Annotated in this window: 37 protein-coding genes and 3 pseudogenes (1 of these 40 running past the window's edge); 28 read left to right on the top strand and 12 right to left on the bottom strand. The window is 70.8% G+C overall.

Annotation, left to right across the window (positions count from 1 at the left end):
- A protein-coding gene (locus tag R2S09_RS22675; RefSeq protein ID WP_316742899.1) for an AMP-binding protein crosses the window boundary here: on the bottom strand, positions 1–800 show its 5' portion. Its footprint begins 886 nt before the window's first position; the window shows 800 of its 1,686 coding nt (coding positions 1–800); it begins with the start codon at positions 798–800; the stop codon falls past the left edge of the window.
- 155 nt (positions 801–955) lie between these two features.
- On the opposite strand from R2S09_RS22675, the pseudogene R2S09_RS40620 reads away from it, so the two are divergent.
- The 5 genes and pseudogenes from R2S09_RS40620 to R2S09_RS40615 all read left to right on the top strand — a co-directional run.
- A pseudogene (locus tag R2S09_RS40620) lies at positions 956–1,222 on the top strand (acyl-CoA dehydrogenase); the annotation flags it as partial.
- A gap of 117 nt (positions 1,223–1,339) precedes the next feature.
- Positions 1,340–2,464, top strand: coding sequence for an acyl-CoA dehydrogenase family protein (locus R2S09_RS22670; RefSeq protein ID WP_399144437.1), 1,125 nt, complete (start codon positions 1,340–1,342; stop codon positions 2,462–2,464).
- The gene (locus R2S09_RS22665) at positions 2,461–2,859 is read left to right on the top strand and encodes a RidA family protein (protein ID WP_306184395.1); all 399 of its coding nucleotides are present in this window, start codon (positions 2,461–2,463) and stop codon (positions 2,857–2,859) included. The genes R2S09_RS22670 and R2S09_RS22665 overlap by 4 nt, the downstream gene beginning before the upstream one ends.
- A gap of 147 nt (positions 2,860–3,006) precedes the next feature.
- Positions 3,007–3,462: pseudogene (locus R2S09_RS22660) on the top strand (DUF6299 family protein).
- 51 nt (positions 3,463–3,513) lie between these two features.
- A pseudogene (locus R2S09_RS40615) lies at positions 3,514–3,618 on the top strand (DNA helicase); the annotation flags it as partial.
- A 61-nt stretch (positions 3,619–3,679) separates the two neighbouring features.
- On the opposite strand, the gene R2S09_RS22655 reads toward R2S09_RS40615, so the two are convergent.
- Positions 3,680–3,877: a DUF397 domain-containing protein gene (locus tag R2S09_RS22655; RefSeq protein ID WP_306184393.1), complete on the bottom strand. Its 198-nt coding sequence runs from the start codon at positions 3,875–3,877 to the stop codon at positions 3,680–3,682.
- Positions 3,874–4,743, bottom strand: a complete 870-nt coding sequence (locus R2S09_RS22650; protein ID WP_316742896.1) for a helix-turn-helix transcriptional regulator — start codon at positions 4,741–4,743, stop codon at positions 3,874–3,876. Before R2S09_RS22650 ends, R2S09_RS22655 begins: the two co-directional genes overlap by 4 nt.
- A gap of 144 nt (positions 4,744–4,887) precedes the next feature.
- Between R2S09_RS22650 and R2S09_RS22645 the strand changes: the two genes are divergently transcribed.
- From R2S09_RS22645 to R2S09_RS22625, 5 genes are all read left to right on the top strand, one after another.
- On the top strand, positions 4,888–5,376 hold the full coding sequence (locus R2S09_RS22645) for an ATP-binding protein (protein ID WP_316742894.1): 489 nt from the start codon (positions 4,888–4,890) through the stop codon (positions 5,374–5,376).
- A 31-nt stretch (positions 5,377–5,407) separates the two neighbouring features.
- Positions 5,408–7,030: a TIGR02677 family protein gene (locus R2S09_RS22640; RefSeq protein ID WP_316742893.1), complete on the top strand. Its 1,623-nt coding sequence runs from the start codon at positions 5,408–5,410 to the stop codon at positions 7,028–7,030.
- The gene (locus tag R2S09_RS22635) at positions 7,027–8,283 is read left to right on the top strand and encodes a TIGR02678 family protein (RefSeq protein WP_306184387.1); all 1,257 of its coding nucleotides are present in this window, start codon (positions 7,027–7,029) and stop codon (positions 8,281–8,283) included. Before R2S09_RS22640 ends, R2S09_RS22635 begins: the two co-directional genes overlap by 4 nt.
- An 8-nt stretch (positions 8,284–8,291) precedes the next feature.
- Entirely contained in the window at positions 8,292–12,512 is a 4,221-nt protein-coding gene (locus R2S09_RS22630; protein ID WP_316742892.1) for a TIGR02680 family protein, read from the top strand.
- Between the two features lie 140 nt (positions 12,513–12,652).
- Positions 12,653–13,888 carry a TIGR02679 family protein gene (locus R2S09_RS22625; RefSeq protein ID WP_306184383.1) on the top strand — a complete coding sequence of 412 codons (1,236 nt, stop codon included), beginning with the start codon at positions 12,653–12,655 and terminating at the stop codon, positions 13,886–13,888.
- 221 nt (positions 13,889–14,109) lie between these two features.
- On the opposite strand, the gene R2S09_RS22620 is transcribed toward R2S09_RS22625, so the two are convergent.
- Positions 14,110–15,639 (bottom strand): UDP-N-acetylglucosamine 1-carboxyvinyltransferase, encoded by a 1,530-nt coding sequence (locus R2S09_RS22620; protein WP_306184381.1) that lies wholly within the window; start codon positions 15,637–15,639, stop codon positions 14,110–14,112.
- Positions 15,640–15,665: 26 nt separating this feature from the next.
- On the opposite strand from R2S09_RS22620, the gene R2S09_RS22615 reads away from it, so the two are divergent.
- Both R2S09_RS22615 and acnA read left to right on the top strand, forming a co-directional pair.
- Positions 15,666–16,262 carry a nuclear transport factor 2 family protein gene (locus R2S09_RS22615; RefSeq protein ID WP_316742890.1) on the top strand — a complete coding sequence of 199 codons (597 nt, stop codon included), beginning with the start codon at positions 15,666–15,668 and terminating at the stop codon, positions 16,260–16,262.
- A gap of 173 nt (positions 16,263–16,435) precedes the next feature.
- On the top strand, positions 16,436–19,153 hold the full coding sequence (acnA, locus tag R2S09_RS22610) for an aconitate hydratase AcnA (protein WP_399144409.1): 2,718 nt from the start codon (positions 16,436–16,438) through the stop codon (positions 19,151–19,153).
- 94 nt (positions 19,154–19,247) lie between these two features.
- Here the strand turns inward: acnA and R2S09_RS22605 are convergent, their stop codons facing one another.
- Together R2S09_RS22605 and R2S09_RS22600 are read right to left on the bottom strand one after the other, a co-directional pair.
- Complete coding sequence (locus R2S09_RS22605; RefSeq protein ID WP_306184377.1) at positions 19,248–19,850, bottom strand: Uma2 family endonuclease; 603 nt, start codon at positions 19,848–19,850, stop codon at positions 19,248–19,250.
- Positions 19,851–20,139: 289 nt separating this feature from the next.
- The gene (locus R2S09_RS22600; protein WP_316742887.1) at positions 20,140–23,943 is read right to left on the bottom strand and encodes a GH92 family glycosyl hydrolase; all 3,804 of its coding nucleotides are present in this window, start codon (positions 23,941–23,943) and stop codon (positions 20,140–20,142) included.
- A 462-nt stretch (positions 23,944–24,405) separates the two neighbouring features.
- On the opposite strand from R2S09_RS22600, the gene ngcE reads away from it, so the two are divergent.
- The 9 genes from ngcE (at position 24,406) to R2S09_RS22555 (ending at position 36,869) form a co-directional block, all read left to right on the top strand.
- Positions 24,406–25,851 carry an N-acetylglucosamine/diacetylchitobiose ABC transporter substrate-binding protein gene (gene ngcE, locus R2S09_RS22595; protein ID WP_306184374.1) on the top strand — a complete coding sequence of 482 codons (1,446 nt, stop codon included), beginning with the start codon at positions 24,406–24,408 and terminating at the stop codon, positions 25,849–25,851.
- Positions 25,852–25,942: 91 nt separating this feature from the next.
- The gene (locus R2S09_RS22590; RefSeq protein ID WP_306184373.1) at positions 25,943–26,869 is read left to right on the top strand and encodes a carbohydrate ABC transporter permease; all 927 of its coding nucleotides are present in this window, start codon (positions 25,943–25,945) and stop codon (positions 26,867–26,869) included.
- 2 nt (positions 26,870–26,871) lie between these two features.
- The gene (locus tag R2S09_RS22585; RefSeq protein ID WP_306184372.1) at positions 26,872–27,795 is read left to right on the top strand and encodes a carbohydrate ABC transporter permease; all 924 of its coding nucleotides are present in this window, start codon (positions 26,872–26,874) and stop codon (positions 27,793–27,795) included.
- Between the two features lie 302 nt (positions 27,796–28,097).
- A complete protein-coding gene (locus tag R2S09_RS22580; protein WP_306184371.1) occupies positions 28,098–29,309 on the top strand; it encodes an ROK family transcriptional regulator in 1,212 nt (403 codons plus the stop codon).
- Between the two features lie 134 nt (positions 29,310–29,443).
- The gene (locus R2S09_RS22575; protein ID WP_306184442.1) at positions 29,444–30,547 is read left to right on the top strand and encodes a substrate-binding domain-containing protein; all 1,104 of its coding nucleotides are present in this window, start codon (positions 29,444–29,446) and stop codon (positions 30,545–30,547) included.
- 182 nt (positions 30,548–30,729) lie between these two features.
- Positions 30,730–31,521 carry an ATP-binding cassette domain-containing protein gene (locus tag R2S09_RS22570; RefSeq protein WP_306184369.1) on the top strand — a complete coding sequence of 264 codons (792 nt, stop codon included), beginning with the start codon at positions 30,730–30,732 and terminating at the stop codon, positions 31,519–31,521.
- Entirely contained in the window at positions 31,518–32,813 is a 1,296-nt protein-coding gene (locus R2S09_RS22565) for a sugar ABC transporter permease (RefSeq protein WP_306184367.1), read from the top strand. Before R2S09_RS22570 ends, R2S09_RS22565 begins: the two co-directional genes overlap by 4 nt.
- Positions 32,814–33,149: 336 nt before the next feature.
- The gene (gene dxs / locus R2S09_RS22560; protein WP_306184366.1) at positions 33,150–35,081 is read left to right on the top strand and encodes a 1-deoxy-D-xylulose-5-phosphate synthase; all 1,932 of its coding nucleotides are present in this window, start codon (positions 33,150–33,152) and stop codon (positions 35,079–35,081) included.
- Between the two features lie 264 nt (positions 35,082–35,345).
- Positions 35,346–36,869, top strand: a complete 1,524-nt coding sequence (locus R2S09_RS22555) for an amino acid permease (RefSeq protein WP_316742881.1) — start codon at positions 35,346–35,348, stop codon at positions 36,867–36,869.
- A gap of 28 nt (positions 36,870–36,897) precedes the next feature.
- Here the strand turns inward: R2S09_RS22555 and R2S09_RS22550 are convergent, their stop codons facing one another.
- Together R2S09_RS22550 and R2S09_RS22545 are read right to left on the bottom strand one after the other, a co-directional pair.
- Positions 36,898–37,269 (bottom strand): NTP pyrophosphohydrolase, encoded by a 372-nt coding sequence (locus R2S09_RS22550; RefSeq protein ID WP_316742879.1) that lies wholly within the window; start codon positions 37,267–37,269, stop codon positions 36,898–36,900.
- 91 nt (positions 37,270–37,360) lie between these two features.
- Positions 37,361–38,467 carry an LCP family protein gene (locus R2S09_RS22545; RefSeq protein ID WP_316742877.1) on the bottom strand — a complete coding sequence of 369 codons (1,107 nt, stop codon included), beginning with the start codon at positions 38,465–38,467 and terminating at the stop codon, positions 37,361–37,363.
- Positions 38,468–38,786: 319 nt separating this feature from the next.
- On the opposite strand from R2S09_RS22545, the gene R2S09_RS22540 reads away from it, so the two are divergent.
- From R2S09_RS22540 to R2S09_RS22510, 7 genes are all read left to right on the top strand, one after another.
- Positions 38,787–39,818, top strand: coding sequence for a hypothetical protein (locus tag R2S09_RS22540; RefSeq protein ID WP_306184358.1), 1,032 nt, complete (start codon positions 38,787–38,789; stop codon positions 39,816–39,818).
- Positions 39,819–40,251: 433 nt separating this feature from the next.
- Positions 40,252–41,820 carry a hypothetical protein gene (locus tag R2S09_RS22535; protein ID WP_316742876.1) on the top strand — a complete coding sequence of 523 codons (1,569 nt, stop codon included), beginning with the start codon at positions 40,252–40,254 and terminating at the stop codon, positions 41,818–41,820.
- Positions 41,821–42,075: 255 nt separating this feature from the next.
- Positions 42,076–43,257 (top strand): CDP-alcohol phosphatidyltransferase family protein, encoded by a 1,182-nt coding sequence (locus R2S09_RS22530; RefSeq protein ID WP_316742874.1) that lies wholly within the window; start codon positions 42,076–42,078, stop codon positions 43,255–43,257.
- Entirely contained in the window at positions 43,254–47,783 is a 4,530-nt protein-coding gene (locus R2S09_RS22525; protein ID WP_316742872.1) for a glycosyltransferase, read from the top strand. The genes R2S09_RS22530 and R2S09_RS22525 overlap by 4 nt, the downstream gene beginning before the upstream one ends.
- A gap of 4 nt (positions 47,784–47,787) precedes the next feature.
- Complete coding sequence (locus R2S09_RS22520) at positions 47,788–48,576, top strand: rhamnogalacturonan acetylesterase (RefSeq protein ID WP_316742871.1); 789 nt, start codon at positions 47,788–47,790, stop codon at positions 48,574–48,576.
- Positions 48,573–49,301: a hypothetical protein gene (locus tag R2S09_RS22515; protein WP_316742870.1), complete on the top strand. Its 729-nt coding sequence runs from the start codon at positions 48,573–48,575 to the stop codon at positions 49,299–49,301. Before R2S09_RS22520 ends, R2S09_RS22515 begins: the two co-directional genes overlap by 4 nt.
- Positions 49,294–50,631, top strand: a complete 1,338-nt coding sequence (locus tag R2S09_RS22510) for a phosphodiester glycosidase family protein (RefSeq protein ID WP_316742869.1) — start codon at positions 49,294–49,296, stop codon at positions 50,629–50,631. The genes R2S09_RS22515 and R2S09_RS22510 overlap by 8 nt, the downstream gene beginning before the upstream one ends.
- Positions 50,632–50,658: 27 nt before the next feature.
- Here the strand turns inward: R2S09_RS22510 and R2S09_RS22505 are convergent, their stop codons facing one another.
- The 4 genes from R2S09_RS22505 to R2S09_RS22490 all read right to left on the bottom strand — a co-directional run bounded on the left by R2S09_RS22505 (position 50,659) and on the right by R2S09_RS22490 (position 57,571).
- Positions 50,659–52,344 (bottom strand): hypothetical protein, encoded by a 1,686-nt coding sequence (locus R2S09_RS22505; RefSeq protein ID WP_316742868.1) that lies wholly within the window; start codon positions 52,342–52,344, stop codon positions 50,659–50,661.
- A 195-nt stretch (positions 52,345–52,539) separates the two neighbouring features.
- On the bottom strand, positions 52,540–54,669 hold the full coding sequence (locus tag R2S09_RS22500) for a 3-hydroxyacyl-CoA dehydrogenase NAD-binding domain-containing protein (protein WP_306184348.1): 2,130 nt from the start codon (positions 54,667–54,669) through the stop codon (positions 52,540–52,542).
- Positions 54,666–55,886, bottom strand: a complete 1,221-nt coding sequence (locus R2S09_RS22495) for an acetyl-CoA C-acyltransferase (RefSeq protein WP_306184347.1) — start codon at positions 55,884–55,886, stop codon at positions 54,666–54,668. Before R2S09_RS22495 ends, R2S09_RS22500 begins: the two co-directional genes overlap by 4 nt.
- Before the next feature lie 389 nt (positions 55,887–56,275).
- Entirely contained in the window at positions 56,276–57,571 is a 1,296-nt protein-coding gene (locus R2S09_RS22490; RefSeq protein WP_316742867.1) for a ribonuclease D, read from the bottom strand.
- Between the last annotated feature and the right edge of the window lie 100 nt (positions 57,572–57,671).

The following is a 57,671-nucleotide window of genomic DNA, read 5'->3' as shown; positions in this document are numbered from 1 at the left end:
GGGAAGACCACCAGCCCGCCCAGCCCGAAGGTGAACCCGAGCGGGGGACTGCCCGCGAACACGTCGTCCGCGCGCGGCCCCAGGACGTGCCGGGAGAAGGTGTCCGCGATCGCCAGGACGTCCCGGTGGAAGTGCACACAGCCCTTGGGGCGGCCGGTGGTGCCCGAGGTGAACGCGATCAGCGCCACGTCGTCGGCGGCGGTGTCCACGGCCGGAAACGGGGTGTCGGGCGCCGGGCGGCGCAGCAGGTCGTCGGGGGCGTCGCCGCCGTACGTCGCGAGGGTGAGCCCGGGCACCTCCGCCTTGACCAGGTCGTCGACGGACCGGATGTCGCACAGGGCGTGCCGGATCCGGGCGATCTCGCACATCGTGCTCAGCTCGTGCGGGCGCTGCTGGGCCAGCACGGTGACGGCGACCGCGCCCGCCTTGAGCACGGCCAGCCAGCAGGCCGCCAGCCACGGCGTGGTCGGGCCGCGCAGCAGCACCCGGTTGCCGGGGACCACGCCGAGGCCGCCGGTCAGCACGTGCGCGATGCGGTCGACGCGGGCGCGCAGCTCGCCGTAGGTCCAGGTCTCCCCGCTTCCCGTACGGAACGCGGGGCGCCCGGCGTCGACCCCGGCCGAGGGGTCCAGCAGCTCGGCCGCGCAGTTCAGCCGGTCGGGGTAGCGCAGCTCCGGCAGGTCGAAGCGCAGCTCGGGCCACTGGTCCGGGGGCGGGAGGTGGTCGCGCGCGAAGGTGTCGACGTGCGCCGAGACCGTCGGCGGCCGAACGTCGTCCCCGGTGGAAACCGTAGGGTCCATGGCGGTTCGCCCCTCGTCGTCGTGGGCCAGGGCCTGTCCGGCGGTTGCCCGACAAGCCCCACCCTTGGAGCGTATCGTGTTGGTGACGGCAGTCAACGGTGCGCGATACGGTGGGAGTGAACCCCGGTTGCCTCCGGGGGAGGGAGGACCGGCGAATGCCCGCATTCTCGCTCGAACCGGAACAACTCGCCTGGTGTGCCGAGCTGCGTACCCTCGCCGCCGACCGGCTGCGCCCGCTCGCCGAGAAGGGCGAGCCGGGCCGCGTCAACCACGCGCTCCTCGCCGAACTGGGCCGGCTCGGCCTGCTGGAGCGCCTGTTCACCTCCGGCGCCCTGGACCTGTGCCTCATGCGGGAGTCCCTGGCCTACGCCTGCACCGAGGCCGAGACCGCACTCGCCCTCCAGGGTCTGGGCGCCCATCCGGTCCACGCCCACGGCACGCCCGCCCAGCGCGATCGCTGGCTGCCCGCGGTCACGGACGGCAGCGCGGTGGCGGCCTTCGCCCTGAGCGAGCCGGGCGCGGGCTCGGACGCGGCGGCGCTGGGCCTGCGCGCGGAACCGGAGGGTGCGGAGGGCGAGGGCGGTGGGCCGCCCGGCGCCGGGGGCCCGCCAGGCTCCGACTCCGCGGAAGGCGCGGCCAGGGGAACCGGCGCCGGACGCGACGGCGAGTCCGGCGCGTCACCGCTGGTCGAACCGGGCGCCACACCCCTCGCCGGACCCGGCGGCCTCCAGCTCACCGGCCCCGGCGGCTCACCACTGGCCGAGCCCGGCGGTGCACCGCTGGTGGATCCCGGCGCCGGCCCCCTCGGCAGGCCCCGTGGCGCCAGGCCGCTCGCCGCGTCCGGCACCTCACCCCTCGCCGAGCCGCACCGCTCTCCCCTCGCGGCGGCCGGCACCTCGCCCGCCGCCGCCGCCTCTCTCACCGCCCGTCCCGAGGGCGCCGCCCGCTGGCGGCTCACCGGCCGGAAGTGCTGGATCTCCAACGCCCCCGAGGCCGACGTCTACACCGTCTTCGCCCGCACCACACCCGGCGCCGGATCCCGTGGCATCACCGCCTTCCTGGTCCCCGCCGACCGCCCCGGCCTCACCGGCAGCGCACTGGAGATGCTCTCCCCGCACCCCATCGGCACCCTCGACTTCGACGGCGTCCCGGTCACGGCGGACGACGTGCTCGGCGAGGTGGACCGCGGCTTCCGGGTCGCGATGGGCACCCTCAACCTGTTCCGGCCCAGCGTCGGAGCCTTCGCCGTGGGCATGGCCCAGGCCGCCCTGGACGCCACCCTCGCCCACACCGCCCGCCGTGAGGCGTTCGGCGGCACCCTCAGCGAGCTGCAGGCCGTCGCCCACCAGGTCGCCGAGATGGCCCTGCGCACCGAGGCCGCCCGGCTGATGGTGTACGCGGCGGCCACGGCGTACGACGACGGCGCCCCGGACGTCCCCCGGCGCGCCGCCATGGCGAAGCTCCTCGCCACCGAGACCGCCCAGTACGTCGTCGACACCGCCGTACAACTGCACGGCGCCCGCGCCCTGCGCCGGGGCCACCTCCTCGAACACCTCTACCGCGAGGTGCGCGCACCCCGGATCTACGAGGGGGCGAGCGAGGTGCAACGGTCCATCATCGCCAAGGAGTTGTATGCCATGCATGCGCGAGAGGAGGCGGAGTGACCGCCGAACGCGTCAACCCGCCGGAGCTGTCCCCGGCCACCGGCTTCTCCCACGCCGTGGTCGCCACCGGCTCCCGCGTGGTGTTCCTGGCAGGCCAGACGGCACTCGACTCCGACGGCAAGGTGGCCGGCGACACCCTCCCCGAGCAGTTCGAGCGCGCCCTGACCAACCTCCTCACCGCCCTGCGCGCCGCCGGCGGCACCCCCGCCGACCTGGCCCGCGTCACGGTCTACGCCACCGACCTCGCCGCCTACCGCGCCCACGCCCCCGAACTCGGCCGCATCTGGCGCCGGTCGGCGGGCCGCGACTACCCCGCGATGGCGGTCGTGCAGGTGGTCCGCCTGTGGGACGAGGAGGCGATGGTGGAACTCGACGGCCTCGCCGTCCTGCCCTGACACACCCGTCACGGGGCTCGTCGGAGCGACTGACCGCCGTACTCCGGGACTCGCCACCGAAGGGGTGAGGATCACAGCCGCGGGCGCCGCCGTTGGGTACCAGTGGAAGCCCCCACCCACGTCAGCGAACCCGGGAGGCTTCATCCCATGACCGTAAGACCCGCACGGTCCGTACGTTCCGCGCGTCCCGTCCCCGGCGCCCTCGGCGTGGCCGCCGCGATGCTGCTCCTGGCCGCACCGGCCACGGCCGCGTCGGCCGCCGACGACACGGTGACCGTCGACCCGACGGCCCGGCTGGCGGCCGACGGCACCGTCACGATCTCCGGCACCTACCGCTGCACCGGCGCCGACGGCCCGGTCTTCGTCAGCTCCGGCATCAGCCGGATGGACTCCGCCACCCGCTACGGCATCGGCGGCACCCGAGCCGTGTGCGACGGTGCCGAGCACACCTGAGCGAACACGGGCAAGCCCTCGGACGCCCTGGACCCGGGCACCGCCCACGTAGAGGCGACCATCATGGAACTCACCACCCAGGGCGGCCTGCCCCTGCTGCCCCGCTTCCACGCGGTCGGCGAGCAGGACGTGACCCTGCCCCGAGCCTGACCGGCGGCCGGCGGCTCCGCGACGCCGCCGTCACACCCTCCGGATGGAGGCGAAGGTGACCACACCCGTTCCCTGCTGTTCGTCGCGGCCACCCGCGCCCATGACACCCTGCGGATCAGCTGGTACGGCAAGCCGAGCCCTTACCTGCCCAAGTGAGGTGTGCGAGAGCCCCGCCGTCCTTGAGCGGGCGGCAGGGCTTTCGCTTGACGTACGACCGTCAGGCCTCCCCGACGAACCCGGCCCACGCCTCACGTGACACACGGACGACGGGCCCGGTCACAGTCTTGGAGTCACGGATGTGCACGGTTCCCCTGTCGGCCGCGACCTCAATGCAGTCGCCGCCCTCCGCGCCGCTGTAGCTGCTCTTGAACCAGGTGAGGCCGGACGCGACGGCCGAGGACTCAGCGGTGTTCATAGCTCTCCCAGCAACCTCTCGATGAACTCCAGGGACTCTCGTGGAGTGAGAGCCTGCGATCGGATGATCCCATAACGAGCAGCGGCGAGCGCTGCCTGCTGTGGGTCGGTCTGAAGGGTGCTGGATCCCTGCGCCTCGGTGTACGCAAATTTCTTGCCATCGTCACGTGTGACGACCGTGAACGCTCCGTCCACGCCCGCGCTTTCCTCGCAGTCGAGCGGCATGACCTGGATCTCGACGTTTCGCTTCTGTCCGACGAGTAGCAGATGCTCCAACTGCCCGCGAAGCACGTGCTTTCCACCAAGCCGACGCTGCAATACCGACTCGTCCATCACGAAACTGAGAAGTGGTGCCGGCTGCCGGTCGAAGATGTCCTGCCGGGCCAACCGGGCGGCCACGCGCTGCTCGATGGTCTCCTGGTCCAGAGGGGGCCGCCGCATAGCCAGTACCGCCCTCATGTACTCCTCGGTCTGAAGCAGGCCCTTGACTACCAGCGTGTCGTACGAGAGCAACTCGATGCCCTCCTTCTCCAAGGCTGCCATCCCCTGGAAGAACACCGGATACTGAGCCCGTTCCACCTGCTCCTTCCACACCGTCAGCAACCCGCCCGCGTCCAGAACCTCGTCCGCCCGCTCGATGGTCCGGGGCGACGGAATCCGCCGCCCCTGTTCGTACGACGCGACCGTGGACGCCGAGTATCCGATCCGCCGTCCGAACTCCTCACGCTCCAGGCCCGCTCGCGCCCGCAGCGTCTTCATCGTCTGCCCGAACGCGATGACCACGGCCTGGCCGGACGTGTCCGCCGTCGCCTGTCCCGCGTCGTCCGCCACCACGGTCTCGGCCCTCTCGTCCGTACCCTCGGTCATCGCCACCGCCTCCCTGGCCCAACGCCGCCCCGGCGGCCTCGTCACGCCGCGCACCTCGTACCCGCACCACCTCCACGCGTACAACGGCCCGCGTCGGTGCGTCACCACTGGTCACGCTACGCGACCACCGACACCGTTGTCGGCATGACGAGCCAACTCCCCAGCCCCACCAGCACACCCCAACCCGACCGCCGCGTCGACGACTTGAGCCACACCTTCGAGATGCGTTTCACCTCCACTCCACGCGGTGCCCGCCTCGCCCGCCGACTGGCCGCGCACCGGCTGGACACCTGGGGCATCCCGTACGGCACCGGCCCGCACGAAGAGATCGTGCTGGTCCTCGGCGAGCTGACCGCCAACGCCGTACGGCACGGCCACGTGCCCGGTCGGGACTTCCATCTGCTCCTGCACGTGATCGCACCCGCCCGCACGGTCGGGATCGAGGTCACCGACACCCGCACCGAACGCACGCCACCTCGACCGGAAGCGCTGCCCGCCCCCGGCTCCGAGGACACCCATGGCCGAGGGCTGCTCCTGGTCGCGGCGCTCGCCACCCGCTGGGGTTGGCACCTCCGGCCCGAAGGCCCGGGCAAGACCGTGTGGGCGGAGTGCGTGTGCGCAACTCCCACGTGAGCCCGTGACCGGGGTGGAAGAATGTGCCGGGATGACCTCCAGCGACTACACGCCGTTCGCTCACCTCACCGCCCCCAACGCCCCTCTCTACCGTCAGGTGATGCGCGCGTTCCTTACGGCCAAGGAGCGGTTCGCGGTGCATCTGCGGCCGGAGGACGTGTACGCCGCATTGGACGCGGGGAACCGGCCCGCCGACCTCGAAGCGGTGACGCAGGCGCTGGACAAGCTCGTGGAGTGGGGCAACCTGCGGGCCGACCCCGATCACGCGCGGGTGACAGCGGTCGAGGACTTCTACCGCAGGCGGTTCATCTACCAGCTCACCCGGGCCGGTGAGGCGGCCGAGGCGGCGCTGGGGACGTACGACGAGGTGCTGGGGCGGCGCGGCGAACTCCAGGCGGTCGCACTGCACGACATCGTCACGCAGCTGCGGGCGCTGCTGGTGATCGCCTCGGAGGACGAGCCCGACCCGGCCAAGACGTACGTCGCCCTGTCCGTGCTGACGGCGAGGTTCACCGACCTCGCCGACAACGCCCGCGCCTTCATGGGCTCGCTCCAGCGCACCATCGACCTGCACGACATCGAGGTCGAGGCGTTCCTCGCCTACAAGGACCGGCTGATCCAGTACCTGGAGCGCTTCATCCAGGACCTCATCACCCTCGGCGGGCGGATCGCCCTGCTGATCGGCGAGCTGGAGGAGCAGGAGCGGGTCGGTCCGCTGCTGCGACTCGCCGCCGCCCGCGAGGCCGCCGACGCCGCTCCCGAAGACGCCGGGCGGGCGGAGGCGGTGGCGTACGAGCGGTGGGCGGCCCGGTGGTCGGGGCTCGCCGAGTGGTTCGTGTCGGGGGAGGGGCGGGAGTCGCAGGCCAGGCTCCTGCGCGGGCGGGCGCTCAACTCGATCCCGCAGCTCCTGGCCGTCGTGCGGCAGCTCAACGAGCGGCGGGCCGGACGCTCGGACCGCTCGGCCGACTTCCGCACCCTCGCCCGCTGGTTCGCCCAGGCGCCGGACGACGTGGCGCGGCACCGGCTCTGGCGCGTGGCGTTCGGGCTGCACTCCTCACGGCACCTCACCGTCGACGCCGACACCCTCGCCGAACGGGCGGCCTCCCCGGAGCCGGCCTCCACCCCGTGGAGCGAGGCGCGACCACTCAGGATCAGCCCCCAGCTGCGCCGCACCGGCAGCTACGAGCGGCGCGGCCGGCCGCGCCGGGTGGCCGACCGGAGCGAGGCGAAGCGACGGCTCGCCGAGATCGCCGCCCGGCAGACGGAGGAGACCAGGAGGGCCCGGGACCGCCTCGTGACGGGCGGGCCGGTGCGGCTCTCCCGGCTCGGCGAACTCGACCCCCTCGCCTTCCAGTTGTTCCTGCGGCTGCTCGGCGACGCGCTCGCCACCTGGCGGCCGGGCACGACCACCACAGCGGCCACCAGCGGGGACGGTTCGATGGAGATCCGGCTGACCGCCCTCGGCGACGGATCGACGGCCGAAGTGCACACCCCCGACGGTGTGTTCAGCGGCCCCGACCACCTGATCGACATCGTCGACCTCACGGTGGGGCACGGCGGCCGGCCCGTACCGGCACCCGTCTCCGTCTCCGCCCCTGTCTCCGTTCCCGTCCCCCGACGGGACACCGCTCCCCAGCTCGCGGAGGACCGATGAGCGGCCCCCTCGCCGAGGTCCTCGACGGCCAGCGGCAGGCCGACCTCCAGAAGGCCGCACGCGCCCTGCTGAAGGAGCCCCTGCTCACCGCCGACGGGCCGTACGCCGATGAGTTCCGGCTGGTGCGCCGGCACGCCGCCGAGCTGCGGGAGTGGTTCGAACGCAATGTCGGCTGGGCGCTGCGCACGGACGCCGACGCCGCACGGCTGCGCAAGACGCCGGGCACCCTCACCGACGCCACCCACCCGGCACGCGAGGCCGCCCGCAGCGCCCTGCCGTTCACCCGGCGGCGCTACGTCCTGCTCTGCCTGGCCCTGGCCGCGCTGGAACGGGGCGAGGCGCAGGTGGCGCTCGGACGCCTCGCCGAGCAGGTCGTCCTGGCCGCCGCCGATCCCGAACTCGTCGCCGCCGGGATCACGTTCAGCCTGGAGCGGCGCGACGAGCGTCTCGACCTCGCGGCCGTGGTCCGCCTGCTGCTGCGGCTCGGGGTGCTGCGGCGGGTGGCCGGCGACGAGGACGCCTATGTCAGCGGAGCGGGCGACGTGCTGTACGACGTGCGGCGGCGCGTGCTCGCCGGGATGCCCGCGTCCCTGCGGGGCCCCTCCATGGTCGAGGCCGAGGGCTTCGAGGAGCGCCTGGCGGAGATGACCGCGTGGACCGCGCTCGACAGCGACGAACTCAGGTTCCGGACGGTCCGCTGGAAGCTGACCCGCATCCTCCTGGACGACCCGGTGCTGTACTACGACGACCTGACCGACGAGGAACTGGTCTACCTCACCCGGCAGCGCGGCTTCATCACCGCCCGCATCAACGAACTGACCGGACTCGTCCCGGAGGTACGGGCCGAGGGCATCGCCATGGTCGACCCGATGGACGATCTCACGGACGCGCGCATGCCGGAACAGGGCACCCACGGCCACATCACCCTGCTGCTGGCAGGGCACCTGGCCCGGGCGACCGGACCCGTCCAACCGGCAGAGCTGGCGGCCCGCGTACGGCAACTGGCCGTGGAGCACGGGGGATTCTGGTCGAAGTCGGCGCGGGAACCGGGCGCGGAACCCGAACTCGTCGAGCAGGCGCTGACCAAGCTGGTGGCGCTGGGACTCGCCGAACGCACGGAACGGGGCGTCGTACCGCGACCGGCCCTCGCCCGGTACGCGGTCGGCGAGCCCGTCGTCAGGGAGCCCGGACGGCCACGCCGGCCCGCCACCACGACCTCGCAGCCCGTGCAGCCCGTGCAGGACGAAAGGTGAACCGCCCCGTGACCGCGCTCCCCGGCCCCGAGTACTCCGGACCCGCGCTTCCCGCTCCGGCGCCCGGCCGGTGGCGGCCTCTGCGCATCGGACTCGTCGACCTCTTCCACTACGACGTCGAGGAGTTCTGGTTCCGCGACGGCCGGCTGCTGCTGCGCGGCAACAACGGCACCGGCAAGTCGAAGGTGCTTGCCCTCACCCTGCCGTTCCTCCTGGACGGCGACCTCTCCGCCCGCCGCGTCGAACCCGACGGCGACCCGGGCAAGCGCATGGAGTGGAACCTGCTTCTGGGCGGCGCGCACCCGCACCCCGAACGGCTCGGTTACACCTGGATCGAGTTCGGACGGCTTGACGGCGCCACCGGCGAGGCGTACTTCCGCACGCTGCTGTGCGGACTGAAGGCGGTCGCCGGACGCGGCATCGCCCGCCACTGGTTCGCGGTCACCGACCAGCGCATCGGCGCCGGCCTCGACCTGCTGGACGCGACCGGGACGGCACTGTCCCGGGACCGGCTCGCCGAGGCCGTAGGCGGTCACGGCATGGTGTACGACACGGCGAAGGCCTACCGCAGAGCGGTCGATGAAGCGCTCTTCGGGCTCGGGGAGCGGCGTTACGGCGCCCTCGTCGACCTCCTGATCCAGCTGCGCCAGCCCCAGCTGTCCAAGCGCCCCAGTGAGGCCGCCCTGTCCCGGGCGCTGACCGAGGCACTGCCGCCGATGGACCAGGCGGTCGTCGCCGACGCGGCGGAGGCCTTCCGGTCGCTGGACGAGGAGAAGGAGGAACTGCGGGCGGCCCGCGAGGCCGAACAGGCGTCCTCGGCCTTCCTCGACCACTACCGCCGCTACGCCCGCCTCGCCTCCCGGCGCCGGGCCCGCCTGCCCCGCCGTGAACACGCCCGGTACGAGAACCTGCAACGGGACATCGCCAGGGCACAGGCGGACCGGGACCGGGCCGTGGCGGACCGCGAGGAGGCCCGGGCGAGGGACACCGCCCTCAGCGAGCGGGCCGCCCGGCTGGCTGCCCAGGACGCCACGCTGCGGTCCCGGCCCGAGATGCGCGACGCCCGTGCGCTCGACCAGGCGGCGGACGACGCCTCCCGCACGGCCCGAGAGCTGAAGCGGGCCGAGGCGGACCGGCGTACGGCCGCCGAGGCACACACCCGGGCCCTGGGCCGGCTCGCCACCGCGGACAACCGGCTCACGGCCGCCCGGAAGCTGCTGGACGGCATCCGGGACCGGGTGGCCGAGAGCGCCACGGCCGCCCGGCTCGACGTCCCCAGGACGGAGGGAGCCCCAGACACGGTCCTGCGCCGGGAAGCGGACGAGGCGACGGCGAGCAGGCGGCGCGCCGTCGAGCACGTGGCGGAACTCGCCATGCAGGCCGAGAAGGCTGAGGAAGAGCACCGGGCCGCCCGGCTGCGCGCCGACGAGGCCGACGAGGAGGCCGTGCACGCACAGGAGCGGCTGGCCGAGGCGGAGGAGAGCGTCGCCCGGGAGGCGCGGGCACTGACCGCGGCCGTGCGGGAGCACCTCTCCGGATGCGTGGAGCTGCGGGTGCCCGGGCTGCCGGGAGTCCTGGACGCCGTACAGGACTGGGCCCGCTCCCTCGACGGCACGCTGCCGGCCCGCACGGCGGCAACCGAAGCGCATCGCGCCGCGGCCTCTCACCTGGCCGACCGGGCAGCCGGACTGGCCCACCGTGAGACGGTGACGGCCGAGCGGCAGCGGCAGGCGGCGCAGGAACTGACCGACCTGGAAGCGGGCGGGGAGCGCGGCCCGTCGGCCCCCCACACCCGCACACCCGGTGTGCGGGACCGGGGCCCCGGTGCTCCGTTGTGGCGGTTGGTCGACTTCCGTCCGCACGTCCCCGAGGCCGACCGTGCGGGACTGGAAGCCGCGCTGGAGGCCTCGGGACTCCTCGACGCCTGGGTCCGGCCGGACGGCTCCGCGGTCGCCGCGGACGGCCACGACGTGCTGCTCGACCCGGTCGGACTGCTCGGCGGAACCGGCCTCGACCGCGCGCTGTGCCCGGCGGTCGATCCCGCGGACGCGGGGGCCGCCGCCGTGGGGGAGGAGACGGTCGCACGCCTGCTCTCCTCGATCGGGCTGGCCGCGGGCGGCGTGCCCGCGCCCGGCGAAGCCCCCAGGGAGGGCAGCGGCCACGACACCTGGGTCTGCGCGGACGGACGCTTCCGCGTCGGGGCGCTCATCGGAAGCTGGGCCAAGGACAGCGCCCAGTACGTGGGGGAGGGAGCGCGGGAACAGGCGCGTCGTGTTCGGATCGGAGAACTGCGCGCCGAGATCGACGGCTTGACGGCGGAGCGGAAGCAACTGGCCGAGGAGTCCCGCGTCGTGGCCGAGAGCCGTGCTGTACTGGACGCCGAACTCGTCGCAGTGCCGGGCGACGACGACCTGCGGCACGCCCACGCACGCGTCTCCGCCGCGACCGAAGCGGTCCGCCGCGCCCGCGCCCGGCGGGACGAACGGGCCGCGGAACTCGCTCCGGCGGCACAGCGGGCCGACCGCGCGGCGGCCGAACTCGCCGACACCGCGGACGCCCTGAACCTCCCCACCGAGCCCACCGCACTGGGCACCGTGCGCCAGGCGCTCGCCGACCACACCGCCCTCCTCGCGGCCCTGTGGCCCGCACTGCACGAACGAGCGGAGGCCGAGTGCGCGGTGGCTGGTGAGCGGGAGGAGACCCAGCGGGCCGAACTCCTCGTGTCCGAGCTCGCGGAGCGAGCTGCGGAGGCGGCCCGGGTGGCTGCCGCCGCGGACGAACACCTCACGACGCTCCGCTCCACCGTCGGAGCGGCAGTCGCCGAGCTTCAGCGGCAGTTGGAGGAGTCGGCCGAGGCAGCCCGGGCATGCGAGCAGGAACAGCGGCAGGCCCGGGCGGCGTTCGGTGACGCCGACGGGCGGGCCAACCGCGCCGAGGGCCGCATCGAGCGGCTCGCCGAGGACGTCACCGAGGCGACCGCCGCACGCGAGGAAGCCGTCGCGGCGCTCCAGCGGTTCGCCGCGACGGGACTGCTCGCCGTCGCGCTGCCCGATCTCGCCGTACCGGACGACGGCGCGGGAACGTGGGCGGCGACTCCCGCCATCGCCCTCGCGCGGGCTGTGGAGTCCCGGCTCTCCTCCGTAGATGACACCGACGCGGCCTGGGAACGCGTGCAGAAGCGGCTGAGCGAGGAGTTCGGCAGGCTCCAGGACGCGTTGTCACGGCACGGTCACACCGCCACCGCCCGCCCCAGCGAGGACGGCATGCGGGTCGACATCGTCTACCAGGGCCGGGAACGGGCCGTGCCCGAACTCGCCGAGGCACTGGCTGTGGAGGTCGCCGAACTGACCCGCATCCTGTCCGCACGCGAACGCGAGATCCTCCAGAACCATCTGATCACCGAGGTCGCCGGGACGCTCCAGGAACTGATCGGGGCGGCCGAACGGCAGGTGGCTGACATGAACAGGGAGCTGGAGGAGCGCCCGACCTCCACGGGCATGAAGCTGCGGCTGGTGTGGAGAGCGTCCCGCCGGGCCCCGCAGGGCTTGGCCCAGGTACGCGAACGGCTGCGTCAGTCCGCCGACGCCTGGTCGCCCGAGGACCGGACCGCGGTCGGCGCGTTCCTCCAGGAGCAGATCGCCCGCCGGCAGGCCGACGACAGCGCCGGCAGCTGGCTGGAGGACCTCACCGCCGCCCTCGACTACCGGTCCTGGCACGAGTTCGGCGTCGAACGCCACCAGCACGGCAAGTGGGTGCCGGCCACCGGGCCCGCCTCGGGTGGGGAACGGGTACTGGCCGCGTCCGTACCCCTGTTCGCCGCCGCGTCCTCCCACTACGCGAGCGCGGGCGGCGCGTACGCCCCGCGCCTGGTCACCCTGGACGAGGCGTTCGCCGGCGTCGACGACGACTCCCGCGCCAAGTGCCTCGGGCTGCTACGCGCCTTCGACCTCGACGTCGTCATGACCAGCGAACGCGAATGGGCCTGCTACCCCCAGGTGCCGGGCATCGCCATCGCCCAGCTCGCGCGCGTCGACGACATCGACGCCGTGCTGGTGACGCGATGGGAATGGGACGGCAGCGAACGGCGGCGCGGCACGAAGCCCGGTGCCCGGCCGGACGCGCTCGGGGCGGCTGCCGGCGCCGCCGACTCCGGCGAGAGGTCCGATAGACCGGTGCGTCCTTTCGGTGAGCCAAAGTGGACCGCCGCCGCCGACAGCACCGACGTGTAGGGGGCCCTGTGGACGTGAAGCCTTTGGAGACCCCGCCCGACCGCGACGGAGGCCCGGCGGCGGGCGGACGCGCAACACCGCCGGACGCCACCGGGGACGCGGTGCCGACCGGGCCGCCACCGGCGGAAGCCAGGACCGACGTGGATACCGAACGCCTCGGACGTCTGCTCGGCGATCCCGGTCTCGCCTGGTTCGTGGACCGCGTGCGGCAGCGCATGTCACGGGGCCGGCCGCTCACCGGCTCCGTCACCTTGTCCGACCCCGACGCATCCCAACGGCGCGCCGCTGAACGCCTGCTGGGACGGGCACCACGATCCAGTGGCTCCCTCAGCATTCGCCTCGCCACCGTGGATGAGATCCTGCGTCGCTCCGGCGTCAGCCCCGACGGACTGGCGGTGGCCGTCGTCGCCCTCACCGGCCCGGTCGTACTCCGGGCCGAGACACGGAACAGGGAGGAGCGGGCCTGGGAGGAGGCGTACGCCCCGCTGGGCCTCCTCGACGCGGAGCTGGCCCGCTGGGCCGAGCGAATCCGCCGTGACGGTCTCGTACGGCGCCTCGCCCGTACGCCGGAGGTCGCGGGCCCCCTGGTGGAGGCCGCCGTGCGCGCATTGCGTGCCCTGCCCGCGTCACCCCCGACAGCGCGGGCGACGTTCGCGGCACGGAACCTTTCGGGCGCCCACGCGCTGGATGACGGGACGCCGCTCGCCACTCTCGTCCTGTCCGGCATCCGTTGCCTCACCGGCTTCCCCGACGGCTCCGGTGCGCAATGGCGGCGGGAGGCGTGGGCCTCGGTGGGCTTGCTCAAGGACGACCTGTCATCGACCGTCCTCACCCTCAACCTGCGCGGTACTCCAGCCCTCGACTGGATGGCCGACGCGGGGGAGCCGACGGTGCTGACGCTCCGCTCCCTCACCGGTCGCCCACCGGTTGCCTCCGCCCCCACGACGGGAACCGTTCACATCTGCGAGAACCCGGCCGTGCTGTCCGCCGCCGCAGACACCCTCGGCCCGGCGTGCCCGCCCATGGTGTGCCTCCAGGGGCAACCGTCGGCCGCCGCGCTCACCTTGCTGCGCGACCTGTCCACGCACGGAGCCCGCCTGCTCCACCACGGCGATTTCGACTGGGGCGGTGTACGCATCGCCGCGGCACTGGCGAGAAGTGTCCCTTGGCAGCCGTGGCGCTACACGGCCGCCGATTACCGGGCAGCAGTGCCCGCAGTGGCCGAAGCCCTGGACCTGACGGGCCCGCCCGCCGCAACGCCCTGGGACCCCGCCCTGGCCGTCGCGCTCGCCGAGTGCGGTGTCCGGGTGGAGGAGGAAACGGTGCTGGACGACTTGCTCACGGACCTTGACCGGCTCGCACCGAGGCGGCTTTGAAGCGCGGCGGGCGCAGAATTGGACGAACACCGAGTCACTGACAAGCGGAGCTCTGTCACCTCGGGACGTTCCGGGGACGCACCATGTGGAATCGCGCGGCGACCGGAAACCTTTGATCCAGGACGAAAGTCCCGGAGAAGTCCCACAGGCGCCGCCACCTCCCGTCTCGCCGCGTGTCTATGCAGGTCATCGGGAGCTGACGGCGCCTTTCTCTGAGAACTTCAGATGTCCCGGAAGATCTCGATCTGTGCCCCGATCGAGTTCAGGCGCTCGGCGAGGTCCTCGTAGCCGCGGTTGATGACGTAGACGTTGCGCAGCACGGACGTGCCCTCCGCGGCCATCATGGCCAGCAGGACGACGACGGCGGGACGCAGGGCGGGCGGGCACATCATTTCGGCGGCGCGCCAGCGGGTCGGGCCCTCGACGAGGACGCGGTGCGGGTCCAGCAACTGAAGGCGGCCGCCGAGGCGGTTGAGGTCCGTGAGGTAGATCGCACGGTTGTCGTAGACCCAGTCGTGGATCAGCGTCTTGCCCTGGGCCACCGCCGCGATGGCCGCGAAGAACGGCACGTTGTCGATGTTCAGGCCGGGGAACGGCATGGGGTGGACCTTGTCGATCGGCGCCTCCAGCTTGGAGGGGTGCACGGTCAGGTCCACCAGGCGCGTACGGCCGTTGTCGGCCACGTACTCCGGGGTGCGGTCGTGGTCGAGGCCCATCTCCTCCAGCACCGCGAGCTCGATCTCGAGGAACTCGATCGGCACCCGGCGCACCGTCAGCTCGGATTCGGTGACGACCGCCGCGGCGAGCAGGCTCATCGCCTCCACCGGGTCCTCGGAGGGGGAGTAGTCCACGTCCACGTCGATGTCCGGCACGCCGTGGACGGTGAGCGTGGTCGTGCCGATGCCCTCCACCCGGACGCCCAGCGCCTCCAGGAAGAAGCACAGGTCCTGGACCATGTAGTTGGAGGAGGCGTTGCGGATGACGGTCACGCCGTCGTGGCGGGCGGCCGCCAGCAGCGCGTTCTCGGTCACGGTGTCGCCGCGCTCGGTCAGCACGATGGGGCGGTCCGGGCGGACGGCGCGGTCCACGGTGGCGTGGTACTGCCCCTCGGTGGCCGCCACCTCCAGGCCGAACCGGCGCAGCGCGATCATGTGCGGCTCGATGGTGCGGGTGCCGAGGTCGCAGCCGCCCGCGTAGGGCAGCTTGAAGCGGTCCATACGGTGCAGCAGCGGGCCGAGGAACATGATGATGGACCGGGTGCGGACGGCCGCCTCCGCGTCGATGGCGTCCAGGTCCAGGTCGGCCGGCGGCACGATCTCCAGGTCGACGCCCTCGTTGATCCAGCGGGTGCGCACGCCGACCGAGCCCAGCACCTCCAGCAGGCGGTACACCTCCTCGATCCGCGCCACCCGGCGCAGCACCGTGCGCCCCCGGTTGAGCAGCGAGGCGCACAACAGGGCCACGCAGGCGTTCTTGCTCGTCTTCACGTCGATGGCGCCGGACAGCCGGCGGCCGCCGACCACCCGCAGATGCATCGGTCCGGCGTAGCCCAGCGACACGATCTCGCTGTCCAGGGCTTCTCCTATGCGGGCGATCATCTCAAGGCTGATGTTCTGATTGCCGCGCTCGATGCGATTGACGGCGCTCTGACTGGTGCCGAGCGCCTCGGCGAGCTGCGCCTGCGTCCAGCCGCGGTGCTGCCGGGCGTCACGGATGAGCTTGCCGATGCGTACGAGGTAGTCGTCTGCCATGAGGTTGAGGTTATCTCAGATATGAGATGGTGCCCGTCAGGGGGGTCCATTCGGGTGAGCGACCGTCAGTGACCCTGCCGCCAGGGCCCCGACGGTGTCGCACGGCGTGTCGCGCCGCGTCGTGGACGTCCGGAACATCCTGGCAAATCCGTCCATGTCGGATGCCATCCACGTCCGTTGCTCCGGCCGTCGTCGGATCCTCTCTCGGATACCCCGACTCGGCCTGCCGATGTGTCCTCCCGTCGAGCCGATCCCGCGTCGGGTGCGCTGCGCCCGGTGAGCGCCGGCTCGAGGGTCTGCCGCGCTGCATGACCGAAGACGCCGTCGACCGCAACAAGATCATTCGTGGTGGGGCCGCCGAGACCGGTGCCGCCTTCGGCGGTCTGCGGCAGCAGTTGGCCGCCTTCGATCCGCTCGTCGTACGGGTGGAAGGACTGCCGGCCGAGGGCGACCGCGTGGTGGCCCGGGTGACCCGGCGCGGAACACGCCGGAACACACCGGGACACACCGGAACACACCGGGGCACGCGCCCCCGGATGCCCGCGCCCACGGGCCGGAGGGAGGCCCGCTGTGGCCCGCTGTGCGCGGGCATGGAAGGCCGCGCCCGCGCGGGCCGCGCATGACCATTCGGCCCCCATGTACTAGAGTTATCTCGACATCGAGATATCTGCCGAGGAGCACCGCAGCCGCCACCCCTGGTAAGGGTTACCTAACTTAGCCTTACCTCAGCGGAATGGCCGAGATGCCGTGGCGGCAGCATCGTGGTGGTACGCGCACATCAATGAAGGAGACTGTCGTGTCGGCGAACAGCTTCGACGCCCGCAGCACGCTGCAGGTGGGCGACGAGTCGTACGAGATCTTCCGGCTTGACAAGGTCGAGGGCTCGGCCCGACTGCCTTACAGCCTGAAGGTCCTGCTGGAGAACCTGCTCCGCACCGAGGACGGCGCGAACATCACCGCCGACCACATCCGCGCCCTCGGCACCTGGGACTCCCAGGCCCAGCCGTCGCAGGAGATCCAGTTCACGCCGGCCCGCGTGATCATGCAGGACTTCACCGGCGTGCCCTGTGTCGTCGACCTCGCCACCATGCGTGAGGCCGTCAAGGAGCTCGGCGGCGACCCGGCGAAGATCAACCCGCTGGCCCCGGCCGAGCTGGTCATCGACCACTCCGTCATCGCCGACAAGTTCGGCACCAACGACGCCTTCCAGCAGAACGTCGAGCTGGAGTACGGCCGCAACCGCGAGCGCTACCAGTTCCTGCGCTGGGGCCAGACCGCCTTCGACGAGTTCAAGGTCGTCCCGCCCGGCACCGGCATCGTCCACCAGGTGAACATCGAGCACCTGGCCCGCGTGGTGATGGTCCGCGACGGCAAGGCCTACCCCGACACCCTGGTCGGCACCGACTCGCACACCACCATGGTCAACGGCCTGGGCGTCCTGGGCTGGGGCGTCGGCGGCATCGAGGCCGAGGCCGCCATGCTCGGCCAGCCGGTCTCCATGCTGATCCCGCGCGTCGTCGGCTTCAAGCTCACCGGCGAGCTGCCCACCGGCACCACCGCCACCGACCTGGTGCTCACCATCACCGAGATGCTGCGCAAGCACGGCGTGGTCGGCAAGTTCGTCGAGTTCTACGGCGAGGGCGTGGCGGCGACCAGCCTCGCCAACCGCGCCACCATCGGCAACATGTCGCCGGAGTTCGGCTCCACCGCCGCGATCTTCCCGATCGACACCGAGACCATCAACTACATGCGCCTGACCGGCCGCCCCGAGCAGCAGCTCGCGCTCGTCGAGGCGTACGCCAAGGAGCAGGGCCTCTGGCTGGACCCGAACGCCGAGCCGGACTACTCCGAGAAGCTCGAGCTGGACCTGTCCACCGTCGTGCCCTCCATCGCCGGCCCGAAGCGCCCGCAGGACCGCATCGTCCTCGCGAACGCCGCCGAGCAGTTCAAGCTGGACGTCGTCAACTACGTCGACACCGTCGACGAGGCGGGCGTGGAGTCCTTCCCGGCCTCCGACGCCCCGGCCGTCCACCCCAACGGCGCCCCGTCCAACCCGGTTCCGGTGACCGCCCCCGACGGCACCACCTACGAGCTGGACCACGGCGCGGTCACCGTCGCGGCCATCACCTCCTGCACCAACACCTCCAACCCGTACGTCATGGTCGCCGCCGCGCTGGTGGCCAAGAAGGCGGTGGAGAAGGGCCTGACCCGCAAGCCGTGGGTCAAGACCACGCTGGCGCCGGGCTCCAAGGTCGTCATGGACTACTACGACAAGGCCGGCCTGACCCCGTACCTGGACAAGCTGGGCTTCAACCTGGTCGGCTACGGCTGCACCACCTGCATCGGCAACTCCGGCCCGCTGCCGGAGGAGGTCTCCAAGGCCGTCAACGAGCACGACCTCGCGGTCACCTCGGTCCTGTCCGGCAACCGCAACTTCGAGGGCCGGATCAACCCCGACGTCAAGATGAACTACCTGGCGTCCCCGCCGCTGGTCGTCGCCTACGCCATCGCCGGCTCCATGAAGGTGGACATCACGCGTGACGCCCTCGGCGTCGACCAGGACGGCAACCCGGTCCACCTGAAGGACATCTGGCCCTCGGAGTCCGAGGTCAACGACGTCGTCGCCAACGCGATCGGCGAGGACATGTTCTCCAAGTCCTACTCCGACGTCTTCGCCGGTGACGCCCAGTGGCAGTCGCTGCCGATCCCGACCGGCAACACCTTCGAGTGGGACGCCGAGTCGACCTACGTCCGCAAGCCCCCGTACTTCGAGGGCATGGGCATGGAGCCGGCCCCGGTCGAGGACATCACCGGCGCCCGGGTGCTCGCCAAGCTGGGCGACTCGGTCACCACCGACCACATCTCCCCGGCCGGCGCCATCAAGGCCGACACCCCGGCGGGCCAGTACCTCACGGAGCACGGCGTCGAGCGCCGCGACTTCAACAGCTACGGCTCCCGCCGCGGCAACCACGAGGTGATGATCCGCGGTACGTTCGCCAACATCCGCCTGCGCAACCAGATCGCGCCGGGCACCGAGGGCGGCTACACCCGCGACTTCACGCAGGAGGGCGGCCCGGTCGCCTTCATCTACGACGCCTCGCAGAACTACCAGGCCGCCGGCGTCCCGCTGGTCGTCCTGGCCGGCAAGGAGTACGGCTCCGGCTCGTCCCGCGACTGGGCCGCGAAGGGCACCGCGCTCCTCGGCGTCAAGGCCGTCGTCGCCGAGTCCTACGAGCGCATCCACCGCTCGAACCTCATCGGCATGGGCGTCCTGCCGCTCCAGTTCCCGGAGGGCGCCTCGGCCGGGTCCCTCGGCCTGACCGGCGAGGAGACCTTCTCCATCTCCGGCGTCACCGAGCTCAACGAGGGCCGCACCCCGCGCACGGTCAAGGTCACCACCGACACCGGCGTGGAGTTCGACGCGGTCGTCCGCATCGACACGCCCGGTGAGGCGGACTACTACCGCAACGGCGGCATCATGCAGTACGTGCTGCGCAACCTGATCCGCAAGTAACGGATCAGCAGGAGCGGTTGGGCCGCATCCCCCGGCGACGGGGGTGCGGCCCTCCCTTTTGTCCTCCGGAAGGCGCGGGCCTGCGAAGCCGGTCTCAGAAGCCGACGAGCGCCTCCAGATCGATCTCGACCGGGAACGGCAGCTCGGTGACGAGCTTGTCGTGGTGCACCGGGTGCATCGGAGCCGGGATGTACGCACGCGTGTCCGTGTTGAGCCAGTACTCGTGGACGGCGAGCCTCTGGTCCCGGTCGAGTTCCACGCGCCAGTAGCAGGGGACCTTGCACGCGGCGAAGAGCGCGGGCTTGCGCACCCGGTCGTCCTGGCGGGAACCGGGGGAGACGACCTCCAGGACGAGGGCGAGCCGGTCCACCGGGACGCACTCGAGTTCGAAGAAGTCCAGCTTCCGGGGGTCGAAGACGATCAGGTCCGGCTTCGGGGTGTTGCGGTCGTCGACCATGACGCACTGTTCGGCCACAACCTCGTACGGCTCGGTCACCGCGGCCTCGAGGGTGCGCAGCAGCCTGTCACGGACACGGTTGTGCCAGAACCTGGTCTGTCCGCGAACCACGATCACTCCGTCCACAAGTTCCCAGTCAAAGGGCAGCTCAAGGTGTTTGACCTGGTCGAAGGTCCAGCCGTCGGCCGGCGGGAACATCCAGGTTTCCTCGGTGGCCCGTCCCTGCTGGGGTGTGGTCATCACTGCTCCCATGAACGACGGTGTGGACGTCGTCACGCCTCGTGGTCTTACGTACGAAGGTACCGCCACCCGAAGTGGCGAGGCGATGACGCGCCCTTGACGACGCACTGGTGCCTCGGCCGTTTACAGCGGGCCCGGTTCGCGCTACGTTCACCCTGAAGTGGGAGCGCTCCCAATGATGTGGTGGACCGGAACCCGCCGCCGGAAGCGCTCCCACCCCGCAGCCGTGCCCACGCGACGAGGGGGCGGGCCCGGACAGGCCCGCCCCCTCAGGTGCTCGGGATGTGCGTCAGGCCAGCAGCTCCACCTCCGCCAGCGTCGCGGTGCCGTCCAGGACCAGGCGGTACTTCTGGTAGGTGCCCGGGGCGGCGATCGTGAAGGGGCGGGTCTGCCTGTCCCAGGTGAAGGACTCGCCGGAGCGCTTGTCCACCGTCGTCCAGTGCGTGCCGTCGGCGGACGCCTGGAGGGTCCAGCCCGTCGGGGCCTTCGTGCGGTCGCCGGACGAGGTCAGGGTGTACTGGACGGCCTTGGTGGCGTCGGCCACCGGCAGGTCCACGGTCGTCACCGTCGCGTCCGTCGACGAGGTGTCGTCGAACAGGGCGCCGTCACCCTTCAGCACGTCCGAGCGCGGGCTCGGCGCCTTGTCGCCGGTCGTGATCGACACGGGGGCCGCGTTCTTCCCCGTGCCCCACGCCGACGGCCGCGGGCCCATGTCGAACTCCAGGACCCCGCCCTTGGAGAGCAGCGAGTGCGGCAGGTTCGTCGAGTTCCACGCGCGGCCGTTGAACCGCACGCCCTGCACGTAGATGTTCTTCGCGCTGTTCTTCGGCGCCTTGATCACCAGGTCGCGGCCGTTCTCCAGATGGACGGTCGCCTTGGTGAACAGCGGGGAGCCGATGGCGTAGTCGCCGCTGCCCATGACCAGCGGGTAGAAGCCGAGCGAGGAGAAGAGGTACCAGGCCGACTGCTCGCCGTTGTCCTCGTCGCCGTGGTAGCCCTGGCCGATCTCGCTGCCGACGTAGAGCCGGGAGAGCACCTCGCGGACCTTCGCCTGCGCCTTCCAGGGCTCACCGGCCGCGTCGTACATGTACGTGACGTGGTGGGCGACCTGGTTGGAGTGGCCGTACTGGCCCATCCGCACGTCCCGGGCCTCGGTCATCTCGTGGATGATCCCGCCGTAGGAGCCGGCGAACTCCGAAGAGGCCGTCTCCGGGGTGGAGAAGTAGGTGTCGAGCTTGTCCGCGAGGGCCTTCCGGCCGCCGTAGAGGTCGGCCAGGCCCCGGCTGTCCTGCGGGGCGGTGAAGGCGTAGCCCCAGCCGTCGGTCTCCGTGTAGTCGTACCCCCACACGCGCGGGTCGTACTTCGCGGAGTCGACACGCCAGTTGCCCTTGGCGTCCCGGCCCTGGAAGAAGCCCGCCTTCGGGTCGAACAGCTTCACGTAGTCCTGGGCCCGGTTGAGGAAGTACTGCGACTCCTCCTGGTAGCGCTTCTCGCCCGTCTTCTTGTAGAGGGCCTGCCCCATCTCCGCGATGCCGTAGTCGTTGACGTAGCCCTCCATCGCCCAGGACAGGCCCTCGCCGGTCGCGGTGCTGGTGTAGCCGAGGAAGGGGGAGGTGCTCATCCCCTTGCGGCCCACGCCGGAGGACGGGGGCACGACCGTGGCGTTCTTCACGGCCGCGTCGTACGCCGCCTCGGCGTCCATGGGGACGCCCTTGACGTAGGCGTCGGCGAAGGCCACGTCGGAGGAGGTACCGGTCATCAGGTCCGCGTAGCCGGGGGAGGACCAGCGGGAGGTCCAGCCGCCGTCCTTGTACTGCTGCACGAACCCGTCGACCATCTCACCGGCCTGAGAGGGCGTCAGCAGCGAATACGCCGGCCAGGTGGTCCGGTAGGTGTCCCAGAAACCGTTGTTGACGTACACCTTGCCGTCGACGATCTTCGCGCCGGTGTGCGTCGGCGTGTCCTGGCCGGGCATCGGCGAGAACGGGGAGGCGTACCGGTCCTTCCCGCCGACCTTCTCGAAGCCCGAGTTCGGGTACAGGTACAGCCGGTACATGCTGGAGTACAGCGTGGTCAGCTGGTCCGGTGTGGCGCCCTGGACCTCGATCTTGCCGAGCAGCTTGTCCCAGGTGTGCCGGGCGCGCGCCTTGACGGTGTCGAAGGAGGTGCCGTCCGGGATCTCCTGGCGCAGGTTGTCCTCGGCCTGGTCGACGCTGATGAGCGAGGTGGCCAGGCGCAGCGTGACGGTGTGGTCGTCGCCCGCGTCGAAGCGAAGGTAGCCCTTGACCCCGCTGGAGGAGCCGTCCTTGACGGGCCGGTCGAAGACACCGTAGACGAAGAGTCGGGTGGCGCCGGTCGACAGCCCGGACTTCACGTCCGAGTAGCCGGTGACGATCCCGTGCTCCTTGTCCAGGGTCAGGCCCGCCTGGTCGGTGACGTTGTCGAACAGGACGCTCGCGTCGTCGCCCGGGTAGGTGAAGCGCAGGGCGGCGGCGTGGTCGGTCGGGGTCATCTCGGCCTTGAGGCCGTTCTCGAACGTCACGCCGTAGTAGTAGGGGCGTGCGGTCTCGTTCTCGTGCCGGAAGGCGAGGGCGCGGGCGGTGCGGTCGGTGTCCGGGGTGCCGGAGGCGGCGGACGGCATCACCTGGAAGGTCTGCCGGTCGCCCATCCAGGGGCTCGGCTCGTGGCTGGCGCTGAACGCCTGGATCGTCGGCAGGTTGTCGGTGTTGTTCGCACGCGCGTACTCGTACAGCCAGCTCAGCGAGGACGCGTTGGTCACCGGCGTCCAGAAGTTGAAGCCGTGCGGCAGTGCGGTCGCGGGGAAGTTGTTGCCGCGCGAGAAGCTGCCGCTGGAGTTGGTGCCGCGGGTGGTCAGCGCGTAGTCCGCCAGGTGCGCCTTCGGCCGCTCGGGGGTCGCGCGCCTGATCGACACGTCGTCCAGCCAGCCGCGGAACTTCGCCGGTCCGGTGGGGGAGTCGTAGGCGAGCAGGATCCGGTCGACTGTCTTGCCGGCCGCGACCGAGCCGATGTGCGAGACGACGTTGTTCCACTGGTTCACGTAGAGCGTCTTGGCCGCACCCTGCCCCTGCGGGCTGAGCGTGAAGCCGTGCTGGTCCGTCGCGCCCAGTCCGCTCAGGTACGTGCCGTCGGTGAAGGCCAGGTCGACGGCTACGTTGGTGGCGTCGTAGTCGCGGTCGCCGTCCGCCATCGACGGGTAGATGCGGTACGACAACTGGGTGTCGCGGGAGACCTCGACGTCGACGTCGAAGACCTTGTTGTACGAGTACGCCCGCCCCTGGGCGGTGTGCCGGCCGGCGTAGCGCAGCGCCCGCTTGCCCGTGAAACCGGCCCCGGACTTCGCGGTCGGCGAGCCGCTCGGGCCGCGGTCGACGAGGGAGAGCATGTCCTGCGGGACCGTCCCGCCGTCGTCGCCGGTGGAGAACTGCACGTCGGCGAGCTGGAGTATGTTCGAGGCGCCGTTGTTCCTCGTGACGTCGAGCCGGAAGTGCTGGTATTCGGCCGGTTCGGCGAGGTCGTACGTCTTGGTCTGGAACCGTTGGGCGAACGACTCGCCGGAGCGGGAGTCGACGGTCTTCCAGTCCTTGCCGTCGGTGGAGGCCTTGAGGGTCCAGTCCTTCGGGTCGCGCTCGGCGTAGTCGTTGGCGGATGTGAGGGCGTATCGGGTGATTTTAACGGGTTTGTCGAAGTCGAACTCGACCCAACCGGTGGGCTCGAACGTCAGCCACTTGGTGCCCGACTCACCGTCGACGAGGTTCTCCTTGACCTCGCCCGCGCCCGTGTTCTCACCGCTGGCCCGCAGATCGGTGACATGGTCGTCCACGTTGCCCGGAATTCCGGTGCTGTAGCCGCCGTCCACGCCCGAGGCGCGCTTGCCGCCGTCCGGTGCGGTGTCGACCGTGTTCAGCCAGTCCGGTGCCGGGTCGCCGGCCTCGAACGAGGACGTGAACTCCGTCGCGGCGGCCGGGGCCTTGCCGGGCAGGGCGATCGCCGCCCCCTGGGAACCTACGGCCATGACGAAGGCGGCCGCGATGACGACCGCCGGAGTCCATCTGTGCCGTGCTCTGCGCTGCATACGAGGGCACCCTCCCTGGTTCTCCCGCGCCGGACAACGTTGTCAAAGTCGGCGCAAGCTCCAGTAGGGAGTCAAGTGGCCAGATATGTCAAGGGTGTTGTGTGTGGCATTCGGGCATGAAGTCCGGGATATTTCCCCCAAGGAGGCCACAGGCGGCTCATATTTCCGCGAGGTCTCAACTCGGATAAGACCGACAGCGAACCTTGTCTTCGATCTTGCTCCGTCCGCCCGAAGTGGACTATACCTGTCGGCGTCCGCGAAGCCGTTCGACCGTGCGGGGGGCGGGCCCGGGGGGAGCCGGAAAGGTGGTTTGACGTGCGAAACGCGTCCGCCTCCTTGTTTTCCAAGCGATCCCGGTAGAAGACGCACAAAGTACTTTCTGCACGACCCAGCTTGGCCTTACGCGGTGCCGGGGAGGATCCGGTTCACCGCCTGAGTCCTGGAGAAGGCGAGGACTTGCGCATGGGATCCACTTCCGCCGAGAACCACGGAGGCGTCGGCCGCCGCGACCTGATCAAGCGGTCCGCGGCTCTCGGCCTGATCTCCGTACCCGCGATGAGCTTCCTGTCCGCGTGCGCCAGTGGCGGTGGCGACGGACAGGACAAGGCCAAGTCGGGCAAGAAGACCGCGAAGAATCCGCTGGGGGTCAACGAGACCGCCAAGATGGAATTCGTCCTCTTCGACGGCGGCTTCGGCAAGGAGTACGCCGAGGACGCCACCAAGATCTACCAGAAGAACTTCCCCAAGGCGACGGTGAAGTTCAGCGCCACCCAGAAGATCCAGTCCACGCTCCAGCCCCGCTTCAACCAGGGCAACCCGCCGGACCTCATCGACAACTCCGGCGCCGAGCAGATGGACATGGGCGTCCTCGTCGGCAAGAACCAGCTCGCCGACCTCACCCCGCTGCTGGACGCGCCGTCGTACGACGACCCGAACAAGAAGGTCCGCGACACCCTGCGCCCGGGCATCGTGGAGATGGGCCAGTTCGACGGCCAGCCGGTCTGGATCATGTACTACGCCTACACGGTCTACGGCGTCTGGTACTCGCAGAAGGCCCTGGACTCGCTGGACGAGAAGTACCCCGAGACCTGGGACGAGATGCTCAAGGTCTGCGAGAAGGCCAAGAAGAAGGGCATGGCCGGCTGGACCTACGCCGGCAAGTACCCGTACTACATCCCCTTCTCGCTGTACCCGATGATCGCCAAGGTCGGCGGCCGGCAGGTCCTGGACGCCATCGACAACCTGGAGCCGAACGCCTGGAAGCACCCTGCGGTCAAGGCCTGTTTCGAGGCCTACTACGAGCTCTACAAGAAGGGTTACATCCTCAAGGGCACCCCCGGCCTGGACCACATCCAGTCGCAGACCGCCTGGGCCAAGGGCAAGGCGCTGTTCATCCCGAACGGCTCCTGGGTGGAGAACGAGTCCGCCAACGTGATCCCGAAGGACTTCAACCTCGCGGTCTCCGCGCCCAGCGGTATCGACAGCTCCGACAAGATGCCGTTCGGCACCATCTGGGCCTCCGGCGGCGAGCCCTTCATCGTCCCGGCCAAGGCCGCGAACCCCGCGGGCGGCATGGAGCAGCTGCGCATCATGCTCAGCGAGGCGTCCTCCAAGAACTTCACCGCCAAGGTGAAGTCGCTGACCGCGTACAACGGCGGCACCACGGGCATCGAGCTGACCCCGGGTCTGAAGTCCGGCGTGGCGGCGCTGGAGAAGGCCGGCACCAACGTGGTGAACCCGCGGCTGCAGGACTGGTACGTGCAGCTGCAGAAGGAGAAGATCGGTGTGGCCGGTCTGGGCGAGATGATGGCCGGCCGCCTCACCCCGGCGGAGGCCATCAGCAAGATCCAGGGCTTCGCCGACGAGGCCGCCAAGGACACGTCGATCAAGCACTACAAGCACCAGTGAGGGTCCGTCGCCAGGGCCCGTGAGGCGACCGTGACGGCCGCCGCGCGGGCCCTGGCGGCACCGTCCGCCCTTCAGATCGGGGTCGCTAGCAATGCAGCACGGCAAGTACCGGTTCATCGTGGGGTTTCTGGTCCTGCCCCTGGGGCTGTACGCGCTCTTCGTCGTCTGGCCGTTCATCCAGTCCATCTACTACTCGTTCACGGACTGGACGGGCCTGAGCCCCGACTTCAAGATGGTCGGGTTCGACAACTACAAGAGGATGTTCGACGACGAGATCTTCTGGAAGTCGTTGCAGCACAGTCTGCTGTTCGCGCTGGTGCTGCCGGTGGTGACGCTCGGTCTGGCACTGTTCTTCGCCTTCATGATCAATGTCGGCGGGCGGCGCAGGAGAGGCGGACCGGCCATCACCGGCGTCCGCGGCTCCTCGTTCTACAAGATCGTCTACTTCTTCCCGCAGGTGCTGTCGATCGCCATCGTCGCCATCCTGTTCGCGTTCGTGTACAACCCGGACAGCGGCGCGATCAACTCCCTGCTGAGCGCGGTCGGGCTCGACAGCGTCCAGCCGCTGTGGCTGGGCGACCCGGGCCTGGCGCTGTGGTGCGTGATGGCCGTGCTGGTCTGGTCGACGACCGGCTTCTTCGTGGTCCTCTTCTCCGCCGGTATGGCCTCCATCCCGGCCGATCTGTACGAGGCCGCGCTGCTCGACGGCGCCAGCCGGTTCGCCACCTTCTTCCGGATCACCCTGCCGCTGCTGTGGGACACCGTGCAGTCCGGCTGGGTCTACATGGGCATCCTCGCCCTCGGCGCGGAGTCGTTCGCGGTCGTACAGATCATGACGACCGGGCCGGGCGGCCCCGACTACTCGACCACCGTCATGGTCCTGTACGTGTACCAGAAGGCGTTCCGTGACGGTCAGGCCGCCTACGCCACCACGATCGGCGTCGCCCTGCTGGTCGTCACGCTGGCCTTCGCGGCGATCGTGATGCGGCTGGGCCGGCGCGAGCGGCTGGAGTTCTGATCATGAAAACGACCGAGACCCCCGCCCCCGTACCGGCCGAGTCCGGCGCCACCGTCTCCAAGGTCGGCGTGCCGGCCGGAAGGGACACCCGGCGGAAGAAGGAGGGCGGTGTCCTCAACGTCTTCTCCCACGGCATCCTGATCATCTGGGCGATCATGGTCGTCATGCCGCTGGTGTGGGCGGTGATGACGTCCTTCAAGACCGACGGCGACATCTTCAGCTCGCCCTGGTCGCTGCCGGACAGGCTGCACTTCGAGAACTGGTCGCGCGCCTGGAGCGACGCGCACATGAGCGACTACTTCCTCAACACCGTCCTGGTGGTGGGGGGCTCGCTCATCGGCACGCTGGTGCTCGGCTCGATGGCGGCCTACGTGCTGGCCCGGTTCGACTTCCCGGGCAACCGGTTCATCTACTACCTCTTCATCGGCGGCATGAGCTTCCCGATCATGCTGGCGCTGGTGCCGTTGTTCTACGTCGTGAACAACATGGGGCTGCTGAACACCATCCACGGGCTGATCCTGGTCTACATCGCCTACTCGCTGCCCTTCACGGTGTTCTTCCTGACGGCGTTCTTCCGGACCCTGCCGACCTCGGTGGCGGAGGCCGCCTTCGTGGACGGCGCCTCGCACACCCGGACGTTCTTCCAGATCATGCTGCCGATGGCCAAGCCCGGCCTGATCAGCGTGGGGATCTTCAACTTCCTCGGGCAGTGGAACCAGTACATGCTGCCCACGGTGCTCAACACCGACCCCGACAAGCACGTGCTCACCCAGGGCCTGGTGCAGCTGGCCGTGAGCCAGGGCTACAAGGGCGACTGGTCCGGTCTCTTCGCGGGCCTGGTGATGGCGATGCTGCCGGTCCTGGCGGCGTACATCGTCTTCCAGCGCCAAGTGGTGCAGGGCCTGACGGCGGGCGCCCTGAAGTAGCTCCGAGGACCTTCCCGGGCCCGCTCGCGCGCGGTCCACGCCGAAGCCGCCCCCGGCCGCCGGGGGCGGCTTCGGCATGCCTTCGCAGCCCCTCCGCCGCGATCAGCAGCCCTCCTGCGGCCCCTCTGCCGCGACCACCGGCGGAGTGCTTCGGCGCGCCCTACCACGGCTCCACAGGTGTGTCCAAGGACCCGGAAACGGTTCAACCTCTTGACGGGAGGCAACCCGAACGGCTCATCTTAGAGTTCACTTGTTGGATAGACGGGGCCTCACCGGAGCGGCCCCGCGCTCAGGAGGTCGTCGTGGAGACTCCAGGGTCGCAGTCGTCGCTGCACCGAGCCAACCTGGAGCGGGTCGTACGTGCCGTGCGTCTTGCCGGATCCCTCACGCAGGCGGAGATCGCGCGGACCACGGGTCTGTCCGCGGCAACGGTCTCCAACATCGTGCGCGAGCTCAAGGACGGCGGAACGGTCCAGGTCACACCCACGTCAGCGGGCGGCCGCCGGGCCCGCAGCGTGTCCCTGAGCGGCGACGCCGGGATCGTGATCGGTGTGGATTTCGGGCACGCGCATTTGCGGGTCGCGATCGGGAACCTCGCCCACCAGGTGCTCGCCGAGGAGTCCGAGCCGCTGGACGTGGACGCCTCCTGGGTGCAGGGCTTCGACCGGGCGGAGGAGCTGGTCAACCGGCTGATCGCGGCCACGGGGGTGGACCGCTCCAAGATCGCCGGCGTGGGCCTCGGCGTGCCCGGCCCGATCGATGTGGAGTCCGGCACGCTCGGCTCCACGGCCATCCTGCCGGGATGGGGCGGCATCAAGCCCGCCGAGGAGCTGCGGGGGCGGCTCGGCGTGCCGGTGCACGTGGACAACGACGCCAACCTCGGCGCCCTCGGCGAGCTGGTGTGGGGCAGCGGGCGCGGGGTGCGCGACCTGGCCTACATCAAGATCGCCAGTGGTGTGGGCGCCGGCCTGGTCATCAACGGGAAGATCTACCGCGGCCCCGGCGGCACAGCGGGCGAAATCGGGCATATTACACTGGATGAATCCGGCCCGGTCTGCCGCTGCGGAAACCGTGGCTGCCTGGAGACCTTCACCTCCGCGCGGTACGTCCTGCCGCTCCTCCAGCCCAGTCACGGCCGCGACCTGACCATGGAGGGCGTCGTACGGCTGGCGCGGGACGGTGACCCGGGCTGTCGTCGGGTGATCGCCGACGTCGGCCGTCACATCGGCAGTGGAGTCGCCAATCTCTGCAATCTGCTCAACCCGAGCCGGGTGGTCCTCGGTGGCGATCTCGCGGAGGCCGGCGAGCTGGTGCTCGGGCCGATCAGGGAGTCGGTCGGGCGCTATGCCATCCCCAGCGCCGCACGCCAACTGTCCATCCTTCCGGGGGCACTTGGGGGCCGTGCGGAGGTGCTCGGGGCGCTGGCCCTGGCGCTCAGCGAGATGGGTGATTCCACCCTTTTGGACGGGAGTACGCCCGGCACCCTGCACGTGGCCACCCCTGCCTTCACTTAGAGAACGGATGGCACCGTTGCCATCTCGTTAAGGATTTACTTCTTGACGTCGCACGTGTGGCCGAGTTGACTTCCAGCCACCTCGGCCGCAACGACGCGGCCTCGTCAGGGAGGTTTGAAGAAGTGAACACGCGTATGCGTCGTGCGGCCTTCGCCGTTGCAGCTGGTGCCATGGCCGTCTCGCTCGCCGCTTGCGGCAGCGCCAAGGAGTCCGGTGGCGACTCCTCGAAGTCGTCCTCCAGCAGCGCGAAGAAGGGCGACGACATCAAGGTCGGTCTGCTCCTGCCGGAGAACCAGACCGCCCGCTACGAGAAGTTCGACCGCCCGCTGATCGAGAAGAAGATCGCGGAGCTGACGAACAACAAGGGCAAGGTCGTCTACGCCAACGCCAAGCAGGACGCCAGCCTGCAGAACCAGCAGGTCGACACCATGATCACCAACAAGGTGGACGTGCTGATCGTCGACGCCGTGGACGCCGCCGCCATCAAGAACTCGGTGCAGAAGGCCAAGGACGCCGGCATCCCGGTCGTCGCCTACGACCGACTGGCGCAGGGCCCGATCGACGCCTACACCTCGTTCGACAACGTCACCGTCGGCAAGACCCAGGGCGAGGCGCTGCTGAAGGCGCTCGGCTCCAAGGCCAAGTCCGGCAAGATCGTCATGATGAACGGCTCCTCCACCGACCCGAACGCCGCGCAGTTCAAGAAGGGCGCCCACGAGGTGCTCGACGGCAAGGTGAACATCGGCAAGGAGTACGACACCAAGGAGTGGAAGCCGGAGAACGCCAACTCCAACATGGAGGGCGCCATCTCCGCCCTCGGCAAGAAGAACATCATCGGCGTCTACTCCGCCAACGACGGCATGGCCGGCGGTATCATCACCGCCCTGAAGGCCGCCGGCATCAAGGTCCCGGTCACCGGCCAGGACGCGGAGCTCGCGGGTGTCCAGCGCATCGTCGCCGGTGAGCAGTACATGAGCGTCTACAAGCCGTACGCTCCCGAGGCCGCCGCCGCCGCCGAGATGGCCGTGGACCTCGCCCAGGGCAAGTCGCTCGACTCCGTCGCCAAGGACAAGGTCGACAGCCCGACCACCAAGCAGGTCCCCTCGGTCCTGGTGCCCGTCACCGCGCTGACCCAGGACAACATCAAGGACACCGTCATCAAGGACGGCGTCTACACGCTCGACCAGATCTGCACCGGCCAGTACAAGGCGGCCTGCGACAAGATCGGTCTGAAGTAAGCGACCCACGCGCCTTTCCCTCCCGGCCGACTCGTTCTTGAATGGCCGGGCGGGACGAAGGCGCCTCGAGGCTCCGCCGGTGCCCCGCGCATCACACAGCCCCGCAAGCTCGCCGGGGCGCCGGACGGAACATCCCCCAAAAACTTCTGCACAACCTCCCGCCGGGTCAGGCGGCGAAGGAGATGGTTCACGTGTCCGCTACGCCCGTGCTGGCGTTGCGCGGGGTCTCCAAGCGGTTCGGTGCCGTCCAGGCGCTCACCGACGTAGAGCTTGAGGTCCACGCCGGTGAGGTGGTCGCCCTGGTCGGCGACAACGGCGCCGGAAAGTCCACGCTGGTCAAGACGATCGCCGGCGTGCACCCCATCGATGAGGGCGTCATCGAGTGGGATGGCAAGACCGTCCAGGTCAACAAGCCGCACGACGCCCAGAACCTGGGCATCGCGACGGTCTACCAGGACCTCGCGCTGTGCGACAACATCGATGTCGTCGGCAACCTCTACCTGGGGCGGGAGATCCGCCGCCGCGGCGTCCTGGACGAGGTGGAGATGGAGCGGCGCTCGCGCGAGCTGCTGGACCAGCTCTCGATCCGCATTCCCAGCGTCCGTATCCCGATCGCCTCGCTCTCCGGCGGTCAGCGCCAGGTCGTGGCCATCGCCCGGTCCATGCTCGGTGAGCCCAAGCTGGTGATCCTCGACGAGCCCACCGCCGCCCTCGGCGTCGAGCAGACCGCACAGGTGCTCGACCTGGTCGAGCGGCTGCGTGAGCGCGGCCACGCCGTGATCCTCATCAGCCACAACATGGCCGACGTCAAGGCCGTGGCGGACAAGGTGGCCGTCCTGCGTCTGGGACGCAACAACGGCGTCTTCGAGGTCAAGTCGACCTCGCAGGAAGAGATCATCTCCGCCATCACCGGCGCCACGGACAATGCCGTGACCCGTCGTGCGGCGCGCACCAATGGGGAGATCAAGAAGTGAGCAGCATCGACAAGACCTCCACGTCTCCCGAGGACCACGTGGTGGAGAACCCCGAGGCGGCACGCGGCTCCGACGTCGCCGTCGACCCCCGCCTGCTGGTGCGCGAACAGGGCATCGCCGGTTACCTCGGCGAGTTCAAGCGCAGGATGAAGGCCGGTGACCTGGGCTCCATCCCGGTCGTCCTCGGCCTGGCGATCATCTGGATCATCTTCCAGAGCCTGAACTCCAACTTCCTCACCGCGGGCAACCTCTCCGACATCTCCGTCGCCATGGTCGGCACGGGCATGATCGCGGTCGGTATCGTCTTCGTCCTGCTGCTCGGTGAGATCGACCTGTCGGTCGGCTCGGTCTCCGGTGTCGCGGGCGCCACGTTCGCGGTGCTGAACGTCACCCACGGCATGAGCGAGGTGCTGGCCCTGGTGCTGGCGATCCTCACCGGAACGGTGGCCGGTGCCATCCACGGCTTCTTCTTCGCGAAGATCGGAGTGCCGGCGTTCGCCGTGACTCTGGCGGGCCTGCTGTTCTGGAACGGCTTCATGCTCAAGGTGCTGGGCTCCAACGGCACGATCAACCTCAACAGCGACGGCCTTGTGGCCAAGCTGACCAGCTACTACTTCTCCGACGTGGCCGCAGCCTACGGGCTCGCCGTCGCGGTGACCGTGCTGTACTTCCTCAGCGCCTTCTACGGCAACAAGCGCCGCGAGGCCGCCGGTGTGCCGTCCAAGCCGCTGAGCGACACCATCCTGCGCACCGCGCTGCTGGGCGTCGTCTCCTTCGCCGCGGCGATCGTCTTCAACCAGTACAAGGGCCTGCCGCTGGCCGTGCTGATCTTCGTCGCGATGCTGTTCCTCACCGACTTCGTGCTGCGCCGCACCGCCTACGGCCGCAAGGTCTTCGCGCTCGGCGGCAGCGTCGAGGCCTCCCGCCGCGCCGGCATCAACGTGGAGATGGTCCGGATCTCGGTCTTCGCGATCTCCGGTACCTTCGCGGCCATCGGCGGTCTGTTCATCGCCTCCAAGATCGCCTCCGCCAACCAGGGCGCCGGCGGCGGTGACCTGCTGATGAACGCGATCGCGGCGGCCGTGATCGGCGGTACGTCCCTCTTCGGTGGCCGTGGCCGCACCTGGAACGCGCTCCTGGGCGTGCTGGTGATCGTCTCGATCCAGTACGGCCTGGCGCTGGAGGGCATCGCCTCCCCGGTCCAGTACATGATCACCGGTGGCGTGCTGCTGGCGACCGTCGTCATCGACGCGGTCACCCGCAAGACGCAGAAGACCGCCGGCCGCGCCTGACCGCGGCCGGCAGGCCGACCGGCCGACCGGCCCCCGGGGCCCGTGAGGGTCCCGGGGACCGCGCGACCGGCAGACCACAGGGCTGTGCCCGGCACCGACACAGGTGCCGGGCACAGCCGTGCCCCGGGGGTCCCGCACCGGCCGGAGGCCGCTGCCGCGCGTCCCGGAGGCCGCTGCCGCGCATCCCGGGGTCGTTTCCGCGCATCCCGGGGTCGTTTCCGCGGCGTACAGCCGTTCGGGCTACGACCCACCGCCCGGGCACCGGCCGCTCGGGCGGAACATTAGACTCGTCGAGCCCGGCGAAAGCTCGATCAGCTCTACTGCAAGGAGGCACGGGTGCCGCTGCTGACCCGCATCACGGGACCGCGCGATCTGGACCGGCTCAGCCTGGAAGAGCTGGATCAGCTGGCAGAGGAGATCCGGACCTTTCTCGTCGAAGCGGTCTCCAAGACCGGCGGCCACCTCGGCCCCAACCTCGGTGTGGTGGAGCTGACCATCGCCCTGCACCGCGTCTTCCACTCGCCGAAGGACAGGGTGCTGTGGGACACCGGCCACCAGTCCTACGTGCACAAGCTGCTGACCGGCCGGCAGGACTTCTCGAAGCTGAAGATGAAGGGCGGCCTGTCCGGCTACCCCTCCCAGGCCGAGTCCGAGCACGACGTGATCGAGAACAGCCACGCCTCCACCGTCCTCGGCTGGGCCGACGGCATCGCCAAGGCCAACCAGATCCTGGAGCGCGACAGCCATGTCGTCGCGGTCATCGGCGACGGCGCGCTGACCGGCGGCATGGCCTGGGAGGCGCTGAACAACATCGCCGACGCCAAGGACCGCCCGCTCGTCATCGTCGTCAACGACAACGAGCGCTCCTACGCGCCCACCATCGGCGGTCTGGCCAACCACCTCGCCACCCTGCGCACCACCGACGGCTACGAGCGCTTCCTCGCCCGCACGAAGGAGCTCCTGGAGCGCACCCCGGTCGTCGGCAGGCCGCTGTACGAGACGCTGCACGGCGCGAAGAAGGGGTTCAAGGACTTCATCGCCCCGCAGGGCATGTTCGAGGACCTGGGCCTGAAGTACGTCGGCCCGATCGACGGCCACGACATCGAGGCCCTGGAGTCCGCGCTGACCCGCGCCAAGCGGTTCGGCGGCCCCGTGATCGTGCACTGCCTCACCGAGAAGGGCCGCGGCTACCAGCCCGCCCTCCAGGACGAGGCCGACCGCTTCCACGCCGTCGGCAAGATCCACCCCGACACGGGCCTGCCGATCGCCACCTCCGGCGCCGACTGGACGAGCGTCTTCGGCGACGAGATGGTCAGGCTCGGCAAGGAGCGCAGGGACGTCGTGGCCATCACGGCCGCCATGCTCCAGCCGGTCGGCCTGGACAGGTTCGCCAGGGCCTTCCCCGACCGGGTCTACGACGTCGGCATCGCCGAGCAGCACGGCGCGGTCTCCGCGGCGGGTCTCGCCCACGGCGGCCTGCACCCGGTCTTCGCCGTCTACGCCACCTTCCTCAACCGCGCCTTCGACCAGGTCCTGATGGACGTGGCCCTGCACAAATGCGGAGTCACCTTCGTCCTGGACCGGGCCGGCATCACCGGCACCGACGGCGCCTCCCACAACGGCATGTGGGACATGTCCATCCTCCAGGTCGTGCCGGGCCTGCGTCTGGCCGCGCCCCGCGACGCCGACCAGGTCCGCGCCCAGCTGCGCGAGGCCGTCGAGGTGAAGGACGCCCCGACCGTCGTGCGCTTCTCCAAGGGCGCCGTCGGCCCCGCCGTACCCGCCGTGGGCCGCGTCGGCGGCATGGACGTGCTGCGCGAGCCGGGCACCGACACCCCGGACGTCCTGCTGGTCTCCGTCGGGGCGCTCGCCCCCATGTGTCTGGAGATCGCCACCCTCCTGGACAGGCAGGGCATCTCCACCACCGTCGTCGACCCGCGCTGGGTCAAGCCCGTCGACGAGGCCATGGCGCCGCTCGCCGAACGGCACCGCGTGGTCGTCACCGTCGAGGACAACTCCCGCGTCGGCGGGGTCGGCTCCACGATCGCGCAGGCGCTGCGCGACGCGGGCGTCGACGTGCCGCTGCGCGACTTCGGCATCCCGCCGCGCTTCCTCGACCACGCCTCGCGCGCCGAGGTCATGGCGGAGATCGGCCTGACCGCGCCCGACATCGCCCGCCAGGTCACCGGCCTCGTCTCCCGGCTCGACGGCCGGTTCGAACGGGCGGCCGCCGAGGTCGACTCGGCGGTGCAGCCGGCACGCGACTAGGACCTGCCCACCGGACAGGCACCAGGACCTCCGACCGTGCATGGACCTGGGACGGTGACCGGGCGCTGACCCCGGTCCTGACAGGGCGTGGACCCCGGTCCGGACCGGCATCCCACTGATCCTGGAAGGGGCCGGTTCCGTCACTTCCCACGGGTGGCGGAACCGGCCCTTCTGCGTGAACCTGCCAGTGCCGGGGCATACGCATCCCCAGCCCTCTCGATCATGTCGAGCCATGTCGAGGCGACAAGCGTGGGAGGTAGGCCCGTGAGCAACACGCTGTTCCGGACGAAGAACGTCGAACAGTCGATCAAGGACACTGAGGAACCCGAGCACGCGCTGCGAAAGTCCCTGTCCGCCCTCGACCTGACCGTCTTCGGCGTCGGTGTCATCATCGGCACCGGCATCTTCGTCCTCACCGGCACGGCCGCCAAGAACACCGCCGGCCCGGCCGTGTCCCTGTCGTTCGTCGTCGCCGGTGTGGTCTGCGCGCTCGCCGCCCTCTGCTACGCCGAGTTCGCCTCCACGGTTCCCGTCGCCGGATCGGCGTACACCTTCTCCTACGCCTCACTGGGGGAGTTCCCCGCCTGGATCATCGGCTGGGACCTGGTGCTGGAGCTCGCGCTCGGCACGGCGGTGGTCGCCGTCGGCTGGTCCGGCTACATCCACTCACTGCTCGACAACGCGGGCTGGCACCTGCCCGAGGCGCTCAGCGGCCGGGACGCCGCCACCGGCTTCGGCTTCGACATCCTCGCCGCCCTTCTCGTCCTGGTCCTCACCGCCATCCTCGTCGTCGGCATGAAGCTCTCCGCGCGGGTCACCTCGGTGGTCGTCGCCGTCAAGGTGGTGGTCGTCCTCATCGTGATCGTCGCCGGGGCCTTCTTCATCAAGGGCGGCAACTACGACCCGTTCATCCCCAAGGAACAGCCGGTCGCGGCGGGCGGCAACCTCAAGGCACCGCTCATCCAGCTGATGTTCGGCTGGGCGCCGTCCAACTTCGGCGTCATGGGCGTCTTCACCGCCGCGTCCGTCGTCTTCTTCGCCTTCATCGGCTTCGACGTCGTGGCCACGGCCGCCGAGGAGACCCGCCATCCGCAGCGCGACGTGCCGCGCGGCATCCTCGGCTCGCTCGTCATCTGCACGGCCCTGTACGTCGCCGTGTCGATCGTGGTGACCGGCATGCAGAAGTACAGCGCGCTGTCCGTGGACGCCCCGCTCGCGGACGCCTTCAAGTCCACCGGGCACCCCTGGTTCGCGGGCCTGATCAGCTTCGGCGCCGCCGTCGGCCTGACCACGGTGTGCATGATCCTGCTCCTGGGCCAGGCCCGGGTCTTCTTCGCGATGAGCCGCGACGGCCTGCTGCCCCGCTTCTTCTCCCACACCCACCCGCGCTTCCGCACCCCCTACCGCCCGACGATCCTCCTCGGTGTCGTCATCGCGATCGTCGCGGGCTTCACCAGCCTGAGCGAACTGGCCGAGCTGGTGAACATCGGCACACTGTTCGCCTTCATCGTCGTCGCGATCAGCGTGATCATCCTCCGCAGGACCCGACCCGACCTGCCCCGCGCCTTCCGTACCCCGCTGGTGCCGCTCGTCCCGGTCCTGTCGGTCCTGGCCTCCCTGTGGCTGATGCTGAACCTGCCCGCCGAGACCTGGCTGCGCTTCGCCATCTGGATGGCGATCGGCTTCGTCGTCTACTTCCTCTACGGCCGCAACCACAGCCGCCTCGCCCTCCGCGAGCGGGCCGCCGCCACCAGGACCCCGGGCACAGGCGCCACCGGCACCTCGTGACAGCCGGACCGGGCCCCGGCGGCGCGCGTTATCCGCGCACCGCCCGTGGCCCGGTGACCTCGGCGCCCAACTCGCTCACCCGCCGCCGCAGTTCCCGGTCGGCCGTGACGACGAGGGCGGGCCGCGAACCGGCCTGCTCGACCAGTTCCACGATCCGGTCGTCGCCGCTGCCGGGGGCGGCCTCGACCCGTACGCCCGGCACCGTGCTCACCCCGCGCGCCGCGCCCTCGACCACCAGGACGATCTCCGCCCGCTCGGCCAGGTGCGGCACGCCGTTCGCCGCCAGCCGGTCCCGCAGACGCTCCGCGGCCCCCCGGCGGTCCCGCCACCATCCGTCGGGCACCGACCCGACGACGTTCGCACCGTCGACGATCACAAGCAGGGCAGGCGTCTCCTCCATGGATCCAGGGTCGCACGGGGCGCATGAGCCGCAGGACGCACGAGCCCGCACCGGCGCTTGGGGCGCGAGGGGAGTGTGAGCGGAGGCCGGGTCAGGAACTGCCGCCCGTGGCCGGGGACTTCTTCGCCGACTCCGGGATCGGGGAGTCGCTGCGGATGGCCTTCCACAGCTCCGAGGCCTGCGGTTCCGCGGCCACCACACGGTTGGGGTCGACCTTGTCGTACTGCACCGGCAGCATGATCGTCTCCATCGTGGAGGGATCGACGCCGTTGAGGCTGCGTCCGAACTCCGCCAGCTTGGTGAGCGAGGCGAGGTCGGAGTCGGTGGTCAGGGCCGAGGTGAGCTTGTCGGCGATCTTGTAGCTCTTGGTGGGGCTGCCCAGCAGGTCCTGCTTCTTTATCTCGCTCAGCAGGTCCAGCATGAACTGCTGCTGGAGGCTGATGCGTCCGAGGTCGCTGCCGTCACCGATGCCGTGCCGGGTGCGCACGAACTGCAGCGCCTGCGTGCCGTTCAGCCGGTGCGGACCCTTGGTCATGTTCAGGCCGCTGGACTTGTCGTGGATGTCCTGCGGGACGTTGACGGTCACCCCGCCGATGGCGTCCACCAGGCCCTTGAAGCCGGCGAAGTCTATCTCCACGTAGTGGTCCATCCGGACCCCGGAGATCTTCTCCACGGTCTTGACCACACAGGCCGGACCGACCTGCGAGTAGATCGAGTTGAACATCACACGCTTCGCCGAGGGCACCGTGCTGCCGTCGGACTTGGTGCAGTCCGGCCGGGTGACCAGGGTGTCCCGGGGGATGCTGACGGCGACGGCCTTGGTGCGGCCCTCGGGGATGTGCATCACCAGAGCGGTGTCGGAGCGGGCACCGGAGACGTGGCCGGCGTCCAGCGCGGCGTTGGCCCCGGCCCGCGAGTCGGAGCCCAGGATCAGGATGTTCTGACCGGAGGTGGGCAGCTTCTCGGGGCGGTCGTCACCGATGGCCTTGTCGATGTCGACGCCCTTGATGTTGCCGTCGAGGCCGCTGTACAGCCAGTACGCGGTGCCGCCGGCGGCCAGGACGAGCACGCCCAGGGCGATCAGGATGTTCCTGCCCCGGTGGCGGCGCTTGGCGCGGCCACGGTCCCGTCCTCGACCGCCGGAGCGCCGGGACGGCGTGTCGGAGTCGCTGTGCTGGGGGGTCGAGACATGGCTCATCCTGATTCGAGTCCTCGTCGGTCATGGCCCCGAGGGGCGGTGGCGTAAGTGGCGTGGGACTCGGGTGGGGGGAGGGCCGGTCCGTGTCTTGCCCGATCGATACCGCACTATAGGCAGAGCGACGACTGATCCTGTACGAAAAGCGACGCATTTGTAAACATCCAGCCAGCAAATAGTATGCGGGTCGCGAACATGTCGGATCACGGGCGGGGAAGGGCGTAGCAGGGTCATGGGGGTCGGTACCGCGCGTGACCACGGGCGACGAGAGCAGCGAGGCGGAAGCGGGGCCATCGGCCCGGCCTCCGGCCCGCTTTCCGACGTGCGGTCAGGTCCCTGGCTGCTGCCGGGACACGACGGCCGGCTCCTCGTCTACGCGCTCGTCGACCAGACCGTGCTGCGCTGGACCGAGGCGCACCCGGGCGGCCCCGACTGGCTCGGCCCGGAGGCCGTGCCCGCGCCGGACGTCACCCGGCTCACCGTCGTCCAGGGCGCCAACCGCTACGCCCATCTCCTCGGCCGCCGGGTGCGCGAGGGGCGTGACGGTCGTCTCGCCGTGGACTTCGTCTACGCGATCCAGTACCAGGCGGGCCGGCCGGCGAGCGAGTGGTGCTCGGTCGGCAGCCCGCAGACCAAGCAGTCGCCGAGCGAGCGGACCGGACTGCCGGCCGCCGCGGTCAATGCGGCGGGCATTCTGCACGTCTTCGCGCCCACCGCGGACGGCCGCGTCGTCCTGCGGCGCGAGGACGCCAAGGGACGCTGGGAGCCGTGGCTGGACCTGAAGGTGACCGCCGCGCTGGACACCCCGGCCGCGGTGGCCACCTCCACCGGACACGTGGAACTCCTCGCTCCGGCCCGTACCGGGGCTCTGACGTGGTATCAGCCCAAGCCGGGGGCGGCCCTGGAACGCGGCCACGATCTGTCCGTGACCGCTCTGCCCGGCTCCGTGACCGGGCTGGAGACCTCGCCGGGCCGCATCACGTGGTACCTGACCGACATGCACCGCGGTGGCATCGTCGCCGTACGCGCCGGGGAGTGGCCCGTGCCGCTGGGCGGCGAGCCGGGCGACGGACGCCACGCGGCCCTCGCGACCGTCCTGGACGGACACCCGTGCACGGTGCTCGCGCACCGCGACGCCGACGGCCGGGTCGCCCTGGGCGTCTGCCCCGCCGAGGACGAGCGCAACGGGGTGTGGTGGAGCGACGCGGGCACCGCCTGCGTGGGCGATCCCGTGCTCGCCCTGGACGCCCGGGGCCGGGTCGTCGCCCTGGCCGTGACCCCGGACGGCGACCTGACCCTCTCCCGCCAGACGAACGCCCCGGGACTGGTGCTCGGCGACTGGACCCGCATATGACCGCACCGACCATGCCGCCCACCGCATCGCGCACCGCGCGAGGCACCGGCTCGCACGCCGTGCCGTGTTGCGCGCCGGGCGGTGCGCCGGGGACCGGGCCGCGCGTCACGGCACGGCTCGCGCCGGGACCCGTGTCGGGGCCGGGGTCGCGTACCGCGTGCGGGACCCGGCCGGGCGGTGAGCCGCGCACCATGCCGTGTGACGGACCGTGCGCCGGGTCGTACACCCTGTCGTGTGGTGGGTCGCGTATCGCGCCTGGCCGCGGTCCCGGATCCGCGCTGGGGGCCGTGTGGTGTTTCGGGGCGCGCACCGCGTCGTGCGCCGGGTTGCGAGCCGTGTCGGGTCCCGAGTCGCGCGCTGCGGTGGGGAGGGCGCCTGGGGCTCTGCCGGGCGTCGTGCCGGGGCGTGCCGTCGCGTCGAAGGGAGTGAGGGCATGACACGCAGGTCCGTACGCGGTGCGGGAGCCGCTGTCGCCGACTCCGCGGGGGAGGGGCCGGGCCTGGTCGCCGTGGTCGTCCCCGAACCCCGGGACGCGGTGCCGCTCGTCGCGCTGCAGCCTGCGGGCGCCGAGGTCGCCGTCGTCTGCCTGGAAGCCGGTGCGAAGGCGGACCGGGCGGCGCTCGACGGCGCTCTCGCCACGGCCGCCGACCGCGGCTGCCGGGTCGCCGGCGGCGCCCGGGTGCTGGGGGCGCACGCCGCGGAGGCGGCCGCCGCGCTGCTCGAGGAGCTGCGTGACCTCGACCCGGACCGGGTGCACACACTGGACCCGGACCCGGTCCACACCGGCTACGACCAGGCGAGCGGCACGCCGACGTACGACGTTCCGCCGGCCCACGCCGAGACCGCCGCGCAGGCGCTCGCCGCGGCCCGGGCCCTGCAACGCGAGACCGGGCGGCCGGTGTTCGTCGACTGTCACCGCGCGGGATCGGATCCGCGGTTCGGCGCCGCCGCCTGCCGACGCTACCCCGTGTCCGGCAGCTGGCTGTCCGCGGGCTTCGACGGACGCCTGACCGCCTTCCTGCCCACGGCCGCGGGCCTGGTGCGCCGGTTCCAGCGGGTGCCGGGCGGCGGTTGGAGCGGCCCTGAGCTGGTGGAGGGCGGCGGTCCCGCCCCCGGTCTGCTCGTGGTGCCCGATCCGGCGGGGCTCCCGCAGCTGTTCGCGCTGCGCCGGACCGCCCGGGGCGACGGCGGCGTGGACGTGGAGATCGTCCACGCGGCGCAGTACCGCACGGGTGAGCCGCCGACCCCCTGGCAGTCGCTGGGCGGGCCGAACGCGGGCGACTGGCGCCGGGGACGCGGCGTGGGCTTTCCCGCCGCCGCGTTCGACGGCGCGGGCAACCTCTTCGTCTTCGCCCGTAACTTCGGCCACAGCATCAGCTACCTCTGCCGGGCCGCGGACGGCAGGGTCACTCCGTGGCGGCACCTGGGCGGCACCCGGGTCGCCGACGAACTCACCGCGGTGTCCACCTCGTACGGCGGGGTGGAGGTGTACGGGCGGATGCGGGACCGGGCGGGCGTGGTGCGCTGGTACCCGGGCCCCGACGGCCAGTGGGCGGAGGATCCCACCCTGCCGTTCGCCGCGCGCCCGGGCACTCTGGCGCCGGCCGCCGAGCCGGGTGCCGTCCTCTTCCGCGACCTGCGCACCAACGAAGCCCGCGTCTGGCGTCCCGGCGCGCCCGGCCCCCTCCCGCTCGGCGAGGCCGACGGGACGGGCCCGCTGACCGCGGTGCCGGGCGTGGAGCTGGACGGCTGGCCGTACACGGTGCTGCTGCGCAGCGGACCGGACGGGCGGTGCGCGGTGGGCGCCCACCCCGAAGGCCGGCCCGACGCGGGCGTGTGGTGGCGGGACCTGCCGGCGGCCTCGTACGGCCCCCCGGCCGCGGCGCTCAGCCGCAGAGGGCTGCTCACGGTCGCGGCCGCGGTCCCCGGCGGGGGACTGCTGGTCGCCGAGCGCCGGCCGGGCCCGGCGGGGCTGGACTTCACCGCGCCACAGCTGATCTGATCCGGTCGTCGCGCTGTCCCAAGTGGAAGCAAAAATTGCGAAAAGTGAAACTCGCAAAAGGTTGTACGGAAAATTTGTGATCAAAGTCGCTGTCGGTTGCCGGTAAATGTCCGTCGACACGTAGTTGAACCATTGTTAAAGTTCAGGCCGCTCATGTGATGATCCTGTGGACCAGTCAGATCTCCGTGAGCTCCCTGGGGCCCGCACACGGTGCCGCAGGGCACTCTGTCCTGTCTGGTGTGTGTCTGAGGGGTTATGGCCAAGCTGTCGCTGCGGGCTGTCCAGAAACTGACCTGCAAGAAGCGCGATGCCTGGTGGACCGTCTTCCTGGTGGACCCTGTGGCGACCAGGATCCTCATCGTGGTCGCCCGCTTCCGGTTCATCACTCCCAACCGGGTGACCTGGGCCGCCCTGTTCATCGGTCTGGGCTCGGCCGGCTTCTTCCTGAAGGGCGATCCGCGGTCGCTGCTCATCGGCGCGCTGCTGTACCACCTGAGCTTCATCCTCGACTGCATCGACGGCAAGCTCGCCCGGCTCAAGGGCAACGGCACGGTGTTCGGCGGCTGGCTCGACTACGTCTTCGACCGCATCCGCGTGCTGTTCTGCGCGCTGGCCCTGATGGGCGGTCAGTTCCTGCGCACCGACGACGAGCGCTACCTGCTGGCCGCTCTGGGCGTGGTCTTCCTCGACATGCTGCGCTACGTGGACGCGCTGCAGATCTACAAGATGCGCATGTCGATGCGGACCAAGATCGAGAAGGTCACGCTGGATCGCGCGGAGGCCGACCGCGCCGAGCAGGAGGCCGCCGCCGAGGCCCGCCGGGCCCAGCAGCAGCCCCAGGACGGGGCCGACGGCCCGCAGGTGGTCTTCATGGAGGACCTGCTGCGCGACAACCCGGGCGCCTCCACCGACGTCCTGCGCGCGGAGGCCGGCGAGGCCAACGTGATCGACCTGCACGAGCAGTTCCGCGGCCAGTTCCCCTGGTACATCCGCATCCGCAGGGCGATGCTGCGCACCCGCATCCGTCCGCACCTGATCAGCGGCATCGAGTTCCAGATGTTCATCTTCATCATCGGCCCGCTGATCGGGCGGATCCTGTGGACCACCGCGGTCTCCGCGGCCCTCCTGATGCTCTTCGAGCTGATCATCATGTACAAGTTCTGGCTGTCCACGCGGGACTTCACCCGGATCATGGAGGAACTGGACCCCACCCCGAGCACGGCCGGCACCATCGCCGAGCACCTGCACCGGGGCCGCCACCGCCAGCGCAGTGAGGCCCAGGAGGCCCTGCTCGCCGACGAGCGTTACCAGGAGCCCGAGCCGGACGACGACCCCTACTTCCGGCCCTACCCGCAGCCGCAGCCGATGTTCACCGAGACCGTGCCGCTGCGGCAGGTCCGCACGGTGTGGCCGGAGAACGAGGGGCCCTGGCGATGACCATGCCGACCGGCGCCGGCGCCCACGGCACCGCTTCCGCGTACCCGGCCGCCTCCCCGCACGTGGACACGATCTCCTACACCGACCCCACCGGGTACACGATCACGGTGGTCGTCGCCGCCTACAACGCCAGTGCCACGCTGGACCGGGCCCTGCGCTCCGTGCTGAACCAGACGCACCGCAACCTCGAGGTCGTGGTCGTCGACGACGCCTCCACCGACGGCACCCTCGCCGTCGCCCAGTCCCACGCCGACAAGGACGCGCGGGTGCGGATCGTCGCCCGCCCGGACAACAGCGGCGGCTGCGGAGCGCCCCGCAACAACGGCATCGAGCAGGCCACCGGCCAGTACCTGATGTTCCTCGACGCCGACGACGAGCTGCCCCACAAGGCCTGCGAGGCGTTGCTGGCCTCCGCGCTGGCCACCGGCGCCGAGATCACCGCGGGCCGGGCGGTCCGGGTCAACCTCGCCAAGGACGAGACCACCGTCTGGCAGCCGCAGCTGTACACCGCCGACCGCACCGTCCGGGGCGGACTGGCCGCCGCGCCCGAGCTGTTCGACGACCCGATCGCCGCGGCCAAGCTGTTCCGCGTCGACTTCCTGCACCACCACGGCATCCGCTTCCCCGAGGGCGTCTTCTTCGAGGACACCTACTTCTCCACGGTCGCCGCGCTGTGCGCACGCACCATCACCCTGCTCGCCACCCCCGTCTACCGGTGGATATGGGAACGGGAGACGGACACGCCGTCCATCACCAACCGGCGCGGCGAACTGCGCAGCATCCGCGACCGGGTGCTCGTCCACCAGTGGGCCGACGACTACCTCGTCCGGCACGGCGCGCCGCAGCTCGTCGCCCACAAGGCGGCCAAGTTCCTCTCCCACGACCTCAGGCTCTACACCCCCGAACTGCGCGCCGGCGACGACGCCTTCCGGGAGGGCTTCGTCCGGGCGGTCGGCCCCTACCTGCGCTCGCTGCCCGCCGAGGCCTACGACCTGTGCGGCCCGCTGGAGCGGGTGCGCGCCTTCGGGCTGATGCACGGCAGGGTCGACGTGGCGCTGTCCGCCGCCGACTACACCCAGCGGCGCAGCGTCCTCAGCTCCGACCTGGTGGAGCGGGACGGCACGGTGTACTGGTCCGGCTCGCTGCTCGGCCGCCCCCACGCCGAGCGCTTCCTGGACGTCACCGACCTGGACCTGACCGGCGCCCGTCTGGCCGACGCCCGGCTGTTCAACCAGGCCACCCGCGTGGAGATCCAGGACGGCGCGCTGCACGTCACCGGGTACATCCGCAACCAGTTCGGCCGGGTGGGCCCCAAGGACAAGCTCGAGCTCACCGCCGTACTGCGCCGCCGCAGCCCCCGCACCGACCACACCTTCAAGGTCACCGGTGTCGAGGTCGACGAGGAGTACATCCGCTACCACACGACCGTCGACCTGGACGCGACCCTCGGCAAGAGCGACCGGTCGGCCATCTGGAATCTCTTCGTCCAGATCCGGCACGACGGGCAGCGGGCCACGACCACCGTCTGTGTGCGCGACCTCGATCTCGCGCGCGAGCGCTACACCGGCGGCGGCACCACCTACGAGATCTACGAGACGGTCAGCGGCAACCTCGCGCTGCGCGAGGAGACCAGCGAACAGCGCGAGAAGGTCGACCCGCGCGGCACTCCCTGGCTGTGGTGGGCGGGCCGGCAGCTGCCGGACTTCACCGCCCCGCAGGAGAACTACGGCGCGGCCGTCGTCGTGCACTGCCGCAACGACGAGTACAACCTGTACGAGTTCCTCAGCTCGCTGGCCGCCCAGAGCGACTTCGAGCGCATCCAGGTGATCCTCGTCGACGACGGGTCGACCGACTCCACGCCGGGCCGGCTGGCCTCCTTCGCCGCACGGTACGCCAACACCACGGTCGTCACCCAGGTCGCCATGGGCATGCGTGCCGCCTTCGACCACGGCCTGCGCTACGTCGGCGCGCCCTACGTCATGTTCGCGCGCGCCCGCGACATCCTCGGCGAGGACAGCGTCAGCCACCTGCTGCGCGCCGCCCGCGGGGCCAAGTCCGACGTGGTCGTCGGCGACACCGACAACTTCCCCGGACCGCGCCGGGACACCGACGCCCCCTGGAAGCGGTACTTCGGCAAGCGCTCCGGCACCGTCAACCGGCTCGACGACGCCCCGTACCTGATCTTCTCCACCGGGCTAGGCGCCAAGCTGCTGAAGACCCGGCTGGTGCGCGACCACCGGCTCAGATGCGGCGGCGGACCCGGCTACGAGGACGCCTGGCTGGCCGTGCCCGCGCTGCTGCACGCGCGCCGCGTCACCGTCGCCCGGCAGGCCACCGCCTACGAGCGCGACCAGGAGCACAGCGACTCCCTGTTCGACCTGCCGTGGAACGACGCGGTCAAGGCACAGGAACTGCTGCGGCTGTGCCGGCACCTGCTGCGCCGCGCCGACCGGTTCGACGCCCGCGGTGAGCGCCTCGCCCAGCGCTTCGTGGTGCGCACCTTCCAGCCGTATCTGCGCAACCTGCACCGGATCATGAGCCGGACCGAACTCGCCGGCATCTTCAACACGCTGCACGAGGTCTACCTGCGCGTCCCCGACGACCTGATCCTGCAGTACGCCACCGCCCCGATGTCCCGGCTGCAGCACCACGCCGTGCGCACCGGGAACTTCGACCTGTTCTGCGAGCCGCACGGCACGCCCGAGTTCCGGCCCTACCTCCACATCGACGACGAGGGCCTCTACCGCAGGCTCACCGCCGACCGGGTCGACACCTCGCTGCTGCGCGTGGACCGGCACAAGGCGGTGCTGGAGACCTGCCACGTCACCGTCGGCCGGATCGCCTTCGAGGGGCTGCTGGTCTTCACCGGCGTCGACATCAGCCATGTCTTCGCCAACCGCATCGAAGTCGTCCTCACCGACGGCCATGCCGAGCGGGCGCTCGCCGTGGAGCAGGTCTACCGGCGCGACCGCTGGCGCACCCGCGGCGAGCGGGACTGGTACTCCGGCTGGCGCGCCGTCGCCCGCCCGGAGGACTTCGCGGGCCTGAACAACCGGGATCTCGGCCTCGTCCTGCGCATCCACGACGGCGACCGGTACCTGGACACCCCCATCGAGGCCCGGCAGATGCTGCACCGCTTCAAGGGCGTGCACCGCGAGGGCCGGGCCACCGTGATCCTCGCCATCGACGACGACGAGCGGATCACCGTGCGCCGGGTGGCGGGCGTGAGCCGGCTGACCCACAAGCTGCACCGGTTCTTCCGCGCCCTGCGCTCCGCGCTGCCCGGCCGGACCGGCTGGCGCACCCGGCTGCTGTACTGGCTCTACCACCCGTGGCTGCGCGGCAAGGACATCTGGATCATCGGCGAGCGCGAGGACACCGCGCAGGACAACTCCTACCACCTGTTCAAGTGGATCCGGCAGAACGAGCCGAAGCGCCGGGTGTACTACGCCATCAACGGCGACGCCGCCGACCGCGCCAAGGTCGCCCCCTACGGCCGGGTCCTGGACCGACTGTCGTGGAAGTACCGGGTGTACCTGCTGCACGCCACCCGGCTCGTCAACGCCTACGACCTGGAGGCCTACCTGGGCTTCCCGGGCCTGTCCAAGCGGGCCTTCCTCACCGGCTACGGCGACCTGCTGCGCTACAAGCGGGTGTTCCTCCAGCACGGCGTGGTCTACAACGACGTCGTGCGGTCCATCCACGCCCAGGTCACCAACGTCGACATGGTCCTCACCACCGGCCGCAGCGAGCGCGCCTACTACGCCGAGCACTGCGGCTACGGCTACGAGCGGGTGGCGGCCACCGGTCTTCCGCGCTTCGACGCGCTGGAGCCGGTGGCCGGACCCCGGCGCATTCTGGTCATGCCGACCTGGCGGCGCGACATCGTCGCACCCTCCTACAACAAGGCGGCCAAGCCGGAGATCCCCTTCGCGGCCTCCGAGTACTACCGGTTCTTCTCCGCGCTGCTGCGCGACGAGCGGCTGCTCAAGGCCCTCCAGTACCACAACGTGGAGCTGGAGTTCATGCCCCACTACGAGATCCGGCCCTACCTCAAGCACTTCCGCATCGACCACCCGTCCATCACGGTCTCCACCACCGGGCGCGACGTGCAGCTGGCGATGCGCGAGTGCTCGATGCTCGTCACCGACTACTCGTCGGTCTTCTTCGACGTCGCCTACATGGGCAAGCCGATCGTCTACACCAACTTCGACGACGAGGCCTTCTACAGCAAGCACTACAAGCGCGGCTACTTCGACCTGGCACGCGACGGCTTCGGACCCACCTGCGGCACCGTCGACCAGGCGGTGGACGAGATCATCGCCTCCATCGAGCGCGGCTTCCAGGTCGAGCCGAAGTACCGCCGCCGCGCGGAGGAGTTCTTCGTGCTGCGCGACACCAACAACTGCGAGAGGGCCTTCGACGTGATCGACACCATGGACGCGTCCGTCGCGGGCGATCCGGGACTGCCGTCCGCACCGCTGGTCATGGGACGGCCGGGCGAGGAACCAGAGGGAAGGGGATGACGCCGTGCAGCACAGGAGGATCTTCCTCGCCGGGGACTCCAGCGTGACGAGCCGGCCCAGGAGCATGGCACCGATGGTCGGCTGGGGCCAGGTGCTGCAGCTCTTCGTCCAGGGCGCCGAGGTGGTCAACGCGGCCCGCGCGGGCTCCAGTTCCCGCAGCTTCCTGGAGCGCGGCCGGCTCGCCTGGATCCTGGAGAACATCGCCCCCGGAGACCTGCTGCTGGTCTCCTTCGGCCTGATCGACATGAAGCCGGGCGACGGCCGCTTCACCGAGCCGTTCGGCGACTACCAGCACTTCCTGCGCCAGTACGCGCTCGGTGCGCGCGAGCGCGGCGCGCACCCGGTCTTCGTCACCAGCCACGAGCGCCGCGTCTTCGACGCCTACGGCAACATGCGCCGCCCCCTCGGCCTGTACCCGACGGCGATGCGCGAGCTGGCGATGGGCCTGTCCGTGCCCCTGATCGACCTCAACGAATGGAGCGTCGCCTGGTGGCGCCAGGCGGGCCCGGAGGGCACCAAGGAGCTCTTCCTCTACCTCGATCCGGGAGAGCACCCCAACTACCCCGACGGCATCGCCGACAACACGCATCTGCGCGGCCACGGCGCCATGGAGTGCGCCCGCTTCGTGGCGGGCGATATGTGCGCGAAGGGCCTGCTCACCCCGGACCACTTCCGCAACCTCGAAGCCCGCATCCCCGAGACGGCGGTGGAGTTCCTCGACGACGACGTCTTCGAGCGGCTCACCAAGGAACGGGTCGGCGGACGCATGGCAGGGAACGGGGCCCTGACATGAACGACTGGTACCCCGTCGCCCGCGCCTGGGTGACCCACCCGCAGACCCCCCAGGTCGGCGGCACGCTGGAGCTCTTCGCCGACACCGATCCCGCCCAGCCCGTCGCGCCCGGCAAGGAGATCACCTTCACCCTCGCCGTCACCCCCACCGGCGGCGCCTACCGCACCTACGGCTACCTGCTCGACGACTTCCTCGGCTCCACCGCCACCATGGTCCGCCACCAGGGCATGAGCCATCTCACCAACGGCCGCTACGCCACGTACGCCACCGAGGCCGAGCCCCGCAGCGTCAGCTGCCAGGTCCGGGTCAACGACGACGCCCAGGAGGGCGCCGTGCTGCTGCCCCGCGTCATCATCGGCCTGATGCCGGCCAAGGGGGACAAGCTGATCCCCTCGACGGCCGTCTCGGACGCGGGCTTCCGGGTACGGCGGCACTGGCTGCCCGGGCAGAGCATCACGCTGCGCCCGGGCGGACGGGCCGTCCTGCCCGCCGGTCATACCCCGGCACCCGGGCTGCGCTTCATGGGCGTCGGCCTGGCCCGGCACGGCATGCTCACCTGCATGCCCGACGGCAGCGTCAGCTACCAGGCGGACCCCGGGCATCTGGGCTACGACCGGTTCGAGCTGGCCTTCGAGGACGAGCGCGGCCACCGGGTGTGGTCCGAGGTGACCGTCTACATCGGCGACTTCGGGGCGTCCCCGGGAGCGCTGCCCACCTATGGTTAGGGCTCGTCCGGCAGCCGGTTCCGGGCGCGAGGGGAACCGCCGCACCACCTCCGGCGGCCGGGGGCTCCCCAGGGCCCTGGCCGCCGCTGCGCTCTGCCTCGCCCTGACGGCCCTGACCGGCTGCACCTCACTCGCGAGTCCCCCCCGGCCCACGGCCTCCGCCTCCTCGGCGCCCCCCGCGCCCGCCCTGCCCGCCGGCGTCGGCTTCCAGCAGCTCACCCGGTCCCTCGGGCCCGGCAGCCCGGTACGGCTGACCGTGCTGAGCATCGCGCCCGACGCGCGGGCCAGGGTCACCGGAGCGCACGGAGCCGGCATGGCGAAGGCGAAGACCGTGCGCGCGCTGGCCGACTCGGTGGGGGCGGTCGCCGCCGTCAACGGCACCTACTTCGACATCGCCACCGGCCGCAACCACTCCGGCTACGAGGGCGACCCGATCGGGCTGTACGCCGAGCACGGCCGGGTGCTGAGCGAGGCGCTCAACGGCCGGCCCGCCCTCCTCGTCGGCCGTGAGGGCGGGCGCATCGTCGCCCGGGTGGCCGAGGCCGCGACCACCGGCCGCCTGCGGGCCGCCGACGGCGCGCGGCGCGAACTCGACGGAGTCAACCGTGTCGCGGGCCTCATCCTGGGCTGCGGCGGGGTCGGCGGCGACCGGCTCCTGTCCACGGGCCGGTACCAGCAGGAGCCGTCCAACGGCCTGTGCACCGACCCCGACGAGGTCGTGAGCTACAACGCGCAGTGGGGCGCCGACAGCCCGTCGGGCCCCCTGGGCAGCACGGAGGCACTGCTGTCGCCCGACGGCACGGTCATCGGCACCCGTTCCCCCGCGGGCGGACCGCTGCCCGCGGGCGGCGGCTCGCTGTACGGCATCGGCCACGGCGCCACCTGGCTGCGCGCCCATGCCCGTACCGGCACCCGCATGGCCGTCTCCCTGCGGATGACCGATCCGGCGGGGGCGCCCCTGCCCGGGCCCGTGGAGACGGCCGTGGGCGGCAGCGTCCGGCTGCTGCGGGGCGGCATCACCGACCCGGACGCCGCACGCCTCGGCGGGGAACGGCAGCCGCGGACCATCGCCGCGGTCAAGGCCGACGGCACGCTGCTGCTGGTCGTCATCGACGGCCGGGCGAAGGGCGTCAGCGTCGGCGCGACCGGGCCCGAAGCGGCCTCCCTGGTGCGTTCCCTCGGCGCCGTCGACGCCGTGAACCTGGACGGCGGCGGCTCCGCCACGGCCGTGGTGCGCGGACAGGTGCGCAACAAGCCGCGCGAGACCGAGGGCGAGCCCGTGACCGAACGACCGGTGGCCGACGCGATAGCCGTGCTTCCCGGAGGATGACGGCGGCGCGTCACCGCCGTGTCCCTCTCAGGAAAGCGTGATTCCGCCGGCCGAGGCCGTGAAGAGCGAACCGCCCGTGCTCATCGAGATGTACACCTCGTAATCCCCGGGACGGGCGTTCGTCAGAGCGACCCCCTTGTATCCGGACGTGGCGAAGTAGGCGAAGTCGTACGTGCCGAAGTCGCCCCGCCTCAGATGCGGGCGGACCGCGACCGGTTTGCGGGACATGCCGAGCCGGAACGAATACGTGGCCTGCGCGCCGCGCAGCACCAGATAGTAGTTCGCGTGACCGTGCGCGGCGGCCTCGACACCGTGCACGAAGAAGACGCCCTCGACGTGCAGGGTGCGGTCCTTCAGCCAGCTCTTCTCCAGGGAGAAGGCCGTCTCCTGGGAGAAATGACCGATGACGGGCCGCCGGACCAGACGTACCCGCTGCTCGTCGCCGATCAGTGAGATCTCCAGCCCGCCGAACGGCCGCCGGATGTCGAAGGGGCGCCGCGCCACGAGCTTCGTACGCCGGTCTATTCCCTCGGCGGGGCTCGCCACCCGCACGGACAGTTCGAACACGCCGCCCGGAATTCCCGTCATCGGAATTCCGGTCTTCGCCTCGGGTTCGAACCCGCCGTTCGCGTAGTCACGGGCGAACCGGTCGAAGTAGAGGCTGTAGGTGTGCTTGGCCTCAGCGGTCGTCAGCGGGAACTCCCAGTGCCGTCCGCCGCCTTCGATCACCAGGCTCTTGACCGGGGGGAACTCACCGTGCGGGGACTCGCCGGGGATGAAGGCGTGACCGCTCAGCAGCAGGTTGTTGCCGCGGATGTCCTGCTTGTTCAGCACGGCGGTCAGCGCGTCGGAGGCCCGCAGTGCCGCCAGGTACCGCTGCCGTTCCACCGGGTCGGCCCGCGCGGCCCCGTTCTCCACGAAACCCAGCCGGGGGACGGCACCGTCGGACAGCGCGGACAGCACACCCAGTACCAGGGGCAGGTTGTAGCCCGAGACCTCGCCGTGCTGCCGTACCAGCTCCGAGTTGGTCCGGATGAGATTGAAGTTCTCGCAGGCCCAGAAGAGCTGCAGATGCGGACTGATCTCGGTCGCGTACTGCTCGTCCGCCTCCGAGGTGAACAGGTAGACGTTGTGTCCCTGCGCGCCGAACCGCTTCAGCAGTTCCGGGATGGCGCCGTCCAGCATGTCGACGTGCATCTGCGGCATGTCCGGACCGAGCATGTAGCGGCCGGTCTCGGCGCGGTCGCGTACGTAGGACCCGACGAGGAACTGCGGAACCACCGTGACGATGTTGCGGAATCCGTACTTCAGCCCGAAGTAGAGCGCGGCGCTGCCGCCCTTCGACACCCCCAGCAGGCTGACCTGTTCACGGCCCAGACCCAATTGACCCATCGTGTTCTCGATGAGTGCGAGAACGGACGCCTCGATGTCGAAGTTCATCGACCGGCACATGTAGTAGCTGTAGTGGCCGTCGAAATCGTCGCGGATCCACAGCACATTGGCGCGCAGACCGTTCAGCGACTTACCGGCGAAGTGGTAGCCGTTCGGCGCGGCGAAGCCCGAGAAGACCACGATCAGATGACGTACATCACCTTCGGCGGCACGGAAGCGGTACTCCACCGGAACGGCGCCGGACGTGTCCGTTCCGGTCGTCACGCCGCGCCGGTCCACCGTCGCGAGATTCGGCGCGAGTGCGGGGAGTTCCGTATTCATGAATCGTCGAGCCCACTTCTGTGCTGATGTCCGCCCCGTGCTTCCGCACGATGTAGGGAAGCCTCGAAAGTGTATACGGCAGGTGTGAGCGAGGTAAGGGCCAGGTATGTGACCGGGAAGTGAGCCGTATGACAGGACGGGCACGACAAAGGGCCCCCGCCGCCGCGGGAGCCCTTTGTCCGTACCGCTCGAACGCTACGCCGGAACCGAAGCCACCCCCGGCTCCAGGAACCGCTTGCCGTTCACCCGCTCCGAGACGCCCTCGCGGTCCAGGTACGGGGTGATGCCGCCCAGGTGGAAGGGCCAGCCGGCGCCGGTGATCAGGCACAGGTCGATGTCCTGGGCCTCGGCGACGACGCCCTCGTCGAGCATCAGGCCGATCTCCTGGGCGACCGCGTCCAGGACACGGGCGCGGACCTGGTCCTCCGTCAGGACGGTGTCGCCCTGCTTCAGCAGCGCGGCGACCTCCGGATCCAGCTCGGGCTTGCCGCTGTCGTAGACGTAGAAGCCGCGCTTGCCGGCCTCGACGACCGCCTTGAGGTTCGGGGAGACCGTGAAGCGGTCCGGGAACGCCTTGTTGAGGGTCTCCGAGACGTGCAGGCCGATCGCCGGGCCGACCAGCTCCAGCAGCACCAGCGGGGACATCGGCAGGCCCAGCGGCTCCACCGCCTTCTCGGCGACCTCGACCGGGGTGCCCTCGTCGATGACGTTCTGGATCTCGCCCATGAAGCGGGTCAGGATGCGGTTGACCACGAACGCCGGGGCATCCTTGACCAGCACCGCGGTCTTCTTCAGCTTCTTGGCCACCGCGAAGGCGGTCGCGAGCGAGGCGTCGTCCGTCGTCTCGCCGCGGACGATCTCCAGCAGCGGGAGGACCGCGACCGGGTTGAAGAAGTGGAAGCCGACGACCCGCTCGGGGTGCTTCAGCTTCGACGCCATCTCCGTCACGGACAGGGAGGAGGTGTTGGTCGCCAGGATCGCGTGCTCGGGCGCGACCGCCTCGACCTCCGCGAACACCTGCTGCTTGACGCCCATCTCCTCGAAGACGGCCTCGATGACGAAGTCGGCGTCCGCGAAGCCCTCGGCCTTGTCCAGGACGCCGGTCACCAGCGCCTTGAGGCGGTTGGCCTTGTCCTGGTTGACACGGCCCTTGCCGAGCAGCTTGTCGATCTCGGCGTGGACGTAGCCCACACCCTTGTCGATGCGCTCCTGGTCGATGTCGGTCAGGACGACCGGCACCTCCAGGCGGCGGAGGAAGAGCAGGGCCAGCTGGGAGGCCATCAGGCCGGCGCCGACGACGCCCACCTTGGTGACCGGGCGGGCCAGGTTCTTGTCCGGGGCGCCCGCGGGGCGCTTGCCGCGCTTCTGGACGAGGTTGAACGCGTAGATGCCGGCGCGCAGTTCGCCGCCCATGATCAGGTCGGCGAGGGCCTGGTCCTCGGCGTCGTAGCCCTGCTGGAGGTCGCCGTTCTTGGCGGCGGCGATGATGTCCAGGGCGCGGTAGGCGGCCGGGGCAGCGCCGTGCACCTTGCCGTCGGCGATGAACCGGCCGCGGGCGACGGCCTGGTCCCAGGCCTCACCGCGGTCGATGACCGGGCGCTCGACCTCGATCTCGCCCTTGAGGACGGACGCCGTCCAGATCAGCGACTGCTCCAGGAAGTCGGCGCCCTCGAAGACCGCGTCGGCGATGCCGAGCTCGTAGACCTGCTTGCCCCCCAGCTGCTTGTTCTGGTTGAGGCTGTTCTCGATGACGACCGTCACGGCCTTGTCGGCGCCGATCAGGTTCGGCAGCAGGGTGCAGCCGCCCCAGCCGGGGACCAGGCCGAGGAAGACCTCGGGCAGAGAGAACGCCGGGAGGGCCGCGGACACCGTGCGGTAGGTGCAGTGCAGGCCGACCTCGACGCCGCCGCCCATCGCCGCGCCGTTGTAGTAGGCGAAGGTGGGGACGGCCAGCTTCGACAGCCGCTTGAAGACCTCGTGGCCGCCCTTGCCGATGGCCAGCGCGTCCTCGTGCCTCTTCAGCAGCTCGACGCCCTTGAGGTCGGCGCCGACGGCGAAGATGAACGGCTTGCCGGTGATGCCGACACCGACGATCTCGCCGTCCGCGGCCTCCTTCTCGACCTGGTCGACGGCGGTGTCGAGGTTCGCCAGCGACTGCGGGCCGAAGGTGGTCGGCTTGGTGTGGTCGTGGCCGTTGTCCAGGGTGATGAGGGCGAAACGGCCCGCTCCGAACGGCAGGTCGAAGTGGCGTACGTGCGCCTGCGTGACGACCTCGTCCGGGAACAGCTCGGCCGCGCCCTTCAGGAGTTCAGCGGTGGTGCTCACTTGTCGCCTCCGTCGAAGTGCGGGTTCTCCCAGATGACCGTCGCGCCCATGCCGAAGCCGACGCACATGGTGGTCAGGCCGTAGCGGACCTCGGGCTGCTCCTCGAACTGGCGGGCCAGCTGCGTCATCAGCCGGACGCCGGAGGAGGCGAGCGGGTGACCGAAGGCGATCGCGCCGCCGTACTGGTTGACGCGCTCGTCGTCGTCCGCGATGCCGTAGTGGTCGAGGAAGGCCAGCACCTGCACGGCGAAGGCCTCGTTGATCTCGAACAGGCCGATGTCGGAGATCGACAGACCCGCCTTGGCCAGGGCCTTCTCCGTGGCCGGGATCGGGCCGTAGCCCATGACCTCCGGCTCCACGCCCGCGAAGGCGTAGGAGACCAGGCGCATCTTGACCGGCAGGCCGTTCTCGCGGGCGAACTCCTCGCTCGCGATGACCGAGGCGGTGGCCCCGTCGTTCAGGCCGGCCGCGTTACCGGCGGTGACCCGGCCGTGGACGCGGAACGGCGTCTTGAGGCCCGCCAGGCTCTCCAGGGTGGTGCCCGGGCGCATCGGCTCGTCCGCCGTGACCAGACCCCAGCCGGTCTCGCCGCCGTCGGGGTTGGTGCGGCGCACCGAGATCGGCACCAGGTCCTGCTGGATCTTGCCGTTGGCGTACGCCTTGGCGGCCTTCTCCTGCGAGCGCACCGCGTACTCGTCCGCGCGCAGCTTGGTGATCTGCGGGTAGCGGTCGTGCAGGTTCTCCGCGGTCATGCCCATGAACAGGGCCGACTCGTCGACCAGCTTCTCGCTCACGAACCGCGGGTTGGGGTCCACGCCCTCGCCCATCGGGTGGCGGCCCATGTGCTCGACACCGCCGGCGATGGCGACGTCGTACGCGCCGAAGGCGATGGAGCCGGAGACGGTGGTGACGGCGGTCAGCGCGCCCGCGCACATGCGGTCGATGGAGTAGCCGGGGACCGAGGTCGGCAGGCCCGCGAGGATGCCGGCCGTGCGGCCGATGGTCAGGCCCTGGTCGCCGATCTGCGTGGTCGCCGCTACGGCGACCTCGTCGACCTTCTTCGGGTCGAGACCGGGGTTGCGGCGCAGCAGCTCCCGGATCGCCTTCACGACGAGGTCGTCGGCGCGGGTCTCGTGGTAGATGCCCTTCGGGCCCGCCTTGCCGAACGGGGTGCGGACGCCGTCGACGAAGACGACGTCCCTGACGGTACGAGGCACGATGGCTCTCCTCCAGGGTGCGGGATGGCACTGCTGCGATGCGCAAGCGCTGAGCGCGCGCTCAGGCTCATGCTACTCGCGGGTAATGTGACTGCACAGTCCCCCCGCCGGGAGCGGCGAACGTCACACCCCCGCGGCCCGGGCGGGCGCGGGGGTGCGAGGAAGGTGCGGCTCGGTGCGGGCGGCGCCAGGGGGGTGTCCCGCCGATCATGCCGGGCTCGCGGCGCCTGGCACCGCACCTCGCCGCGTTGTCGTCGGTCGCCGATGCTCCGCATCGACTCCCTCCTGCGCCTTGCGGTGCTCCCCCACTGCCTGAACGGCGTGGGAGGTACCACCGCCGGCCACCGCTCCCTGATCCGGCCTGATCGACGAGGCACCCCTAGGCGTCCCTAGGCGCCCGTGCCCTTCGTCGACAGAGCCTCCACCAGGATGGGGGTGACCTGTTCGATCTGCCACGGGCGCGCGCCGTGGCCGGCCAGTGCGGTGGCCACCGAGCCGGCGTCGGCGTCCTTCGGCGGCTCCCAGCACAGCCGCCGTACCGTGTCCGGCGCGACGAGGTTCTCCTGCGGCATGTTCAGCCGCTCGGCCAGCGCGGAGACGGCCGCGCGGGCCGCCGAGAGGCGGGCCGCGGCGGCCGGGTCCTTGTCGGCCCACGCGCGCGGCGGCGGGGGACCGGTGACCGGCTGCCCGGGCTGGGGCAGCTGGGACTCGGAGAGGGACTTGGCCCGCTCCACCGCGGTCTGCCACTGCTCCAGCTGGCGGCGGCCCATCCGGTGGCCGAAGCCGTTCAGCGCGGCGAGGGCGTGCACGTTGGCCGGCAGTGCGAGCGCGGCCTCCACGATGGCCGCGTCCGACAGCACCTTGCCCGGCGAGACGTCCCGCCGCCGGGCCACCCGGTCCCGGGTCTGCCACAGCTCCCGTACGACGGCCAGCTGCCGCCTGCGCCGGACCCGGTGCATGCCGGACGTGCGCCGCCAGGGCTCCTTGCGGGGCTCGGCGGGCGGCGCCGAGGCGATGGCGTCGAACTCCTGCAGGGCCCACTCCAGCTTGCCCTGCCGGTCCAGCTCCTTCTCCAGCGCGTCGCGCAGGTCGACGAGCAGTTCCACGTCCAGGGCCGCGTAGCGCAGCCACGGCTCGGGCAGGGGCCGGGTGGACCAGTCGACGGCGGAGTGGCCCTTCTCCAGGACGAAGCCGAGCACGTTCTCCACCATGGCGCCGAGCCCGACCCGGGGGAACCCGGCGAGCCGGCCGGCCAGCTCGGTGTCGAACAGGTGGCTGGGGACCATGCCTATCTCGCGCAGGCACGGCAGGTCCTGGGTGGCGGCGTGCAGCACCCACTCGACGCCGGACAGCGCCTCGCCGAGGCCCGACAGATCGGGGCAGGCGACGGGGTCGATGAGCGCGGTGCCGGCGCCCTCGCGGCGCAGCTGCACCAGGTAGGCGCGCTGGCCGTAGCGGTAGCCGGAGGCCCGCTCGGCGTCGACGGCGACGGGGCCGGAGCCGGCGGCGAACGCGCCGATCACCTCGGCCAGCGCCGCGGCGTCGGCGATCACGGGCGGGATGCCCTCGCGGGGCTCCAGCAATGGGATCGGCGCCCCCGTGTCAGAAGAGCCGCCGTCGTCCGGAGGGGCGCCTCCGGTGGTTCGCAGTGGGCTGTCTGCTGCGGTTTCTCGGGCGTCGGTCACCTGTCAAGGGTATCGGTGGATGGACGGCGCCCCCCCCCCGGACCTTCCCGCGGCGGGCGCCCGGGGGGGCCAAACCGGGACGGCGGGGGACCCGGCCGGT

The sequence above is a fragment of the Streptomyces sp. MK7 genome, assembly GCF_032658145.1.
Lineage (GTDB): Bacteria > Actinomycetota > Actinomycetes > Streptomycetales > Streptomycetaceae > Streptomyces > Streptomyces spiralis.
The sequence above is the reverse complement of the archived record's forward strand: the minus strand, read 5'-3'. Positions and strand labels throughout refer to the sequence as shown.

What these genes read in the sequence shown, in the direction of transcription:
- R2S09_RS22655 (WP_306184393.1), bottom strand. Translation starts at nt 3,877, where the DNA reads ATGAACACCGCTGAGTCCTCGGCCGTCGCGTCCGGCCTCACCTGGTTC.
- R2S09_RS22650 (WP_316742896.1), bottom strand. Translation starts at nt 4,743, where the DNA reads ATGACCGAGGGTACGGACGAGAGGGCCGAGACCGTGGTGGCGGACGAC.
- R2S09_RS22645 (WP_316742894.1), top strand. Translation starts at nt 4,888, where the DNA reads ATGACGAGCCAACTCCCCAGCCCCACCAGCACACCCCAACCCGACCGC.
- R2S09_RS22640 (WP_316742893.1), top strand. Translation starts at nt 5,408, where the DNA reads ATGACCTCCAGCGACTACACGCCGTTCGCTCACCTCACCGCCCCCAAC.
- R2S09_RS22635 (WP_306184387.1), top strand. Translation starts at nt 7,027, where the DNA reads ATGAGCGGCCCCCTCGCCGAGGTCCTCGACGGCCAGCGGCAGGCCGAC.
- R2S09_RS22620 (WP_306184381.1), bottom strand. Translation starts at nt 15,639, where the DNA reads ATGGCAGACGACTACCTCGTACGCATCGGCAAGCTCATCCGTGACGCC.
- R2S09_RS22615 (WP_316742890.1), top strand. Translation starts at nt 15,666, where the DNA reads ATGGTGCCCGTCAGGGGGGTCCATTCGGGTGAGCGACCGTCAGTGACC.
- R2S09_RS22605 (WP_306184377.1), bottom strand. Translation starts at nt 19,850, where the DNA reads ATGACCACACCCCAGCAGGGACGGGCCACCGAGGAAACCTGGATGTTC.
- R2S09_RS22600 (WP_316742887.1), bottom strand. Translation starts at nt 23,943, where the DNA reads ATGCAGCGCAGAGCACGGCACAGATGGACTCCGGCGGTCGTCATCGCG.
- ngcE (WP_306184374.1), top strand. Translation starts at nt 24,406, where the DNA reads ATGGGATCCACTTCCGCCGAGAACCACGGAGGCGTCGGCCGCCGCGAC.
- R2S09_RS22590 (WP_306184373.1), top strand. Translation starts at nt 25,943, where the DNA reads ATGCAGCACGGCAAGTACCGGTTCATCGTGGGGTTTCTGGTCCTGCCC.
- R2S09_RS22585 (WP_306184372.1), top strand. Translation starts at nt 26,872, where the DNA reads ATGAAAACGACCGAGACCCCCGCCCCCGTACCGGCCGAGTCCGGCGCC.
- R2S09_RS22575 (WP_306184442.1), top strand. Translation starts at nt 29,444, where the DNA reads ATGCGTCGTGCGGCCTTCGCCGTTGCAGCTGGTGCCATGGCCGTCTCG.
- R2S09_RS22570 (WP_306184369.1), top strand. Translation starts at nt 30,730, where the DNA reads ATGGTTCACGTGTCCGCTACGCCCGTGCTGGCGTTGCGCGGGGTCTCC.
- R2S09_RS22550 (WP_316742879.1), bottom strand. Translation starts at nt 37,269, where the DNA reads ATGGAGGAGACGCCTGCCCTGCTTGTGATCGTCGACGGTGCGAACGTC.
- R2S09_RS22545 (WP_316742877.1), bottom strand. Translation starts at nt 38,467, where the DNA reads ATGAGCCATGTCTCGACCCCCCAGCACAGCGACTCCGACACGCCGTCC.
- R2S09_RS22535 (WP_316742876.1), top strand. Translation starts at nt 40,252, where the DNA reads ATGACACGCAGGTCCGTACGCGGTGCGGGAGCCGCTGTCGCCGACTCC.
- R2S09_RS22530 (WP_316742874.1), top strand. Translation starts at nt 42,076, where the DNA reads ATGGCCAAGCTGTCGCTGCGGGCTGTCCAGAAACTGACCTGCAAGAAG.
- R2S09_RS22525 (WP_316742872.1), top strand. Translation starts at nt 43,254, where the DNA reads ATGACCATGCCGACCGGCGCCGGCGCCCACGGCACCGCTTCCGCGTAC.
- R2S09_RS22515 (WP_316742870.1), top strand. Translation starts at nt 48,573, where the DNA reads ATGAACGACTGGTACCCCGTCGCCCGCGCCTGGGTGACCCACCCGCAG.
- R2S09_RS22510 (WP_316742869.1), top strand. Translation starts at nt 49,294, where the DNA reads ATGGTTAGGGCTCGTCCGGCAGCCGGTTCCGGGCGCGAGGGGAACCGC.
- R2S09_RS22505 (WP_316742868.1), bottom strand. Translation starts at nt 52,344, where the DNA reads ATGAATACGGAACTCCCCGCACTCGCGCCGAATCTCGCGACGGTGGAC.